This is a genomic window from Bacillus sp. P14.5, from assembly GCF_003316765.1.
Classification (GTDB): Bacteria; Bacillota; Bacilli; order Bacillales; family Bacillaceae_B; genus Rossellomorea.
Genome location: NZ_NIJF01000044.1, coordinates 114609 through 168628 on the forward strand (window position 1 = coordinate 114609; position 54020 = coordinate 168628).

Annotated in this window: 46 protein-coding genes and 5 pseudogenes; 40 read left to right on the top strand and 11 right to left on the bottom strand. The window is 41.6% G+C overall.

Annotated elements, in window-relative coordinates; all coding sequences use genetic code 11:
* The first annotated feature begins 116 nt into the window (after nt 1-116).
* From ccpN to B9Z54_RS05770, 10 genes and pseudogenes are all read left to right on the top strand, one after another.
* Nucleotides 117-743 (top strand): transcriptional regulator CcpN, encoded by a 627-nt coding sequence (gene ccpN / locus B9Z54_RS05720; RefSeq protein WP_275887785.1) that lies wholly within the window; start codon nt 117-119, stop codon nt 741-743.
* Between the two features lie 22 nt (nt 744-765).
* Complete coding sequence (locus B9Z54_RS05725) at nt 766-1575, top strand: pyruvate, water dikinase regulatory protein (protein WP_113927562.1); 810 nt, start codon at nt 766-768, stop codon at nt 1573-1575.
* Between the two features lie 369 nt (nt 1576-1944).
* Nucleotides 1945-2382: a YaiI/YqxD family protein gene (locus tag B9Z54_RS05730; RefSeq protein ID WP_113927520.1), complete on the top strand. Its 438-nt coding sequence runs from the start codon at nt 1945-1947 to the stop codon at nt 2380-2382.
* A 50-nt stretch (nt 2383-2432) separates the two neighbouring features.
* Nucleotides 2433-4238 carry a DNA primase gene (dnaG, locus tag B9Z54_RS05735; RefSeq protein ID WP_113927521.1) on the top strand — a complete coding sequence of 602 codons (1806 nt, stop codon included), beginning with the start codon at nt 2433-2435 and terminating at the stop codon, nt 4236-4238.
* Nucleotides 4239-4278: 40 nt separating this feature from the next.
* Nucleotides 4279-5409: an RNA polymerase sigma factor RpoD gene (gene rpoD / locus B9Z54_RS05740; RefSeq protein WP_113927522.1), complete on the top strand. Its 1131-nt coding sequence runs from the start codon at nt 4279-4281 to the stop codon at nt 5407-5409.
* Nucleotides 5410-5717: 308 nt separating this feature from the next.
* A complete protein-coding gene (locus tag B9Z54_RS05745) occupies nt 5718-6254 on the top strand; it encodes a hypothetical protein (protein WP_113927523.1) in 537 nt (178 codons plus the stop codon).
* A 178-nt stretch (nt 6255-6432) separates the two neighbouring features.
* Nucleotides 6433-7574: pseudogene (locus B9Z54_RS05750) on the top strand (acyl-CoA dehydrogenase family protein).
* A gap of 1040 nt (nt 7575-8614) precedes the next feature.
* Nucleotides 8615-8992 (top strand): cytochrome c550, encoded by a 378-nt coding sequence (gene cccA / locus B9Z54_RS05760; protein WP_113927524.1) that lies wholly within the window; start codon nt 8615-8617, stop codon nt 8990-8992.
* Nucleotides 8993-9125: 133 nt separating this feature from the next.
* Nucleotides 9126-9838: pseudogene (locus B9Z54_RS05765) on the top strand (tRNA (adenine(22)-N(1))-methyltransferase).
* Entirely contained in the window at nt 9825-10943 is a 1119-nt protein-coding gene (locus B9Z54_RS05770) for a Nif3-like dinuclear metal center hexameric protein (RefSeq protein WP_113927526.1), read from the top strand. The pseudogene B9Z54_RS05765 and the gene B9Z54_RS05770 overlap by 14 nt, the downstream one beginning before the upstream one ends.
* A gap of 1221 nt (nt 10944-12164) precedes the next feature.
* Here B9Z54_RS05770 and B9Z54_RS05780 read toward each other — a convergent pair.
* From B9Z54_RS05780 to B9Z54_RS25545, 3 genes are all read right to left on the bottom strand, one after another.
* Complete coding sequence (locus B9Z54_RS05780; RefSeq protein WP_113927528.1) at nt 12165-13148, bottom strand: 4-hydroxy-3-methylbut-2-enyl diphosphate reductase; 984 nt, start codon at nt 13146-13148, stop codon at nt 12165-12167.
* 331 nt (nt 13149-13479) lie between these two features.
* Nucleotides 13480-13968, bottom strand: a complete 489-nt coding sequence (locus B9Z54_RS05785) for a YqfQ family protein (RefSeq protein ID WP_240189817.1) — start codon at nt 13966-13968, stop codon at nt 13480-13482.
* A complete protein-coding gene (locus B9Z54_RS25545) occupies nt 13860-14144 on the bottom strand; it encodes a hypothetical protein (protein WP_240189814.1) in 285 nt (94 codons plus the stop codon). The genes B9Z54_RS05785 and B9Z54_RS25545 overlap by 109 nt, the downstream gene beginning before the upstream one ends.
* A 398-nt stretch (nt 14145-14542) precedes the next feature.
* On the opposite strand from B9Z54_RS25545, the gene B9Z54_RS05790 reads away from it, so the two are divergent.
* Together B9Z54_RS05790 and B9Z54_RS05795 are read left to right on the top strand one after the other, a co-directional pair.
* Nucleotides 14543-15847 carry a DEAD/DEAH box helicase gene (locus tag B9Z54_RS05790; RefSeq protein ID WP_113927530.1) on the top strand — a complete coding sequence of 435 codons (1305 nt, stop codon included), beginning with the start codon at nt 14543-14545 and terminating at the stop codon, nt 15845-15847.
* 33 nt (nt 15848-15880) lie between these two features.
* Nucleotides 15881-16773: pseudogene (locus B9Z54_RS05795) on the top strand (deoxyribonuclease IV).
* A gap of 42 nt (nt 16774-16815) precedes the next feature.
* On the opposite strand, the gene B9Z54_RS05800 reads toward B9Z54_RS05795, so the two are convergent.
* The gene (locus B9Z54_RS05800) at nt 16816-17070 is read right to left on the bottom strand and encodes a DUF2624 domain-containing protein (RefSeq protein WP_113927531.1); all 255 of its coding nucleotides are present in this window, start codon (nt 17068-17070) and stop codon (nt 16816-16818) included.
* 115 nt (nt 17071-17185) lie between these two features.
* On the opposite strand from B9Z54_RS05800, the pseudogene B9Z54_RS05805 reads away from it, so the two are divergent.
* From B9Z54_RS05805 to B9Z54_RS05820, 4 genes and pseudogenes are all read left to right on the top strand, one after another.
* Nucleotides 17186-18063: pseudogene (locus B9Z54_RS05805) on the top strand (YitT family protein).
* 400 nt (nt 18064-18463) lie between these two features.
* The gene (locus B9Z54_RS05810; RefSeq protein ID WP_113927563.1) at nt 18464-19246 is read left to right on the top strand and encodes a metal ABC transporter ATP-binding protein; all 783 of its coding nucleotides are present in this window, start codon (nt 18464-18466) and stop codon (nt 19244-19246) included.
* Nucleotides 19243-20106: a metal ABC transporter permease gene (locus tag B9Z54_RS05815; RefSeq protein ID WP_113927532.1), complete on the top strand. Its 864-nt coding sequence runs from the start codon at nt 19243-19245 to the stop codon at nt 20104-20106. Before B9Z54_RS05810 ends, B9Z54_RS05815 begins: the two co-directional genes overlap by 4 nt.
* Nucleotides 20103-20513, top strand: coding sequence for a Fur family transcriptional regulator (locus B9Z54_RS05820; protein ID WP_113927533.1), 411 nt, complete (start codon nt 20103-20105; stop codon nt 20511-20513). The genes B9Z54_RS05815 and B9Z54_RS05820 overlap by 4 nt, the downstream gene beginning before the upstream one ends.
* A 52-nt stretch (nt 20514-20565) precedes the next feature.
* Here the strand turns inward: B9Z54_RS05820 and B9Z54_RS05825 are convergent, their stop codons facing one another.
* On the bottom strand, nt 20566-21138 hold the full coding sequence (locus tag B9Z54_RS05825) for a hypothetical protein (RefSeq protein ID WP_113927534.1): 573 nt from the start codon (nt 21136-21138) through the stop codon (nt 20566-20568).
* Nucleotides 21139-21480: 342 nt separating this feature from the next.
* Between B9Z54_RS05825 and B9Z54_RS05830 the strand changes: the two genes are divergently transcribed.
* Complete coding sequence (locus tag B9Z54_RS05830) at nt 21481-21882, top strand: DUF4190 domain-containing protein (RefSeq protein WP_113927535.1); 402 nt, start codon at nt 21481-21483, stop codon at nt 21880-21882.
* 78 nt (nt 21883-21960) lie between these two features.
* Here the strand turns inward: B9Z54_RS05830 and ispG are convergent, their stop codons facing one another.
* Together ispG and B9Z54_RS05840 are read right to left on the bottom strand one after the other, a co-directional pair.
* Complete coding sequence (gene ispG, locus B9Z54_RS05835; protein ID WP_113927536.1) at nt 21961-23073, bottom strand: flavodoxin-dependent (E)-4-hydroxy-3-methylbut-2-enyl-diphosphate synthase; 1113 nt, start codon at nt 23071-23073, stop codon at nt 21961-21963.
* A gap of 326 nt (nt 23074-23399) precedes the next feature.
* Nucleotides 23400-23744 (bottom strand): hypothetical protein, encoded by a 345-nt coding sequence (locus B9Z54_RS05840; protein WP_113927537.1) that lies wholly within the window; start codon nt 23742-23744, stop codon nt 23400-23402.
* A 313-nt stretch (nt 23745-24057) separates the two neighbouring features.
* Here B9Z54_RS05840 and B9Z54_RS05845 point away from each other — a divergent pair, with 313 nt between their 5' ends.
* Nucleotides 24058-25824, top strand: a complete 1767-nt coding sequence (locus B9Z54_RS05845; protein ID WP_240189815.1) for a methyl-accepting chemotaxis protein — start codon at nt 24058-24060, stop codon at nt 25822-25824.
* 268 nt (nt 25825-26092) lie between these two features.
* Here B9Z54_RS05845 and B9Z54_RS05850 read toward each other — a convergent pair whose 3' ends face one another.
* Nucleotides 26093-26866: a DUF1189 domain-containing protein gene (locus B9Z54_RS05850; protein ID WP_113927538.1), complete on the bottom strand. Its 774-nt coding sequence runs from the start codon at nt 26864-26866 to the stop codon at nt 26093-26095.
* Between the two features lie 235 nt (nt 26867-27101).
* On the opposite strand from B9Z54_RS05850, the gene B9Z54_RS05855 reads away from it, so the two are divergent.
* The 11 genes and pseudogenes from B9Z54_RS05855 (at nt 27102) to phoU (ending at nt 39064) form a co-directional block, all read left to right on the top strand.
* Nucleotides 27102-28733, top strand: a complete 1632-nt coding sequence (locus B9Z54_RS05855) for a Na/Pi cotransporter family protein (RefSeq protein ID WP_113927539.1) — start codon at nt 27102-27104, stop codon at nt 28731-28733.
* Between the two features lie 71 nt (nt 28734-28804).
* On the top strand, nt 28805-29284 hold the full coding sequence (locus B9Z54_RS05860; protein ID WP_113927565.1) for a DUF456 domain-containing protein: 480 nt from the start codon (nt 28805-28807) through the stop codon (nt 29282-29284).
* A gap of 274 nt (nt 29285-29558) precedes the next feature.
* Nucleotides 29559-30167 (top strand): superoxide dismutase SodA, encoded by a 609-nt coding sequence (sodA, locus tag B9Z54_RS05865; protein ID WP_113927540.1) that lies wholly within the window; start codon nt 29559-29561, stop codon nt 30165-30167.
* Nucleotides 30168-30336: 169 nt separating this feature from the next.
* Nucleotides 30337-31554, top strand: coding sequence for an MFS transporter (locus B9Z54_RS05870; RefSeq protein WP_113927541.1), 1218 nt, complete (start codon nt 30337-30339; stop codon nt 31552-31554).
* Between the two features lie 49 nt (nt 31555-31603).
* Nucleotides 31604-31732, top strand: coding sequence for a hypothetical protein (locus tag B9Z54_RS26110; RefSeq protein ID WP_275887786.1), 129 nt, complete (start codon nt 31604-31606; stop codon nt 31730-31732).
* 322 nt (nt 31733-32054) lie between these two features.
* Nucleotides 32055-34213, top strand: a pseudogene (locus B9Z54_RS05875) (penicillin-binding transpeptidase domain-containing protein).
* Nucleotides 34214-34446: 233 nt separating this feature from the next.
* The gene (locus B9Z54_RS05880; protein ID WP_113927542.1) at nt 34447-35475 is read left to right on the top strand and encodes a PstS family phosphate ABC transporter substrate-binding protein; all 1029 of its coding nucleotides are present in this window, start codon (nt 34447-34449) and stop codon (nt 35473-35475) included.
* A 123-nt stretch (nt 35476-35598) separates the two neighbouring features.
* A complete protein-coding gene (pstC, locus tag B9Z54_RS05885) occupies nt 35599-36546 on the top strand; it encodes a phosphate ABC transporter permease subunit PstC (protein ID WP_113927543.1) in 948 nt (315 codons plus the stop codon).
* Nucleotides 36547-36548: 2 nt separating this feature from the next.
* Nucleotides 36549-37433, top strand: coding sequence for a phosphate ABC transporter permease PstA (pstA, locus tag B9Z54_RS05890; RefSeq protein WP_113927544.1), 885 nt, complete (start codon nt 36549-36551; stop codon nt 37431-37433).
* Between the two features lie 18 nt (nt 37434-37451).
* The gene (pstB, locus tag B9Z54_RS05895; RefSeq protein WP_113927545.1) at nt 37452-38279 is read left to right on the top strand and encodes a phosphate ABC transporter ATP-binding protein PstB; all 828 of its coding nucleotides are present in this window, start codon (nt 37452-37454) and stop codon (nt 38277-38279) included.
* Nucleotides 38280-38407: 128 nt separating this feature from the next.
* A complete protein-coding gene (phoU, locus tag B9Z54_RS05900) occupies nt 38408-39064 on the top strand; it encodes a phosphate signaling complex protein PhoU (protein ID WP_113927546.1) in 657 nt (218 codons plus the stop codon).
* Nucleotides 39065-39099: 35 nt separating this feature from the next.
* On the opposite strand, the gene B9Z54_RS05905 is transcribed toward phoU, so the two are convergent.
* Together B9Z54_RS05905 and B9Z54_RS05910 are read right to left on the bottom strand one after the other, a co-directional pair.
* A complete protein-coding gene (locus B9Z54_RS05905) occupies nt 39100-39558 on the bottom strand; it encodes an MltG/YceG/YrrL family protein (protein ID WP_113927547.1) in 459 nt (152 codons plus the stop codon).
* Between the two features lie 11 nt (nt 39559-39569).
* Entirely contained in the window at nt 39570-39929 is a 360-nt protein-coding gene (locus tag B9Z54_RS05910; protein WP_113927548.1) for a hypothetical protein, read from the bottom strand.
* 612 nt (nt 39930-40541) lie between these two features.
* Here B9Z54_RS05910 and B9Z54_RS05915 point away from each other — a divergent pair.
* The 9 genes from B9Z54_RS05915 (at nt 40542) to B9Z54_RS05955 (ending at nt 49871) form a co-directional block, all read left to right on the top strand.
* Nucleotides 40542-41225, top strand: a complete 684-nt coding sequence (locus tag B9Z54_RS05915; protein ID WP_113927549.1) for a DUF4912 domain-containing protein — start codon at nt 40542-40544, stop codon at nt 41223-41225.
* Nucleotides 41226-41428: 203 nt separating this feature from the next.
* Nucleotides 41429-43747 (top strand): glycosyltransferase, encoded by a 2319-nt coding sequence (locus B9Z54_RS05920; RefSeq protein ID WP_113927550.1) that lies wholly within the window; start codon nt 41429-41431, stop codon nt 43745-43747.
* Nucleotides 43744-44790 carry a nucleotidyltransferase family protein gene (locus B9Z54_RS05925; protein ID WP_113927551.1) on the top strand — a complete coding sequence of 349 codons (1047 nt, stop codon included), beginning with the start codon at nt 43744-43746 and terminating at the stop codon, nt 44788-44790. Before B9Z54_RS05920 ends, B9Z54_RS05925 begins: the two co-directional genes overlap by 4 nt.
* A 6-nt stretch (nt 44791-44796) precedes the next feature.
* Complete coding sequence (locus tag B9Z54_RS05930; RefSeq protein WP_113927552.1) at nt 44797-45237, top strand: hypothetical protein; 441 nt, start codon at nt 44797-44799, stop codon at nt 45235-45237.
* A gap of 248 nt (nt 45238-45485) precedes the next feature.
* The gene (rpmG, locus tag B9Z54_RS05935) at nt 45486-45635 is read left to right on the top strand and encodes a 50S ribosomal protein L33 (protein WP_064091498.1); all 150 of its coding nucleotides are present in this window, start codon (nt 45486-45488) and stop codon (nt 45633-45635) included.
* Nucleotides 45636-46156: 521 nt separating this feature from the next.
* Complete coding sequence (locus B9Z54_RS05945) at nt 46157-46720, top strand: 5-formyltetrahydrofolate cyclo-ligase (protein WP_113927553.1); 564 nt, start codon at nt 46157-46159, stop codon at nt 46718-46720.
* Nucleotides 46713-47498: a DUF92 domain-containing protein gene (locus B9Z54_RS05950; protein WP_240189816.1), complete on the top strand. Its 786-nt coding sequence runs from the start codon at nt 46713-46715 to the stop codon at nt 47496-47498. The genes B9Z54_RS05945 and B9Z54_RS05950 overlap by 8 nt, the downstream gene beginning before the upstream one ends.
* A 240-nt stretch (nt 47499-47738) precedes the next feature.
* Nucleotides 47739-47915, top strand: a complete 177-nt coding sequence (locus B9Z54_RS25195; protein ID WP_205207675.1) for a hypothetical protein — start codon at nt 47739-47741, stop codon at nt 47913-47915.
* 411 nt (nt 47916-48326) lie between these two features.
* Nucleotides 48327-49871: a rhomboid family intramembrane serine protease gene (locus B9Z54_RS05955; protein ID WP_205207676.1), complete on the top strand. Its 1545-nt coding sequence runs from the start codon at nt 48327-48329 to the stop codon at nt 49869-49871.
* Nucleotides 49872-50661: 790 nt separating this feature from the next.
* Here B9Z54_RS05955 and B9Z54_RS05960 read toward each other — a convergent pair.
* Nucleotides 50662-51471, bottom strand: a complete 810-nt coding sequence (locus B9Z54_RS05960) for a hypothetical protein (protein ID WP_162785105.1) — start codon at nt 51469-51471, stop codon at nt 50662-50664.
* Between the two features lie 189 nt (nt 51472-51660).
* On the opposite strand from B9Z54_RS05960, the gene B9Z54_RS05965 reads away from it, so the two are divergent.
* Both B9Z54_RS05965 and B9Z54_RS05970 read left to right on the top strand, forming a co-directional pair.
* Nucleotides 51661-51879 (top strand): hypothetical protein, encoded by a 219-nt coding sequence (locus B9Z54_RS05965; RefSeq protein ID WP_113927556.1) that lies wholly within the window; start codon nt 51661-51663, stop codon nt 51877-51879.
* 16 nt (nt 51880-51895) lie between these two features.
* Complete coding sequence (locus B9Z54_RS05970; RefSeq protein ID WP_113927557.1) at nt 51896-53353, top strand: spore germination protein; 1458 nt, start codon at nt 51896-51898, stop codon at nt 53351-53353.
* Nucleotides 53354-54020: the final 667 nt, after the last annotated feature.

Sequence of the window (54020 nt, forward strand, 5' to 3'; positions counted from 1 at the left end):
GCATGTTTAGTTAGTTTTATAAGAAGTCTTTCTTTTCTTTTTTCTTAATAGTATATAATATTTAGTATAAAGTATAACACTTATTTTATACATTTGTCCGTTAGGTGGTGAGCAAGATGGAACTAAATAATCGGCAGGAGTATATTCTGCAAATTGTAAAAGATAACGGCCCGATAACAGGAGAGCAGATTGCTGAGAGGCTTAATCTGACCCGCGCAACACTACGGCCGGACTTAGCCATATTGACTATGGCAGGCTATTTGGATGCAAGGCCGCGTGTAGGTTATTTTTATTCAGGAAAGACCGGCACACAGCTCTTGACCGAAAACCTGAAAAAAATATTAGTCAGGAATTATCAATCCATTCCGGTTGTTGTGAATGAGAATGTTTCAGTATATGATGCAATAGTGACAATGTTCCTTGAAGATGTCGGAACTTTATTCGTTATAGATGAAAAAAACCATCTGGTTGGTGTCCTATCTCGAAAGGATCTTTTGCGGGCGAGTATCGGCAAACAGGAACTGACCTCCATTCCGGTGAATATCATCATGACAAGGATGCCCAATATCACAACATGTGAAAAAGAGGATTTATTAATCGATGTAGCCAAAAGCCTGATCGATAAACAAATCGATGCGGTGCCGGTGGTCAATAAGACTGAAAACGGAGAAATGGAAGTAACGGGGAGAATCACAAAAACCAATATTACCAAAGCGTTTGTTGCTTTGGCTGAGGATATATAAGTATTAATTCTGGGTGGTGAAGATTTTGAAAGAACCGTACATTTATGTAGTATCAGATTCAGTAGGAGAAACCGCAGAACTTGTGACCAAGGCTGCAATCAGTCAGTTTGACGGCTCTAATACAGTCATCAAGCGTTTCCCATATGTAGAAGACACTTCTCATCTTGATGAAGTTCTTTCATTGGCCAAATTGAATAATGGACTGATTGTCTATACTTTGGTGAAGCCAGACATGAGAAGGTATCTAAAGGAGGAAGCGGAAAGAGAGCAATTATATGCTTTTGATATCATGGGTCCCCTGATGGATACTTATCAGGAAAAATATGATAAAGTCCCTTCAAATGAACCGGGGGTTGTTCGAAAGCTCGATGCTGATTATTTTAAAAAGGTCGAAGCAATTGAGTTTGCAGTAAAATATGACGATGGAAGAGATCCCAGAGGACTTTTGAGGGCTGATATTGTTTTGATTGGTGTATCAAGAACCTCCAAGACTCCTTTATCTCAATACCTGGCTCTTAAAAGGCTGAAGGTTGCGAACGTACCATTAGTTCCAGAAGTTGACCCGCCTGAAGAACTGTTTAAAGTGCATCCTTCTAAGTGCTTCGGACTGAAAGCTGCACCAGAAAAACTGAACAGCATAAGAAGGGAACGCTTAAAGTCACTTGGGCTTAACGACCAGGCAAGTTATGCAAACCTCGATAGAATTCAGCAGGAAATTGAATACTTCGAAAAAATCGTAGATAAAATTGGCTGCCATGTAGTGGATGTATCAAATAAAGCAGTTGAAGAAACGGCCAATATCATCATCAATGAAATTCAGAAGTCAAACTAAGGATGCCATTCCAGGATGTCATCCTTTTTCTAATTGGCCAATGTTCAACTGGCAGTGCATAAAAATAAAGTGAATGATTGAGGAATATGGAAGCTATAGAAAAAATATATTGTAAACGGGGTTTTTAGTAGTCAAATGCACGAAGATATACTATAATAAAAAATTGTGATAAAAATATATTCGAAAATAGGTTTAGACTCATGTATAAACGAATAAACTAATTATTGGGTTATGTCAAGTTATTAATGAAGAAAAAAATCGACAAAATGCATTCTTTAGAAGGAACGGCGTGAAAGTTGTCAGATGAAGAAGGATATTTTGAGGTGATGTAGAATAGGTAATAATAGCAATTGTGAAGCTGCAGTCTATGTGGATGCCGATGCATGTCCGGTTAAAGAAGAAATTACAGGCATCTCTGAAGAACGCGGGATGAGGGTCATCTTCATAGCATCCAACGCCCATAGGAAGACGAATCCCGACCAAGGGGAATGGGTGTATGTAGATTCTTCAAAAGAGGCAGCGGATCTCTATATCATGAATCATATAAAAAAAGGGGATATACTTGTAACCCAGGACATTGGACTGGCGAGCATTGTATTGCCAAAAGGCGTTTATGCAATTTCTCCGAGGGGAAAAGAGTTTAGAGAAGAAACCATTTCAACGGCTTTGGATTTCCGTTACCTCTCCGCGAAAGAAAGGCGGAAAGGAAAGTATGGAAAGGGTCCAAAACCGTTTACTACTGAAGACAGAGAAAGGTTTGTCTTTGTATTCAAGAAAATTTTGTCGAATTATGCAGGAGATCAATAGAATTTATCGAATGCATTAATTAAGTAAAAAAATAATCAGGTGATGTGTTTGTGACAGGGAGAATTCCTGAAGAAAAAGTTAATGAGATTCGTCAGTCAGTTGATATAGTGGATGTCGTGAGCGATTATGTGCAGCTGAAGAAACAGGGAAGAAATTACTTCGGCCTTTGCCCGTTTCACGGAGAAAGCACACCATCTTTTTCTGTTTCCCCTGATAAACAGATCTTTCACTGCTTTGGCTGCGGTGCAGGCGGGAATGCCTATACTTTCCTTATGGATATAGACGGTATTTCATTCCAGGAAGCGGTTGTGAAGCTTGCCGATAAAACCGGGCATGAGCTTACAGTTGATGTCAGCAAGGCTGAAACGACAGCCAGCAAAGCAGAAGAAAAGATGATTGAAGCACATGAACTATTAAGTAAATTCTATCATCATTTGCTTGTAAATACAAAAGAGGGCCAGGATGCACTTGAATACCTTCTTGAGAGGGGATTTACCCGCGAAAGCATCGATAAATTCCAAATCGGCTGGAGTCTTCCAAGCTGGGAATTCACCGTTAATTTTTTGAATAAAAGGGGCTACTCGCCTGAATTGATGGCAGATGCGGGACTGCTGGTCAAAAAAGAATCGGAAGAACAGTATTTTGACCGGTTCAGGGGAAGGATCATGTTCCCTATCCACGATCAGAGAGGGAAAACGATTGCGTTTTCCGGCAGGGCGATGGGCGGCGAGGAACCTAAATACCTTAACAGCCCTGAAACTGTCATATTCAATAAGAGTTCTGTACTTTATAATTTCCACAATGCACGCCCTGTAATAAGGAGGAAGAGCCAGGCCATACTTTTCGAAGGTTTCGCGGATGTAATTTCTGCTGACAGGGCAGGTGTGGAAAACGGCATTGCATCTATGGGAACCTCACTGACTCCAAAGCATATGCAAATGCTGAAGAGGGTAACCGACTCTATCGTTATCTGTTATGATGGCGACAAAGCCGGATTGGAAGCTGCCTTCCGGGCTGCCAAGATGCTCAATGAAGAACAATTCAATCTAAGGATTGCAATGGTTCCTGAAAAGCTCGATCCCGATGACTACATCAAAAAGTATAATGCAGATAAATTCCAAAATGATGTAATAGGGGCAAGCTTAACTTTTATGGCGTTCAAACTTGTTTATTTCCGGCAAGGAAAAAACCTGAATGATGAAGGAGATAGGCTTCAGTATATAGAAGAAGTATTAAAGGAAATCAGTTCACTTCAGAATCATATTGAACGCGATTACTACTTAAGGCAGCTGGCAGATGAATTTTCTCTTTCTCTGCAGGCGCTGCAACAGCAGCAAAAACAGGTCTATTTCTCTAATAAGAAATCAGACAAAAGGGATCAAAGGAAGAGCGAATTTGTGCAGCCCATGCCGCACAAAGCAGAAGCCAAGCTGTTCCCTGCATATCACACGGCCGAAAGACGACTGATTGCCCATATGATGAAAAATCCTGATATCTGCTTTAAAGTCCAGGACCTCTTGGGAGGCAGCTCATTCAACCTTGATGAGCATCAAGCAATCATTACCTATTTATTCGGTTATTATGAAGAGGGAAATGAAGCTGATTCCAGTGGATTTATTCAATTCCTGCCGGACAGCAGGCTCAGGAGGGTCGTCTCTGAAATCGGTATGATGTCCATTTCGGACGAGTGCAGTGAACAGGAATTAATTGATTATGTTAATCAGGTGTTAAAACATCAAAAGATGTTGACAATAAAAGAAAAACAGACAGCTCAAAAAGAAGCCGAAAGACAAAAAGATTATAACAAAGCTGCCCTTATTGCAATGGAGATTGTGCAGCTTAGAAAATCGTTATAAAGCGGGATTAAATGCAAGGAAGTTGGAAGGAGGGGAACATATGGCTGAAAAGTCAGCGCGTTCCAAAGAGGTAGAGTCAGAAGTCACAGTAGACCAGGTGAAAGAACAGTTAATGGAGCTCGGAAAAAAACGGGGCGTATTAACATATGAAGATATTGCAGAAAAATTGGCTAATTTTGAACTGGAATCCGATACTATGGATGAGTTCTATGAACAACTGGGTGAACAGGGAGTAGAAATCATCAATGAAAATGAGGAAGATGATGACCCGAATATCCAGCAGTTGAACAAAGCTGGTGACGAAGAATTCGATCTAAATGATTTAAGTGTTCCTCCAGGAGTAAAAATTAACGATCCTGTCCGGATGTACCTGAAGGAAATCGGCAGAGTGGACCTTTTATCAGCACAAGAAGAAATTTCTTTGGCAAACCGTATCGAAGAGGGCGACGAGGAAGCGAAACGCCGTCTTGCCGAAGCCAACTTGCGATTGGTTGTAAGTATTGCAAAGAGGTATGTAGGACGCGGAATGCTGTTTCTTGACCTGATCCAGGAAGGTAATATGGGCCTGATCAAAGCGGTTGAAAAATTTGATTACCGAAAAGGATTTAAATTCAGTACGTATGCCACATGGTGGATCCGCCAAGCGATTACACGCGCGATAGCCGATCAAGCAAGAACCATACGTATTCCAGTACACATGGTGGAAACAATAAACAAGCTTATCAGAGTACAGCGCCAGCTGCTTCAGGACTTGGGCCGTGAACCGTCACCTGAAGAAATAGCTGAAGAAATGGACTTGACTCCTGAAAAAGTAAGGGAAATCCTTAAAATCGCCCAGGAACCAGTATCTCTTGAAACGCCTATCGGTGAAGAAGACGATTCACACCTTGGGGACTTTATTGAAGATGCAGAAGCTCAATCCCCTTCCGAACATGCTGCATATGAACTCCTTAAAGAACAACTGGAGGACGTTCTGGATACTCTTACAGACAGGGAAGAGAATGTCCTAAGACTTCGCTTTGGCCTGGATGATGGACGCACCAGGACTCTTGAGGAAGTTGGTAAAGTTTTCGGTGTAACGAGAGAACGTATTCGCCAGATTGAAGCAAAAGCATTGAGAAAGCTGCGCCACCCGAGCCGGAGTAAGCGTTTGAAAGATTTCTTGGAATAAAAGATGATTTCTATATAGATTACTTTCCTATGGGAGAGTAATCTTTTTTTGTTTCACTAATTACCTTATCAATAAAAGGCAGTTTTCGTATGGATTGGTGTTTTTGAAAAGAATTCAAAGAGCAGATTTTTCCTTAGGAAACAATGGTTCATCCCTGAACGAGGTAAGCAGTTCTTATCTTTCAGGCTTTACCAAGGGATTGCCGGTAAGATCTAACCTTATTCTTCGAAATTAGTTTACGAAAAGAGGCTGATAAAAAAGGATTACCGGGTGCTTATGGCGAAAAATAAAGTACGGGATGTGGAACCATGAATACTAAAAATCAAAAAACAAACATAATCATAAGCGAAATTCTTTTCTGGAAACAAAATAAGATGCTTCCGGAGCAATATTGTGACTACTTACTCGCACTTTATAACCAGGGAAATGAGGTGGAAGAAAATGTGACTGAAAAGTCAAAATTCTCATTCGTTTCCTTTACAGCAATCCTGATCATTGCATTGATTCCTATTTCATTATTTGTCATTTATTTTACTGAATTGTCATTCGTTTTGCAAACAGCGATTTTGACGGGTTTTGTCGTCATATTAATTTTTGCGGGAATTTATTATTCTAATAAAGAGATAATGAGTTCAATCATCTATATCACCGTTGCATTGATCATGCTGCTGCAAAGCATTCATATTGCTGAAGCTTTTTTTCAGGGAGACAAACTGATTACATATTTCCTCTTGTTTTTTAATTGTATTGCCTGGATAGTGTGCGGCAGTTATTTGAAACTTCTTTATTTCACTTTGGGAGGAACAATAGGGATTGTTCTTCTGGTTGTATCTATTGTAATATAATATCGCAATTTTAAAAAGTTTTTAAAAGTTGAGAAAATTATGCCAAACCTTTTATAATGAAGAGTGTAAGCGTATGCAAAATTTTTTACAGCATGGGCATTCTGTTTCGGTTCAGTGATCATTAAATAAAAATCACGGCAGTAGAGATGGATGTTTGCATTATATAAGGGGGATGGACATGAATTTTGATTTGACTTCTGAACAAAAAATGATTCAAAAAACTATTCGGGATTTTGCCAGGGAAGAAGTTGCACCTGGGGCAATCGAGAGGGATCGCACTAAAGAATTTCCTAAAGAAATATTTCAAAAATTGGCCGGCCTGGGGATGATGGGGCTGCCGTTTTCAGAAGAATATGGCGGAGCAGGCGGAGATACAGTAAGCTTTGCCATTGTGACACAAGAATTGAGCAAAGCATGCGCTTCCACAGGAATTACCTATTCAGCGCACATTTCTTTAGGCGGTGCGCCGATCAGTATGTTTGGCACGGAAGAACAAAAACATAAATACCTTACACCAATTTGTACCGGAGAGTCTTTTGGAGCCTTTGGCCTTACTGAACCAAATGCAGGGTCTGATGCAGGAGGGACACAGACGGCCGCTGTTAAAGAGGGAAATGAATTTGTCATTAATGGCAATAAGAGTTTCATCACCAATGCCAGCTATGCAAAGAACCTTGCTCTGACAGCCATAACAGACCGCAAAGTGGACGGCAGCAAAGAAATCAGCGCTATCATCGTGCCAACAGATGCAGAGGGGTTCACAGTTGTAGATAATTACGAAAAGATGGGGCTGAATGCCTCCAACACAACTGAGCTTGTCCTTGAGAATGTCAGGGTCCCTGAAGAAAATCTGCTTGGGAAAAAAGGTGAAGGCTTCAAACAGTTCCTGGCAACCCTGGACGGGGGCGTATAGGCATTGGGGCGATGGCACTTGGTATAGCCGAAGCAGCCTTTGAAAAAGCACTTCAGTATTCCAAGGAGAGAAAACAATTCGGAAAGTCACTATCAAAATTCCAGGTTACTCAATTCAAACTTGCTGACATGGCTATGAAGATTGAGTTGGCCAAAAATATGATTTATAAAGCAGCTTGGCTTAAGGATCAAGGCAGGCCATTCGCCAAAGAAGCTTCAATGTGTAAGCTGTATGCTTCTGAAATCGCTATGGAGGTGGCAGATGAAGCCATCCAGATACATGGGGGCTATGGTTACATGAAGGAGTATGAAGTGGAACGCTATATGCGTGACGCCAAACTGCTTGAAATCGGTGAAGGAACTTCCGAAGTGCAGAGAATGGTTATTTCACGACTGATTGGATGTTGATGGTGGATGGGGTGGAGCCTGGAATTTTTATTCCGGGCTTTCTTTTTTAAAGACTGTATTCGTAATGATTGTTGCTTCAGGAAAAGAATCCCCCTGGATACTAATGGGTTGAGTTTTCGAGTGCAAAATTAACTATTACTCATTAAAAGGAGTGTCAAATCTCCTTGATTTTGACACTCCTTTTTTCTTTATTTAGCGGTATTTTTGCTGATTAACCTGTTCAATTGGTATTACAAAATGCACCCTAAATAGCAAATGACAGAACTTTTTGGTCTTCAAAATTTGAGGAACAATTTCCTAAACACTTTCAATCCCAATATTAATCTAAAGGAGAGTAGTTAATTATAAAAAATCCAGCACTAATCTAATTTGATTGGAACGGAAGGTGTGTGACCTCCTGCGGGACTAGCGGTCGTCTACTTCCAGCACCTACCCCTCGGGGTCAAATAACCCCGAGAGATAAAAAGGAAGACCGCCTTTTTTTCTCTTGAGAACATTTGCCTGTCGGGGCTGACCAAGGTGCTTCCACTTTTGAAGACAGGTGAGACCCCGCAGAGTCACGAACCTGGAGTGGAAATCAATAGACATTGTTTTTTTGTGCGAATTACTCAGCCATTTCTTTGACTAATTATAAGCTTGTACTTCAAAACATAACCCGCTCTTCTCTTTCTTGCTAAACAGGCAATCTAAAGGTGATTATATCGATATTTTGTGGGATTTATATAAATTTGCAGCAAAGTTTAATAATCAGCGAAGTCAGGATTCGTTTCATACAGCACACAATATCTTAATCAGATAATCGATGCAGCTGGAAGGGGGTTTCATCTTCCCCGCCGCAAAATCAATTTGGATAATAGCCATGTGACCAAATACGCTTGAAGGATGATGGCTTCCCTTTTTTATAAAAGTGTCTAATTTGCGACAAACGTCGAAAAAGTACTGCGTAGGACTTTCACTTTCGATCTATTTAAAGTAAAATAAATATTGTTTATAATAAACACAACCTATACTATCAACTGTTACATAAGGGAGGTTAATTTATGAATCGCAATCCGATTATTCCATTCATTCTAATTATGGTTTTTGGAATCGGCCTTGTTTTCTTTATGTCTTTAGAAGGATTGAATAACTCTGAAGAGATGGCAGAAGAACACGGTGAAGGGTCCGAAGAGACTGAAGAGGGCGGTACAGCTGACGGAGGCGAGTTCGATCCTGAAGCTCACTATGAGAAAGCATGTATGTCTTGTCACGGCGGAAGCTATGAAGGTGGAGCAGGTCCAGCCCTTACTGGTGTCGGCGACCGTTACTCTCAGGAAGAAATTGTCGAAATCCTTAAAAACGGTAAAGGCAGCGGTATGCCAGCCGGCCTAGTACCAGGAAACGAAGAAGCCATGGCTGAATGGTTAATGTCTTTATAATTGTCTGAAAAGTCCTTTGCATATGCAAAGGACTTTTTTTTGAGGGGAAACTTGGTTAGAATGAGAAGCGTAAAGTGTACGGATATACTTTTATAATCGTTTATAAACCAAATACATACTAAAAGGTGAAAATATGAATGCAGAAAAATTATCGAAAAGATTAGAGACTGTTGTTTCGTTTATCCTTGAGGGCTCCAGAATTGCCGATATCGGCTCTGATCATGCTTACTTGCCTTGTTACGCGGTGGACAAGAACATCGCGGTTTCCGGGGTAGCAGGGGAGGTTGCGGAGGGACCCTATCAATCCGCGGTCAAGCAGGTGAAATATTCACAGCTGGAAGACGCCATCTCCGTCCGAAAAGGAGATGGTCTTGAAGTCATCCAGCCTAATGAAACAGATTGCATAACGATTGCCGGGATGGGCGGCGCCTTAATAGCAAGTATCCTTGAAAAAGGAAAGGATAAGCTGGAGGGAGTCAGCCGTCTGATTCTCCAACCTAATGTGGGTTCTGTTTCCATCAGGAAGTGGCTGTTGGAAAATGGATGGGAGCTGAAGGCTGAACGGATTTTGGAAGAAGATGACAAGATTTATGAAGTCCTTGCTGCAGACAGAGGAAATCCTGAAGAGCCCTATACGGATATGGATAGTGAATTGCTGCTGGGCCCATTTTTAACAAAAGAGAAAAGTGCCGTCTTTAAACGCAAGTGGGAGAACGAATTAAAGCAATGGAAGATAATAATAGACAAAATGGAAGAGGCTGAAGATTCTCCCCAATTGAGAGAGAGAAAAGCTGGAATTCAGAAAAAATAGACATTGTTGAGGAGGTATTGCATGAAAACCGTTAACGGTCATGAAATCATCTCACTATTCGAGACACTTGCACCAAAAGAGCTTGCTGAAGAGGGAGATAAAATCGGACTGCAGATAGGAAGGCTTAACCAAAAAACAGATAAAGTAATGATTACCTTGGATGTCCTCGAAGAAGTGGTGGATGAAGCCATTGAAAAAGGTGTTCAATTAATTATTGCCCATCATCCTCCCTTGTTTAGATCCTTGAAATCCATTCGAACAGACACGGTACAAGGCAGGATGATTGAAAAGCTGATCAAAAATGACATTTCTGTTTATGCTGCCCATACCAACCTTGATGTAGCAAAGGGCGGCGTCAATGATTTGTTAACAGAGGCTCTTGGATTGAAGGATACTAAGTTATTGCTTCCAACCTACCAAGAGAAGTTGAAGAAGCTCGCAGTATTCGTGCCTGAAGAGGACGCTGAAAAAGTCAGAAAAGCACTCGGAGATGCCGGAGCGGGCCATATAGGAAACTACAGCCACTGCACCTTTTCGAGTCCGGGGACAGGCAGATTTCTGCCTGGAGAAGGCACGGATCCTCATATAGGGGAAAGAGGAAAATTGGCGGAAGCTTCTGAAGTGAGAGTGGAAACCATCTATCCAGAAAAATTGGAAAAGAAAGTGTTGAAAGCCCTTATAAAAAGCCATCCTTACGAAGAAGCGGCCTATGATATTATCCCGATTGATAATGAGGGTGAGACTCTTGGCCTTGGCAGAGTGGGAACTCTGTCCTCACCATTGTCTCTGAAAGAGTTTGCGGAGTATGTAAAGGAAAAGCTCGATGTGGGTAATGTCAGGGTAACAGGTTCTTTGACGGACTCTATTCAAAAAGTTGCGGTATTGGGCGGAGATGGCAATAAATTCATCCATAATGCCAAATACAGTGGGGCGGATGTGTTTGTCACGGGAGATTTATATTACCATACTGCGCATGATGCCATGATGATTGGACTCAACGTGGTGGATGCAGGTCATCATATTGAAAAAGTCATGAAAGAAGGAGTTGCCCGGTGGATGACAGAGAACAGCCGGGAAAGAGGAATGGACGTGGAATATCTGGTTTCTGAGGTGAACACCAATCCATTTACATTTATATAACTCGTGAAAGCAAGCAAAGAAGGCATTCATAAAGAATGCCTTCTTTGCTTGCTTATGAAATTAAAATTTCAACCTCTGAGGATAACTGTTAATCCGCGTCCAGCTTCAGCAGCCCCTCGGGGTCAAATAACTCGAAAAGAGTAAAAGAGAAGGGCGCCTTTTTCCTCTCCGGAGCAATTTCATGTGGAAGCTGGACAAGGTGCTTCCGTTAAAAAAACCTGGCTGCGTCAATGTCACGGAGAGCTTTAAGATTGGTATAAAAATCTCACTTCAGGATAGGGTAAAGTTGGTTTCCCGACCAATCCATTTCGGCATAGAATGATGTCTGTCCTGGGAAAGACCTGAACAATCCTGCCAGTTATATCTAAAATAGGCGGAAGATTTCCGGTTAAGCTCTGGAATAGAATTCGATTTGGTTTAATAAGCGGAAATATTCCGCTTAAGTATAGTAAAAGGGATAATTTTAGCATCTTTTAATCCAATAAGGGAATTATTCCGTTTATTTTAGCTGTTTTTAGGGTTCTTTTCTTAAATAAGCGGAATTTCTCCCCTTATTTCTAAAAAACTTGTAAGGAGACCATTCAGTGTGCCTTTTAGACTGAGGCCGGTAAAAGAGTCTTTCAGCACGAAAGAAAAGAGTCTGGGACAAAACCTTAATAAAAGGCTCTCTTCGCAAAGATTGTGGCTGAGTAAAAAGAATGGATTTCCGCTCCAGGTGCACGACTCCGCGGGGCGGGCGCTGAGCCTCCTCGGCTTCATAAAAAGCGGAAGCGGCCGTTCAGCACCGTACGGATTGTAGGGCTCCTGCATGAGATAAAGGAATCACGAAGAGCGAAAGCGATTCGATGTTCATTTCCTTGTGAGTAAGAATAAACTCTAAACTAAAATAGATTAATCACCGAAAAAGTCCAGGACCCGACTTTTTCTTATAACCACTTTAAAGCTAGTGAGGAAATGAACTAGATGACTTATCGCAAGGAAGGAGACCGAAATCCGCTAGGTGCTGGCCGCTGGAACTAGACGACCGCTAGTCCCGCAGGAGGCCGCACACCTTCCGCTCCAATCCCCCTGCGATCAGGAACTGGCGGATACTCTAATCTAAAAAGTAACATCTTTAAGGTAAGAGCCTAATAACAAAAATGAACCGCATGAGATCAAGTATGTAACCTTGATCTCATGCGGTTTTATTTTCGATGATTTCTACTTGCAACAATTAGTTTTCTACTTTTGTCCCAGCCTCTTTAAATTCTTATTCCACTGCCGTCTTTGGTTTTTAACTTTGGGAAGTATTTTGTTCAAAGGCACTTTTTTCTCTCTTGTCCATGTTTCTTCTTTTTCCGTGTCGAACTGGCTGATGAAGTTCATTACTTCCTTGACGATAGGGGTAGGTGTGGAAGCACCCGCTGTAACTGCAACAAGTTCAGCATCCTTTATCCAGTCAATTTCCAGCTCGCTGATATCCGCGATACGATATGCTTTAGTACCGGCAATTTCTTCTGATACCTGGGCAAGACGGTTGGAGTTATTGCTTTTTGGATCTCCCACCACAATCAATACATCCGCTTCACCGGCTTGTTCAGCTACCGCCTCTTGACGCACTTGAGTCGCCAGGCAGATTTCCTTGTGGACTTCTACATAAGGGTACTTCTCTTTTACTTTTTCCATGACGTGGGATACGTCCCATTGGCTCATGGTGGTTTGATTTGTAACGATGATTTTTTTATTCGTGATTTTTAACTCTTCTACATCATCCATCGTTTCTACCAGGTGGACAATCCCTGGAGCTACACCAACAGCTCCTTCAGGCTCCGGATGGCCTTTTTTTCCGATGTAGATGACATCAAAGCCTTCTGCTTCCTTAGCTCTGATCAAATCGTGCGTCCTTGTTACATCAGGGCACGTAGCATCGAGTGTGACAAGTCCTTTATCTTTTGCCAATTGTTTCACTTCCGGGGATACACCATGTGCAGTAAAGATGACGGTGCCCTCTGTCACTTGATCCAAAATTTCCTTGCGGTTGTTTCCATCCAAGGTAATGATGCCTTCTTCCTCGAATGCATCCGTTACATGTTTGTTGTGGACGATCATTCCAAGGATATAGATCGGTCTTGGCAGCGATTTATCTAAAGCGGCGTTGCGGGCAATGACCATCGCATCAACGACGCCGTAACAATAGCCTCTCGGCGTGATTTTTTTAACATTCATATCTAAAATCCTCCTGAATATAAAGTCGGACTGGTTTCTTGTACCTACAGGTTCATTATAAAGTAGATTCATGTCGATGACAAAGAATCTTTTCCCAAGTAAGGCTCTACGGGGTTTACGGTCGATCAGAGGAGACTGAATCCGGCTTTCATGTGGAGTTCAACATAAGTCAGGAGGGAGGGCAGGAATACACCAAGCCGTTTGATATCAGGCTGTTTTTGGCTTTCGGTTAAATCCTAAGAGCGGAACTCTCCCGTTAAACTACTGCTCCTAAAAATTTTTGAAATTCATATGAAGTTTACCAAAAGAGCCTTATACAAAGAAAGAGCCCTCATCCCATTGGTGAGAGCGCTGGCAGGCTATACATATAATTTTGGTTTGGAATTTCCGTTGCTGGCGGAATGGTTGGTCCTTCCTGCCTGCTTCGCGGGTTTTCTTTTGGTTTTTTCTTGGCGGGAATGGAATCTGCTTGAATTTCATCCTTTACATCTTTTATATCTTCAGTAATTTCTTCTGTATCTGCAGATTCTTCTTCGGTGGATTCAGCAGCACTCAATCCCCGGTAGAGCTTCCACATTGCAGGGAGATTTTTAACAAGGGGACCATACTGCCGAACCTGTTGTATCATGGGACCCATTTGCTGGGCACCCCTAAGTACCTGTTGTGTATTGTTGAGAAATCCGTTGAGTGAGCCTGGGTTCATTATATTCTTCAAGAATGAACCTCCTGCAGCTGGCGTGGAACGTTGAAATCCTGCAGTGCCTTGAAGAGGATTGAACTGGCTGGCTGCTGTTTGGGAGGCACCCCCCTGTTTAAAAATTTTGCTAGCAATCCCCCGGATTTCTGGCCGGCAGAACGAGGAATGTTCCCTTGCATTCCTCCTGGTCCCATCATACCGAATCCTGACGGGCCGGGTCCTCTCATTCCCCTCATTTGCTGAAAAGGCTGCTGTCTGAAGGAGTTTGGATTAAATGGCATTTGCTGTCTTGGCCGCATAATCGGCCTCCTTTCTGATTACGCTCATAAGGTCTCTTAATACAGTATGCAGATTGGGTGAAAAGGTCTAAGGAAAGAGCGGAAAAAATAATAAATATGTGAATCTGCTAGAAGTTTTAAAAATTGTTTATTATAATGAAGAGATGAAATTTTGTCTGAGAAGAATTGATTTGTAAAATTATGCAGCTTTATTTTGAATCTGTGTCAAAAAACGGTATTGTTATATAGAGAGACTGTTTTATGCATGGATGTTGTTTTCGTATTGTAAATGCTCAAAATGCCTTCGTGCTTGTGTTCCATAAGCGGAAAGTCTACGGAAGAATCTGTATGAATACCAAAGCGAGAAATCTAAGATAATCTCTTCAAAATATATCAAGTTACATTTAAGGAGTGACGAAATGGGAAATCAATTTCAACAGTATGATTTTCAGGCGTTTATCAATGAGGCCATTGAACGCCTGGGATTTTATGAACCGACAGAAATACAGAAAAAGATGATTCCTCTGATCAATCGGGGGGAAAGTGCAATCGGACAGTCGCAAACAGGAACAGGAAAGACACATTCTTATTTGCTTCCAATCTTGAACAAATTGGATAAAGACTCTCAAGAGGTACAAGCTGTGATTACGGCACCGACACGGGAACTTGCTCAGCAGATTTATCAGGAAATACTGAAGATAACCGATGAAGAGGGAATTACCTCACGCTGCTATATTGGCGGAACGGATAAACAGCGTATGATCGACAAGCTAAAAACACAGCCTCAAATTGTGGTAGGAACGCCGGGGAGAATCAACGACCTTGTAAAAGCAGGGGCGCTGCATGTACATAAAGCAGCCACGCTGGTCGTAGATGAAGCGGACTTGATGCTCGACATGGGTTTCATCTATGATGTCGATCAAATTGCAGGGAGAATGCCTGAAAAGCTTCAGATCCTGGTATTTTCCGCTACAATTCCTGAAAAGTTAAAGCCTTTCTTAAAGAAATACATGGAGAATCCGCAGTACGCCCATGTGGAACCTGAGCATATATCTGCGAAGAATATCAAGCATATCCTTCTTTCAAGAAAAAGCCGGAAAAAAGAAGAACTGCTTTATAATGTGCTTTCCTCACTTAATCCATATTTGGCAATTGTGTTCACCAATACAAAAGCGAAAGCGGATGAAGTGGCAGATTTTCTGCTTGGCAAGGGAATGAAAGTTGGCAGAATCCACGGCGATCTTTCTCCCCGTGAAAGAAAGAAAGTGATGAAACAGGTCCGTGCCTTGGAGTATCAGTATATTGTTGCAACAGATCTTGCCGCAAGAGGAATTGATATTGAGGGAGTAAGCCACATCATAAATTATGAAATTCCGGGAGAACTGGATTTTTACATTCACAGGACAGGAAGAACGGCAAGGGCAGGTTCTTCAGGGGTTGCTGTAACGATTTATGAACCATCAGATGAAGATGCTTTGAATCATTTGGAGAAAATGGGGATTACCTTTGAAAACCAAGACCTTATCCGCGGAGAGTGGGTTGAACTTGCGGATAGAAACAAACGTAAGAACCGTAAGAAGACAGAAGACAGTGCGGACCAGAAGGCTAAATCGCTTGTCCGTAAGCCAAGTAAGGTGAAACCTGGATACAAAAAGAAAATGAAATATAAGATGGATCAAATCAAGAAACGCGAAAGAAGAGTAAAGAGACGGAATAATTCCTGATTGAAAGAGTGAATGCAAGGGAGTGGGATACAAATGGTAAAATTAGGTTCGCACGTTTCCATGAGCGGAAAGAAAATGCTGCTTGGTTCAAGTGAGGAAGCAGCATCATACGGTGCTAACACGTTCATGATCTACACAGGTGCCCCTCAAAATACTAGAAGAAAGAAAATAGAAGACCTGAACATCGAAAATGGACTTCTCCACATGAAGGAAAATGGAATAACGGATATTGTGGTCCATGCACCTTATATCATCAATATTGGGAATACAACCAATCCTGCAACCTTCGAGCTTGGGGTGAATTTCTTAAGATCGGAAATTGAGAGGACTGAAGCCCTTGGTGCAAGGCAAATCGTTTTACATCCTGGTGCACATGTTGGTGCAGGAAGCGAAGCCGGCATCAAGAAAATCATTGAAGGACTGAATGAAGTGCTCGTCAAGGATCAGCAAGTCCAGATTGCTCTCGAAACTATGGCGGGGAAAGGCTCTGAATGCGGAAGGTCCTTCGAAGAACTTGCCATGATCATAGATGGGGTAGAGCATAATGACAGGTTGTCAATCTGTTTTGATACCTGCCATACCCACGATGCAGGTTATGATATTGTCAATGATTTTGATGGCGTCCTGGATGAGTTTGACCGAATCGTCGGTATTGACCGTCTAAAGGTTCTTCATATCAATGATAGTAAGAACACATGCGGAGCAGCAAAGGACAGGCACGAGAATATCGGCTTTGGTCAAATCGGCTTCGAAGCGTTATCTAAAATTGTCCATCATCCTCAATTGGAGGAAGTACCAAAAATACTTGAAACACCATTTGTAGGTGAAGATAAAAAAATAAAAAAGCTCCATATAAATTTGAAATACAAATGCTTAAAAATAAAACCTGGGATGAAGATCTTCTGCAAAAGATCCAGGGTTCATAAAGAAAAAAGGGGCTTCTCTATTAGAGAGGCCCCGCTGATTTTTCAGTTCACAAACTTGGTGAATATCTTATTGACATCCTTGGCAGTGGACGGTCCGGCAATCTTGGCTATCTCCTTGATTACTTTGCTTCGCTGGGCATCGTCGAAAATATTAATGTTCTTGCCTCTTAGATAGGCGGCTATCTTTTCTGCCTGTACGGGATTGATCTTCACACTGAATTGCTTCCCATAACTTAATAAATCGTCACCGGTTATGGTATTGATCTTATGGTTTATCACACTCTGCAATAACTTCATCGGCCATCACTCCTCTTAGGATACATATGAGCGGGACATGATGTTTGTGACAAAAAATGTGATTAAGGCTTGGTCTATTTTACATACTTAGCAATATCACTGGAAGGGGAAGAGAATGGCACAGCGCACACACAAAAAAGAAAGTGTTTTCCATTTGATATACCGGTTCTTCTTTATCATATTAGGAGCCGGCCTTGCAGCAATTTCCATTGAACTTTTTTAGTTCCAAACAATATCATCGATGGGGGAGTCATTGGCGTATCCTTGATTCTCGACTACCTGCTTTCCGGCATACCCTTCGTCAACTTCGCAACATTACTGGTGATTCTCAACCTTCCATTTATGTACTCTGGTTATAAACAAATCGGTAAAACGTTTGTGGTTTCCTCATTGGTTGGCATAGTCGCTTTAGCTGTCATAGAAAGTTTTCTCCATAATATCGAACCATTCGTTACGGAGGAGATCCTGGCAACTGTATTTGGCGGGTTGACGCTCGGTGTGGGAGTAGGTTTGGTCATTCGACATGGAGGATCATTGGATGGAACGGAAATCCTTGGAATTCTTCTGACGAAAAAGCTGCCGTTTTCGGTGGGTGAATTCGTGATGTTCATAAATATATTTATTTTTGGATGGGCAGCATTTGTATTTGGAATCGAGGAAGCGATGTATTCTGTCATGACCTATTACATTGCTTTCAAAACGATAGATACGGTTATTCAGGGAATGGATGAGACCAAAGCCGTCATCATTGTGTCTGACTATTATACCGAGGTGTCAGATGCCATTCTGCAAAGGCTTGGCAGGGGCACAACCATGCTGAAAGGCCGAGGCGGCTACACGGACAATGATAAGGAAGTCATTTATGTGGTAGTAACCAGGCTGGAAGTCATGAAGCTCAAGGGGATAGTGTCCGATGTCGATACCAATGCCTTTATCACCATCATGAGCACCCAGGAAACCAAAGGGGCAAGGTTCAAATCGGCCATTCATTAGGGGCTGAGCTTCGGTATTGACGGCAATAGAGGGTATTTAAAAGGGATTAAGGTGGAAACCGAAAGATCTGCGTTTGTGCAGGTCTTTTATATTGATCTGTTTGCCCATTGCCGGCCAGAGTACTAACTCATGCTGACAGGGATAGCCGTTTAGGAAGTGTCTGACGGCACAGGTTGCATGAAAACATAATTCGACTTTGTCAGCAGCCAGCTGGGTTTTTCAAGAATAACTCGAGAGAAAAAGGATTGTTTCGGTTTACATTAAATTATTCATCCTGTATACTTCTTATATTAAATCGGAACGATTCTTATAGCCTCTTTCGTATCTTGATGTTTTCCTTACAATCTGTTGAGGATTGCACTTGGAGGGAAGGCGGCTTTTTTATGAAGGGGTTTTTCTCGTGGAGAATTACAAATCAGTTATTGATATAGATCATTTAAGTTTTCGCTATGATAAAGAAGTAGTATTAGAAGACATCAACCTGTCGATTCCCAAGGGAGCTTTTCTGGGTATTGTGGGACCAAATGGCTCCGGAAAGTCAACGCTTTTAAAACTGATCCTTGGTCTGCTTAAACCAAAAGAAGGAGAGATCCGCTTATTTGGGCAGTCTCAGCAAAAATTCAAGGATCGGGACAGAATCGGTTACGTTTCCCAAAAAGCAAACTCATTCAATACAGGGTTTCCTGCTACTGTCACAGAAGTTGTGTCAAGCGGCCTGACTAAAAAGGTCGGTATGTTCCGCATGATTGGCAAGAAACATTCTCCTCAAGTAGAAAAAGCAATTGAATCCGTGGGAATGTCTCCGTTTGCCAGCCGGAATATCGGCGAGTTATCTGGTGGCCAGCAGCAAAGGGTGTTCATAGCAAGAGCTCTTGTTAGCGAACCTGAAGTTCTGATCCTGGATGAACCGACTGTGGGAGTTGACAGCAGAAATGTAGCGGCATTCTACGAGATGCTTGAGCACTTGAATAAAGACCTTGATATCACCTTGCTTCTCGTCACTCATGATATTGGGACGATCTCAAGCAAGGTCACTCATGTAGCCTGTCTAAATAAGCAGCTTCATTTCCACGGAAATACCGAGGAATTTGAAAATCTGAGGGAAAGTGATCTTTCAGGCATATACGGCCATGATGTTCAACTGCTCCGTCATGATCACAGCCATGAGGAGGCAGAAAGATGATTGAAGCATTGTTGAATTACGAATTTCTGCAAAATGCCTTTTTGACAGGTCTTCTGATTGGCATAATCGCGCCGTTGATCGGTGCGTTTATCGTAGTAAGAAGATTATCGCTCATTGCAGATGCTCTCAGTCACGTAACACTTTCGGGTATAGCGGCCAGTCTATTTCTAAGTAAAAATGTTCCTGCTCTGGCTGGATTGAACCCTTTGTATTTGGGAATGGCGTTTTCTGTAACGGGTTCATTGTTCATAGAACGGCTGAGAAGCCTATATAAACATTATCAGGAATTGGCTATTCCAATCATTTTGTCTGGCGGGATTGGGATCGGTGTTATTTTCATTTCGTTGGCGGATGGATTCAATACAGATCTGTTCAGTTATCTTTTTGGCAGTGTCAGTGCAGTCAGCCGGACTGATTTATATTTGATCTTAATCGTAACCATCATAGTGCTCGCAATCATAATTTTCCTATATAAAGAATTATTTCTATTATCATTTGATGAGGAGTTTGCCAAAGCTTCGGGGATTTCCGCAAAAACGATTCACTTTATATTTATGGTCATGGTCGCGTTGGTAATCGCAGCATCTATGAGGATTGTAGGAATTCTCCTGGTGTCTTCATTGATGACCCTGCCTGTTGCTGCAAGTATCAGGGTGGCGCGCGGGTTTAAGCAGACAATCGGTTTTTCTCTCTTGTTCGGAGAACTGGCTGTGATTACCGGCCTGATATCGGCGTATTATCTCGATCTCGCTCCAGGAGGGACCATAGTCCTTTCTGCGATTGTCATTTTGCTGCTGACGATTTTGTATAAAAAAATCACTTCCAATCAGGGTGTGAAAAAGGACGGGGTGACGTTATGAAACTGGGTGAAGCCTTGATGCTAATGAAGGAAAAGGGGTATAAACATACAGGGAAGCGTGAGCAGATGCTTGAGCTTTTCTCGTTTTCAGATCGATACTTGACTGCTAAGGATGTTCTTGAAAATATGAAAGATGATTATCCTGGATTGAGTTTTGACACAATCTACCGTAATTTATCTCTATTTGTAGACCTTGAAATTCTGGAGGAAACTGAACTCTCAGGAGAGAAGCATTTCAGGTTCACATGTTCCAATGATCATCATCACCATCATTTCATTTGTATGGACTGCGGGAAGACTAAAGCGATCAATACCTGTCCGATGGAAGTCCTGCAGGAAAGCTTGAATGGATATGATATTTCAGGCCATAAATTTGAAATTTATGGAAAGTGTCCTGAGTGCAGCTAATAAATGGCGAAAACCCGGCGGTTGATGAGAACTGCCGGGTTTTCCTATGTCTTTATAAGTTTTTTTTCAGCCAACTATCCACCCAGCTCCGGGCTTCCTGCCAGTCATTGACTCTTATGACGCCAGCCGGGATTGGATCCTGATTATAAGGCGTATTGAAAAGGATGACAGGGATGTTTAATTTTTCATGTATGGAAACGGCATTATCATGTTTGTCTTCAAAAAAGATGTCTACCTCATATTTCTCAGCTGTGGATACTTTGTCGTGTGAGCCAATAAGCTCTATATGGTGATATAAGAGGTCCTGGTAATCGAACCAATTCTTTGTCAGCTCCAAAAGATGGGAGGGACGTGCGCTGATGAAATACAGCTCATGGTTGTCCTTCCAGTCATCCAAAACAGATTTCGCCCCTTGGGCCAACGGAGATTCCTTGTATATATCCCCTTCCGTTCTTTTGAACCATTCCCCAAAAACCTCTGGAGTAATATCCAAAACCTCTGTGAGTTCATACTGTGTGATGTCATTCAAAGTTAACTGCAATTTGAATTCCTTGTTGATATAAGGAAGAAGAGAGGTGGGACAAGTTACAGTGCCATCAATATCTATACCGAATCTTTTCTTCATATGTACATCTCCTTCATGTTCTGGTGCAGATCTTAGTCGATTTCTCTGATTGTGGTAATTATGGTTCTTTTCATTATGCACTTATGCATCCAATTTATAGTAAGCAGGTATTCGAAATTATTACTTGGCAATGAACGGTCGAGTTTATGAATTATGCGCCATTACGCTGATAAACCATGCTGTGGATGGAATAGAACCTGATTCAAAGTGTACCATATTCTTGCTAATAATAGGGTGTCCACCTAGTTATTCTTCATTATTGACAATCATTAGCATAGGTAAAAAGCTGACTTTGACGAACAATAATAATGCTCCTGAACACTGAAAGCGGGGGATTGTATAATGGATAATGAGAGACGCAAAAATGACAGCGTTAATCAAGATCTTCAAAGTATAGACATCTACCATGACTATATAAAGGTGAACGACAATCCAGAAGTTGAAGTGGTCAATAATAAATATAACGAAGAAACTGCTGCAGAGCTGACAACTCCCATGGCGCTTGGAAGTGACTTTGAAAGGGATGCGGCTGAAGAAACAAATGCATCCGGGAGGATCCTGGGATATTCAGCACTTGCCCTTTCAATTTTGTCGCTTTTCATTGTTCCGGTTTTATTTGGGGCAGCAGGGATTGTGCTGGGCTTTGTAGCAAGGCGAAGAGGAACGGACGCGCTGGGAACTTGGGCAATAGGTATAGGCGCAGTTTCCATTATTGTCGGCATCTTCGTCTTGCCGTTCTTCTAATAATGTAATTATCGGAATTGGGAGCATTCCGATAATAAAGAAAAAGCTTGGCTGAAATATCAGCCAAGCTTTTCTCTGTTAGACCCCTTGTTTCTCTTCTTCTTCTTTTTGTTTCTTGTAATGTGCTTCAGCAAGGATATCGATTTCTTTCTTCAATTCCTCTACCATTGTTTCTTCCGGAACTTTTCTTACGGTCTTGCCATGGCGGAATAAAAGACCTTCTCCTCTGGCGCCCGCAATGCCGATATCCGCTTCTCTTGCTTCGCCAGGCCCATTAACAGCGCAGCCAAGTACGGCAACCTTGATCGGAGCCTTAATCTTAGAAATATATTCTTCGACTTCGTTGGCTATGCTGATCAGGTCAATTTCAATTCTTCCGCAAGTAGGGCAGGAAATCAGAGTTGCTGCATTAGCTGCAAGGCCGAATGACTTCAAGAGTTCTCTTGCGACTTTGACTTCTTCTACCGGGTCGGCACTTAATGAAATGCGCAGTGTATTACCGATTCCCTTACTTAACAACGCTCCAAGGCCAGCTGCACTTTTCACTGTTCCGGCGAATAGTGTCCCGGATTCCGTTATGCCCAGATGCAATGGGTAATCGAATGTCTGGGCTGCTTTTGTATATGCCTCGATAGCAAGGTTTACATCCGATGCTTTCATTGACACGATAATATCGTGAAAATCAAGTTCTTCCAGGATCTTAATATGATGCAGGGCACTTTCGACCATCCCGTCAGCTGTTGGATATCCGTATTTCTCGATGATTTTTCTTTCGAGACTTCCCGCATTCACTCCAATACGGATAGGAATACCTTTTTCTTTTGCCGCTTTTACAACTGCTTCCACTTTTTCGCGGCGGCCGATGTTGCCTGGGTTAATCCTGATCTTGTCAGCTCCGCCTTCAATGGCTTTCAAGGCAAGCTTGTAGTCGAAGTGAATATCGACAACTAATGGAATATTGATTTGTTTTTTGATGTCAGCAATGGCATTAGCAGCTCTTTCATCAGGACATGCGACACGGACAACCTGACAGCCGGCTTCTTCAAGACGATGGATCTCTTTAACAGTAGCTTCCACATCATGAGTCTTTGTTGTAGTCATGCTTTGTATAATAAGCTCGTCATTTCCGCCGATGGTTAGGTTCCCGACTTTGACAGGACGAGTTTTCGAACGATGTATTATTTCACTCAAGGCTTATTCGCTCCTTTTGGAAAATTCATTTATAGTGAAACAAAATAATAAGCGTACGAAAGTATTGTATCAATGTTTTATTGAAATTGACAAGAAATAGATGTTTTTTGGATATAAATATTGTTCTTTTAACAAGCCTGTTTCCGATAAGATTGCTGCTTAGGGTTACCCTTAGGATACTAAGTTATATATCTCTAAACGTTAAGATATATCAAGGAGAAATTTATAGAGCATAAAAAAATATTCAGGTAAGCAAGAAAGAATACAGCTGCTCTCCCTGTCCAGAGGGAAAACTCTGAGTACAAAGGAGCCTTCCTTAAACAACATTAATAAAGAGGAAGCTTATAGACCTCGCCGGCTTGAATATCCTGTGGAGACTCTCCTTCATTAAGAAATTGAAAATCCTCTATCAGCTGATCAATGGAAACAGGGAGCGGCCCATCAAGGCTTTGATCCATTAAAGACAGTATGGTATCTCCCGATTTGACTTTGACTTCGACGTATTCTATTTCTATTTCGTCAGAAACTGTTTCTTCCTGTTCTTGTACGGGTTCTATCATAGCAGCCGGTACAGCTGGTTCGGCTGCACTGGGAAGCGTACCGGCTTTTAAATCATAATATATGCTATATGAGACAATCATAACCACCAGAAAAATACCAAGCCTCTTCATGAGCTCCTCCTTACAGTCAAAAAACAATGATAAATTATGAACGTATAAGTTTATGAAAGGTTATTAGTAAATCACTATATATATTCTGCATTTCCCCGTGAGTTTCCTACCCGGTTTACTTACTTTTAAAATAAGGGATAGTTATTTGGTGATGGTGTCAAAGGCAGCTTTTTTTGTTTCAACTTTTATACAAATAATACATCTGATTTACAATTCCTTAATATTTCTCTGTGAAAATAAAGAGGTGTACATTGTCGAATATAACCTTATTTGTAATAGTATGCCGAATGCAGAAGAAATTGGGGGGCTTAGGTTGAAAAAAAGGCTGAAAGATATCTTTGACATTACAAAGAATAGAACACGATCCAGAAAAGATACTTTTCCTGAAAAAGATGAGACGGGGAGCTTAGGAAAATTACATTCAAAACTCAGTCTTCAAAACAGACTGTTAATTTTATTCGTCTTATTATTGACTGTTTCAATCGTTGTAGTAGGAGTCAGTTCGTACATAAAAGCGAAGGAAGCCACAATCGAAACGATTGAAAACAGGCTGGGAAGAGAAGCCGAATTAATATCCTATGTGGCTGAAAATCTCAAATTCCTATATGTCAGTGATGATGACTACTTCTTTCAGCAACTGGAAATCAGCATTAGGGATCAAAAGGAGCAATTGACCAAAGACGGAATAGAATCAGATATCTTCTACATCTCGAATAATGAGGTGATCCCGTTTCAGGCGAGCACTGGTTCGGACCTGAAGTTCAATGAAACGCTGGTTTCCAGGATAACGAACAAAACGAGAACGCTGTTACATGAAACCATCAATGGAGAAGAATATACGATTTCCGCCATGAATATAAAAGGGATTGATGGACATTATATCCTCGCGGTGCCTTCTAATTCATACCTTACGGCGGTTACGGACATGGCCAAGTTTACTTTAGCTGTCATATTAATCAGTTTAGCTGTGTCAACCATACTCATTCTATTATCTGTAAGAAGTTTTACAAAACCTCTGATACAGCTGCAAAATATCATGAGGGAAGTCAGGAATGGCAACTTGAATAAAAGAGCCGATTTTAAGACAAATCTGCCGGAAATCCATTCACTGAAAAAAAGCTTCAATATGATGATCGAGCAGATGCGTGATGTTCTTCATGAGCTGAATGAAACTACGATGGAGCTTGAAACCACAGGAGGCAGCCTCAGCAGCTCTTCTGAAGAGGCGCTTAACTTCAGCCGGGAATTAATCGAAGCCATTAATGTAGTAAAGCATGGAGCGGAACAAACAGCAAGCAGTTCAGATAACAGTGTCAATGGATTTCAAATGATGAAGCAAAAAATTGAACAATTGATCAATAATATGGAAACTGTCCATACAAGCGCAGTAGATATGAATGATTCAGCAGAAAAGGGCGAAAGAAATAATACTGAACTTATTAAAGCGATTCATTCTTTTGAAAATGATTTCGCCCATATGAACACTACAATCCAGCAAGTCAGAAACCATTCATTGTCCATAGCCAACCTGGTGGGCTTGATCAAAGGCGTGGCGGAACAAACTAAACTTTTGGCTTTAAATGCGGCTATTGAAGCAGCGAGGGCTGGCGAATCAGGAAAAGGTTTTGCGGTGGTTGCTGAAGAGGTGCGGAAGCTGGCGGATCAATCAACTAAAGCTGCAGAAGATATTACAGGAACGATTGAAGGCATGGAAGGGGTCACCATAAGGGCGGCTAAGGAGTTTGATGAAATGCTGATGAAGATAAAAGGCAATCTGGATACAGCGAGTGAATCAAAAGGATCTTTCGATGAACTAATGAAGGAAGTAAAGAATGTCAGCGGAAACTTTGAAAGAATGCAATCTGCATTGGTGGAGCTTAAAATGGAGCTCCCACAGCTGGAACAAGCTACTGTAAGTTCTTCTTCCGTCTCCCAGGAAACTCTGGCAAGTACAGAACAAATGCTGGCGGCAAGCAGCTCACAAATCGCAGAAATGGAAAATACACATGAGATTGGAATACACCTGAAGTCATTGTCAAACTCACTCACCACAATATCAAAACGGTTTGCGGTCAAATAAGAAGGAAAGAGGCTGGGACAAAAGTAGAAAACTAATTGATGCAAGTAGAAATCATCGAAAATAAAACCGCATGAGATCAAGGTTATATACTTGATCTCATGCGGTTCATTTTTGTTATTAGGCTCTTACCTTAAAGATGTTATTTTTTAGAGTAGGTTATCCGCCAGTTCCTGATCGCAGGCGGAAATCCTTTCTTTATACTCAGACACATTCTTTTGAAAAGAGCTTTTTATAAGGTTTTGTCCCAGCCTCTTTTTTGTATAAGTTTCTATTTGATTGCCTTGGTCTTGGGAATTTCTTTAATAGCTAAATAAAGGATTATAGATGTTACAATCCAGTCAAGAAAAAAACTGGCAGGAACAAAAGTGTTTAACATTTCCATAATAGTGAAAAAGATGGTTGAAAGCGTTACACTGTAAGCTGTAATCCTCCATGCTTGCCTGTAAGGAAGTTTCCTGAATAACATATTCGCGAATAAGAGAGCTATAAGGGCGAATACGCTGACCTTAATAAAAGCCATGCCGGCTGAAAAAAGATAGAGAATCAGGATGAAAACAGAAAGGATGATTCCTTTCAGTGATTTTAGCGTTTCTAGAAAGGTGACAATTTCATCATTATCCGCGTTTATCCCTTCAAAGAGGGAGTAGGGATATGACTGGATTTCTCCAGCAATCACAAAAACAAATTCATCTTCCAAGAGAGCAACAGCATTCATTTCTTCACCTAATTTTGAAAGGGGGACACTTCCGCTGCTGTCCATAATGAATGTCAGATGTTCTTTTCTGATGGTAACCGGTTCCTGTGAATCGGAAATCAGTGTGCTGTCTTCAATTGAAAAGGGAGGCAGCTCTGATTCAACTGCAGATATGCTTTCTTCAATGGCCTCACTGGTAAAAATTGATAGGCTATATGCGGCAGGCAGGATAGACACTAGCACTAAGAGAAAAACGTACAGGATGGTCTTGCCGATGCCCTGAAATCGATAGGCTGCTATATCCTTCGGGGAATACAGACTTTTGTATAACTGTTTAAAAATATTCATTCTCTTTCAACACTCCCTTAATGTATGTCCATTCACCATTTTAGGCTTGTAAATACCGATACATCAAGCGGTAAATTAAACTTTATCCGGAGCTTGGATAGACAGCCATGGAACATGAAGGAAGCCGCTTCAAAAAAATATTAAAAAACTCTTTACTTTATCTTCATAATGCTTTAATAATTGAAAGGGGTTTTTGTTGTTTAATGTCGAAATCTTTATTTAGGGGTTGAAATCTTTGGAACTAAATTGGCAACAGATATTATTTGAGTTTTTTGGCGGGCTCGGGATTTTTCTTTTTGGAATTAAGTACCTAGGTGACGGGCTGCAAAAATCTGCTGGAGACCGTCTGAGAGACATTCTTGATAGATTTACAACCAATCCTTTTATGGGTGTTTTAGCCGGTATCTTTGTAACGGTATTATTACAGACAAGTACTGGTACAACAGTACTGACTGTCGGATTGGTAAGTGCGGGCTTCATGACGCTGCGCCAGGCGATCGGCGTCATTATGGGTGCGAATATCGGTACTACTGTGACAGCCTTTATTATAGGTATTGACATCGGTGCATATGCACTGCCGATCATCGCAGCAGGTGCTGTGTTAATTTTCTTCTTCAAGCATAAAAAGATTCAGTATTTCGGACAGATTACATTTGGTTTCGGAGCGCTCTTCCATGGATTGGAGTTAATGAGCGGAGGAATGAAACCTCTTCGTTCCCTTGAAGCTTTTACAGACTTGACTGTCAGCATGAGTTCGAATCCCATCCTTGGGGTTGTAATCGGGACTGTGTTCACTGTGATTGTACAAAGTTCTTCAGCAACAATTGGAGTTCTGCAAGGTTTATATGCAGAAAATTTAATATCAATCGATGCAGCTCTTCCAGTTTTATTCGGAGACAACATTGGAACGACGATTACTGCCGTTTTAGCCGCAATCGGAGCATCTGTTGCAGCAAGAAGAGCAGCAGCTACTCATGTGCTCTTTAACCTGATTGGGACAACGATTTTCTTAATCGTGCTTCCTCTGTACGAAAGACTGATTTTGTTCTTTAAGAGTTCACTCGATTTGAACCCTGAAATGACTATTGCCTTTGCACATGGTACTTTCAACTTGACGAATACCATTATCCAATTCCCTTTCATTGCTTTGCTTGCAGTAATCGTGACAAAGCTTATACCGGGAGAGGATGCATTAGTCGAATACAAGCCAAGGCACCTGGATCCATTATTTATTGAACAGTCGCCTTCAATCGCGCTTGGACAGGCTAAGGAAGAAGTCATCCGAATGGGAGATTTGTCAGTAAAGGGACTGGAGGAATCCCATAAGTTCCTTGAAAATAAAAATAGCAAGCATTCGGAAGTCGCATATCAGATTGAAGATGCTATAAACAATATGGATAAAAAAATCACTAATTATTTAGTGGATATCTCCGCTTCTTCTTTGACTGATGAAGAATCTGAGAGACATTCAATTTTGATGGATACAGTAAGGGACATTGAGCGTATTGGTGATCACTTTGAAAATATTTTGGAACTGGTCGAGTACCAACAGGCTAATAAAGTTAAAATCACAGAAGATGCAATGGCAGATTTAAATACAATGTTCAATCTAACTGTCGAAACGGTGAAAAAAGCAGTTACATCCCTTGATACCAACGATCATGCTCTAGCAAGGGAAGTTGCGGAAAAAGAAGAAATGATTGATAAGATGGAACGCAAACTGCGCAAGCAGCATATCCTTCGCCTAAATGAAGGTTTGTGCTCCGGCCAGGCAGGGATCGTATACGTAGATATCATTAGTAACCTTGAGCGGATCGGTGACCATGCTGTCAATATTGCTGAAGCCGTATTGGGAGAAAAGGATTAATTAAAGTATAATAGGACTGACCAGAGGCGGATTGCCTCATGGCCAGTCCTTTTGTTTTAGGAGGAAAAAAAGTGGAGATTATTTACTGGGGTATTATCATTCTTTTAATTGCAGCTTCATTTATTGGATTAGTGTATCCGATTATACCGAGTGTACTGGTTTTACTCGGAGCTTTTCTTCTTTATGGAGTGCTTTTCAGTTTTGATCCTTTTAATTGGATATTCTGGAGTATTCAAGGTTTATTTGTTGTTTTGTTATTCGGAGCAGATTATGCAGCGAATCTGATTGGAATAAAAAGGTATGGCGGAACAAAAGCAGGCATCTGGGGAAGCACGATTGGATTAATCATTGGCCCATTTGTCATCCCGATTGTCGGGATTATTGCCGGACCATTCCTGGGAGCGGTGCTTGGTGAAATGCTGGTGAATCGTACTGGATTTAAACAGGCGCTTAAGGTTGGCGCCGGATCTCTAATCGGATTCATTTCTAGTGTTTTCACCAAAGGGATAATACAGATAATTATGGTAATTTATTTTGTTATAGTCATTTAATCGATGTTTATGGCAGCCGTTGGGAAGACGAATAAAAAAGAGGCAGACGCATACAGAATTAACCTTAAAAAGTTCAGTAATCCATGAGGAACGGTAAAACATCAATTAAATCTCCGAAGGAATAGAACCGGTTATTCTGGTGATGATATTTATGTCATCAAACTTTAAACTATCCGAGCATTTCGTTTGATGAAATAAGCTATATTTGGTAATCTAAAAATGAACAAGGCGGAATCAACCAGGATTCCAAATAATACATAGGGAGGAATATATCATGGCATTTGAATTACCGCAATTACCGTATGCTTACGATGCACTAGAACCTCATATCGACAAGGAAACAATGAATATCCACCACACGAAGCACCACAATGCTTATGTAACTAAATTGAACGATGCACTTCAAGGAAACGATGAACTTCTAAGCAAATCAGTAGAAGAAGTTGTTGCAAACCTTGATGCTGTCCCAGAAGGTGCCCGCACTGCTGTCCGCAATAACGGAGGCGGCCATGCGAACCACTCTTTATTCTGGACGATTCTTTCTCCAAACGGAGGCGGCAGTCCAGAAGGTGAACTGGCGAGCGCGATTGAAAGCAAGTTCGGCAGCTTTGAAAAGTTCAAAGAAGAATTTGCTGCAGCTGGTGCAGGCCGTTTCGGTTCTGGCTGGGCTTGGCTGGTAGTAAATAACGGTGAGCTTGAAGTGACAAGCACATTAAATCAGGATTCTCCTCTAATGGAGGGTAAAACTCCTGTTCTTGGATTGGATGTTTGGGAGCATGCTTACTATCTTAACTACCAAAACCGCCGTCCTGACTACATCAACGCATTTTGGAATGTAGTGAACTGGGAAGAAGTTTCCAAGCGCTACAGCGCAGCAAAATAATTGGTATCGAAGAGGATCCTTCCACGGATCCTCTTTTTTATGTCTATCACAGAGAATCAGGTTAATGCTTTATATTTTACCTGGAGCCAAATTCACCTACTTTTTTTAAAGGGTATAAGTTAGCCCCCTTTTTCAAAAAATAAGCATACGAAAAAGGGGAGTAATAAAAATGACCAGGTTAAAAAGGCTTTTAGGTGATATTGAATTAAAAAGGGATATAATGTTTCTTCTGCTGATAGGTGGATTGTATTCCATGAGCGTTGCCTTATCCAACACATTCGTCAACATCTATTTATGGAAACAGTCCGGTGAATTTATAGACCTCGGAATTTATAATTTGACGGTTGTCATTTTCCAGCCGTTGACTTTTATACTGGCCGGCAGATGGGCCAAGAAAATCGACCGGGTAATCGTACTGAGGATAGGCGTCATCTTTTTGGCTTTATTCTATTTATCAGTACTGTTCTTTGGAGAAAATGCAGGTGATAATCTTGTGATTCTGGGTGCTCTTCTAGGCATAGGATATGGTTTTTACTGGCTGGCTTTCAATGTCCTTACTTTTGAAATTACCGAACCGGAAACGCGTGATTTTTTTAATGGCTTTTTAGGAACATTGACTTCGGCAGGCGGCATGGTTGGACCAATCCTTGCGGGGTTCATCATATCAAGGTTCACTTCATTTCAAGGATACACGATTGTCTTCGGAATCTCGTTGGGGCTATTCTCGCTTGCCGTCATTTTAAGCTTCTTCTTAAAAAGGCGCCCTGCCCATGGAAGGTATTGTTTTACAAGAATTCTTAAAGAGCGAAAAAATAATGAAAACTGGAAACTGATAACAAATGCCCATTTCTTTCAAGGTTTGAGAGAAGGAACATTCATATTTGTTATATCCGTTTTTGTTTTCATCAGTACCGGAAGTGAGTTTGCTATCGGTACTTTTGGGTTGATTAACTCCGGTATTGCTTTTATTGGTTATTTTTTGACTTCGAGGCTGATTAAAAAAAGGCACCGGAAGAAGTCGATCTTAATTGGAGGTTTGATTTTATATGCTGCCATTTTCCTGATAGTGTTTGACATAACATATGGCAAACTACTTCTTTATGCCGGAACCATTGCGGTAGCGTATCCCTTGCTTCTTGTTCCGTATATATCTATGACATATGATGTTATCGGTAAAGGGTGGAAGGCTGCAGAAATGAGGATCGAATACATTGTCGTAAGGGAGATTTTTCTCAACTTAGGAAGAATTGTGTCGATACTGGCATTCATCTTTGCCATTACGTTCTTCAATGAGGAAAAAAGCATCCCGATCCTTCTTCTCATACTTGGTGCAGGGCACAGTCTCATCTATTTATTCATCCGTAAAATTAACTTGTCAATGACATAATGGCGTGAAGCAGAGAGGGAATGCCCTCTCTGCTTGTTGTGGTTTATAGATGCACAATTTGATGCGGTCAGAAGCCGCTGCAACCAGCATCGAATCCTCAAAAAGTAAAATCGATATAGTCAGAAGCGTCCGCAAGCAGCATGGAATCCTCAAAAAGCGAAATCGATGCAGTCTGTAGTAATCCAACATGCTGCTTCGCCATTAATCTAAAACTACCGTCTTTTGGGTACTATTAACTATTCCTGGAAAAATAGCTCAACCTGCTTAACTTATCCAACTTTTTTATGAAAGTTCAAGGGATTAAAGCCCGGCTGAAACAAAAGAATAAATGGAAAAATTTAAATATATATCCATCAGTTGTTATGGGTGGAAAAGGTCGCTTTTTTCTATACTATAGAGTATATAAGAAGTGATAAATTTTTTTGGAATTGATATAGAGGAAGGACTGGAAGAGGTTGAAAAACACAAAGAGAAAGAAGAAGACACATGTGCCCGTTCGGATGAATATTTTGTTTTTTGCTGTCTTTTTATTATTTTCTTTATTGATCCTGCGGCTAGGTTTGGTACAAATTGTCTCAGGTGAAGAGTATAAGCGGGAAGTGGAAAGAACAGAGGATGTGCTTGTCAATAACAGTGTCCCAAGAGGGAAAATTTATGACAGGGTCGGGAATGTCATAGTAGATAACACTCCGATGAATGCCATTACATATACAAGGACGCAGTCTACTAAACCTGAAGACATGATAAAAGTGGCCCGTGGTCTTGCAGAACTGATTGAAATGGACACGGAAGCTGTGAGAGATCGGGATAAAAAAGATTATTGGATGCTGATCAACAAAGAGGAAGCGGATAAAAAAGTCCCTGCTGAAGAGAAAGCGGAGATAGGCAGTGATGAAGAACTCTCACAAGATGAAATCAATGCGAAAATCTATCAGTTGACTTTGGACAGGATCAGCGAAGAAGACCTGGCGACTCTTTCCAAACAAGACATTGAGGACCTAGCCATTTTCCGTGAGATGAACAGCGGATATGCCTTGTCCCCGCAAATGGTTAAGAATAAAGGAGTAACCCAGGAGGAGTTCGCGAGAGTAAGTGAACACCTTTCTGAACTGCCCGGTGTTAATACCACCACAGACTGGGAAAGGACCTACGTGTTTGATAAAACCCTGAGGTCCATCCTCGGGAACGTTTCTTCTTCAAGAGAAGGACTTCCAAGTGAAATGGTAGATTACTATTTAGCAAGAGATTACACGCGGAATGACCGGGTGGGGCAGACCTATCTGGAGCTTCAATATGAAGATGTATTGAAGGGGCAAAAAGAAAAATTAAAAATATCACTAAAGACGGAAGTGTACTGGAATCCGTACTGATGCAGGAAGGGCAGCGCGGAAAAGATGTTGTTCTGACAATCGATATGGAACTGCAGCAGGAAGTGGAAAAGATCGTGACAGAAGAGCTGCTGAAAAATGTCTCCAATCCGGACTCGTCACATCTTGACAGGGCATTCGTGGTCCTGATGGATCCCAATACTGGTGAAATCCTGGCCATGGTCGGCAAGAGATACGCCAAAGACCCAAATACAGGGGAGTATGGAATCCAGGATTACGCACTGGGTACGTATACAAGCTTTTATGAAGTGGGATCAGTGGTAAAGGGAGCTACAGTATTGACAGGGTATATGACCGGAGTCCTGACCCCAGGTGAGGTAATCAGGGATGAACCTATCAAAGTCAAAGGCACCCCGATTAAGAAATCATGGTATGGGGGATCAAGGTCATTAACTGATCAGCAAGCCCTCGAGGTATCTTCAAATGGTTATATGTGGAAAGTGGCAATGAGAATTGGCGGAAATCCAAATTACGTACGGGACGCATCCATTAGCGGGAGTGCTGATGACTTAGAAAATATGAGAAACCACTTTGCCCAGTTCGGGCTTGGTGTCAGCACAGGAATTGATCTGCCTGGTGAAGTGGATGGTTACAAAGGAACTTTCCATACACCAGGGAACATGATGGACTTTGCCATAGGACAGTTCGATACGTATACACCGATGCAGCTGGCTCAGTATGTTTCTACCATCGCCAATGATGGGTACCGGGTACAGCCGCATATTCTTAAGGAAGTCCGTAAGCCGACTGTTGATAATGGAAGCATGGGTCCTTTAGAGACGGTCAAACAGCCCGAAATCCTAAATAAAGTCAATGTGACTCAATCTCAGATGGAACACGTGCAGCAAGGTTTTTACCGTGTATATCACTATGAAGATGGTACAGCATATAGAGAATTTAATGATGCCCCTTATGTAGCAGCTGGTAAATCAGGTACGGCCGAAACAAGGTACAGAGATCCTGCAACCGGAAACTATCATGATACGTATAATACAACGTTGATTGGTTATGCGCCATATGACCAGCCTGAAGTGGCATTCTCCACGGTGGTGCCATGGTCACATAATGGCAGCCAAGATCCATACATCAACAAGAATATTTCCAGAAAAGTGATGGATAAGTATTTCGAGTTAAAGAAAGATCGTGAAAAAGAAGGATTAAACTCATCCGAAGCAGAAAGAAAAGTTGAAAATGTTGATGAGGCAGAAGAACTGCAAGAAGAAACTCGAGAAGAAAACGCGTCAGGAGAGAGCACAACTGAAGAAGAGTAAGTTAAAGGAAACTTTCCGATATTGGAAGGTTTCCTTTTTTTTGTTGAATAATTTCGCTGATTTTATCGAATAATATCTTTAATTCGATAAAATTTCCCGTAATCTTATCCAAATAACCGTGAAAAAAGTCGAATTTACAAAAGCTTTACAATCGATTAAAACCGGATTAACACTTCTCTATTATTCTATTACTCGTAGGACAAAACAAAAATTTCTTTAGGGGGAATTTAGGAATGAAGAACTTCAAAGGACTACTTCTTTTAGTAGTAATGGCAGCACTAGTAATGTTTACGGCTGCTTGCGGAACTAACAATGGAAACAACACTGCCAATAATGGCGGTAACTCAAACACTGGAAACAACGGCGGTAACACTGAAGGTGAAGAAACTACCGAAGAAACTGCTTCACTTGAAGGAAGCGTAGTAATCGATGGTTCTGGTACAGTTTATCCGTTCATGTCTCAAATGGCTGAGAACTATATGGGTGAAAATGGAGACGTTTCTGTAGAAGTAAGCCGTGCAGGTACTTCTGCCGGATTTAAGAAATTCCTTGTTGAAGAAGGCGGCACAGACTTCAATGATGCATCTCGTGAAATTAAAGACGAAGAGTTAACTACTGCGGATGATCTAGGAATCGAAGTTCTTGAGATGCAAGTTGCACTTGATGGTTTGACGTTTGTAATCAACCCTGAAAATGACTGGGCAACTGAAATGACTCAAGAAGAAGTAGTGAATATCTTCCTTGCTGAAGGTGGAGTAACAAAATGGTCCGATATCAACCCAGAATGGCCGGATGAAGAAATCAAGCCTATGGGTCCAAACGAAAACCATGGTACGAACGAATTCATGTTTGAAACAATCATGGAAGAAAAAGATTTTGTTGACGGTGTAAACCTGCAGCAAGAATACTCAACTCTTGTTGACCTTGTATCTAAAGACAAAAACGCAATCGCGTTTTTCGGATATGGTTACTATGACAACAACAAAGATAAAATCAGTGCTGTAAATGTTGACTTCGGCGATGGTCCTGTAGAGCCTAGCCTTGACACAATCGGATTAAGCGAAGATTTTGCATATAATCCATTTACACGTCCAGTATTTACTTACCTGAATGTGAATATGGCTAAAGAAAAGCCACAAGTTCTTGACTATGCAAAATACACAATGAACAATGCTCAAGACGTAGCTACTGCTACAGGTTTTGCTCCTCTAGCAGATGAAACTATCGAAGAAAACCTAGCTAAATTAGAAGAAATTCAATAATAATTTTAGTCGAACTGCACGCTGAGAAGATGAGAAGATAATTCCTTCTCATCTTCTTGTGTGTTAGTAAAATAAGAGTAATTTTCTTCCTCAAGGGATGAAGGATGAAAGGGGTTATCAACCATGAAGGATTCTGGAACGAATGGCCAATTGAATGTTCGTGAAATGATCGACGAAAAGAAAAATACACTGAACATCAATTCTGTCATGGAAAAGTTCATTCCGAAATTCTTATTTGCCATTGCGGCGATATCGATTTTTACGACAATTGGAATTGTTTTTACCTTATTAGCAGAGACGGTTAACTTTTTTAGGAATGTTCCCTTCTTGGACTTTTTCACAGGGACAGAATTGAATCCAATCGGAAGAGAACCGCAGTTTGGGGTACTGCCGTTGCTCACTGGTACGATTATTTCTTCTGTGATTGCTATGTTTGTTGCGATTCCGGTGGGATTAATGTCTGCTGTCTATTTGAGTGAATATGCTACAGATAGAGTTAGAAAAACACTGAAACCAATTTTAGAAATCCTTGCGGGAATTCCAACAATCGTTTATGGATTCTTTGCATTTACATTTGTGACTCCTCTAATAAGATCATTTATTCCTGCGGTAGAACCTACGAATATCCTCAGTCCAGGAATAGTAATGGGAATTATGATCATCCCAATGGTGGCATCTCTTTCTGAGGATGCAATGAGTTCTGTACCCAACTCAATGAGAGAAGGAGCACTCGCACTTGGTGCAACAAAACTCGAAGTAACCTGGAAAGTGGTTATTCCTGCTGCTATTTCTGGAATAATATCTTCCTTTGTACTTGGTATATCCCGTGCGATTGGAGAAACGATGATTGTTACGATTGCTTCTGGAAGCAATAAAAACTTCACGTTTGATATTACCCAATCCATGCAGACTATGACTGCTTATATAGTAGAGGTAACCGGCGGAGAAGCAGCAGCCGGAACAACGATTTACTACAGCTTATACGCTGTAGCAATGACTTTGTTCGTGTTCACTTTGATCATGAACTTGATTGCACAATATATTTCTCGTAGATTCAGGGAGGAATATTAATTATGAAGTATGTAAACGCAGAACAAGTACAAAAGCAAATGGGCTTGCGCTTATTTAAGAATAAGCTGGCTAAGACTGTATTTTTACTATCCATTCTTTTCGGATTGGTTGTATTGGTGACTTTGATTTACCGTGTTGCATCTGACAGTGTCGGATGGATCGACTTTGGTTTTCTTTCAGGAAAGCTCTCAGTGAATCCTGACAAGGCAGGAATTCTAGGTGCCATCCTCGGAACGGTCTGGCTGATGCTTGTCGTTGCGCCAGTGACGATGTTCCTCGGTGTCGGTACGGCAATTTACCTTGAAGAATATGCAAAAGAAGGCAAGCTGAAGAGTATTATCCAAACAAATATCAGTAATCTCGCTGGTGTACCATCTGTAGTATTTGGTATTCTTGGTCTGACAGTATTTGTCAGGATGGCTGACTTAGGTAACATCGTCCTTGCCGGAGGTTTGACAATGTCCCTGCTCGTTCTTCCAATAGTAGTTGTGGCGAGCCAGGAAGCCCTGAGAGCAGTACCTCAATTCTTAAGAGAAGCATCTTATGGAATGGGAGCTACCAAGTGGCAGACTGTCAAAAATATTGTTTTGCCAACAGCTATACCGGGTATTTTAACTGGTGTAATCCTAGCTTTATCACGTGCAATTGGTGAAACAGCACCTCTTGTCGTTATCGGTATTCCTGCACTATTGATCCCACTGCCAGAAGGCGTTTTTGACAAATTTACGGTAATGCCAATGCAAATTTATTATTGGACAGTTGACTCTGCTTTGACTGATGAATATGCCTATTTAGCAGCGGCTACGATTGTTGTGTTATTGATTGTACTGTTCGCCATGAACTCGATCGCAATCATTATCAGGAACAAGTTTCAAAAGAGATTCTAATTTTTGGAGGTTTTTTCAATGGCAGTACTATCTGGTCACGAGAAGAAGAGTAAAATCACTTTAAAAGAAGATACAACGGGCAGCCAAAAGAAAAGCATTGTTTATGAAACAAAAGACCTTAATCTTTGGTACGGAGAAGACAAAGCCCTGAAAAATATTAACCTTGCGATAAACCAAAATGAAGTTACAGCTATTATCGGACCCTCCGGGTGCGGTAAGTCCACTTTCATTAAAACCTTAAACAGAATGGTTGAATTGATTCCGGTTGTGAAAATTTCCGGCGATATCAATTACAGAGGAAAAAGTATTCTTGATAAGTCCTTTACTGTTGAAGACTTGAGAACAAGGGTAGGGATGGTATTCCAGAAACCAAACCCTTTCCCTAAATCAATCTACGACAATGTTGCGTATGGCCCACGAATCCACGGCATCAAAAATAAAAAGGTACTTGATGAAATCGTGGAAAAAAGTCTTCGAGGCGCAGCTATCTGGGATGAAGTCAAAGACCGTTTGAAGGAAAATGCTTATGGCCTTTCAGGCGGACAGCAGCAGCGTCTTTGCATTGCCCGCTGTTTAGCAATCGAACCTGATGTCATTTTAATGGACGAACCGACATCAGCGCTTGACCCGATTTCTACTCTTAAAGTGGAAGAACTTGTTCAAGATTTGAAAAAAGACTATAGCATTATCATCGTTACGCACAATATGCAGCAGGCTGCACGTATTTCAGATAAGACTGCCTTCTTCTTGAATGGAGAGGTCATTGAATTCGATAAAACTGATACTATATTCTCTACTCCAAGCGATAAGAGAACAGAGGATTATATTTCAGGCAGATTCGGTTGATTATGTGATATCCTTAGTTCATCAGCTAAGGATATTTTCCTATGGAAGATTACTAAGAAACTTAACAAATCTATAGAGCCGGTTAAAGCAAGAATCATTCATGGATAACTATAATTGGAGGGGTATGTATGGCCAGAGGACAGTTTGATGAAAGTTTGCAGGATCTGCAGGCAAAATTAATGGAGCTGGGAAGATTAGCAAACACCGCTCTTGATGCTAGCGTTAAAGCTCTTGAAGAACAGGATATTGAAAAAGCATTGGAAATCATAGAAGACGATACACATGCAGATCTGCTTGAAGAAGAAATCAATGATATTGCCATTCTGCTTATCGCGAAACAGCAGCCTGTGGCAACGGACCTGCGAAGAATTATTGTTACAATTAAAGTGGCATCCGACATCGAAAGGATTGCGGATTTTGCAGTTAATATTGCTAAATCAACAATCAGGATCGGTAAGGAACCGCTGATTAAGCCAATTAAGAATATTAAACAAATGTACACACTCACATCAAACATGATTAACCTGACTCTTGAATCGTTAGTTGAAGAAGATGTGGTGAAGGCTAAGAAGATTGCTGATCTTGATGATGAAATTGATGACCTGTATGGGGAGACAATCAGGGAATTGCTTACTCTTAATAAACAGAAGCCTGAGTTCACCGATCAGATCACACAGTTGTCATTCATCTGCCGCTACCTTGAACGGTCAGCAGATCACGCTACTAATGTAGCGGAAGGAGTATTCTATCTAGTCAAAGGAAGACGTTTCGATTTGAATTCCTAAGCAAAGTAAAAAGGCAGCCCAATGCGGCTGCCTTTTTACTTTGTTAATAAAGTTGATATTTCCTCGAGCGTCATTTCTGAATGAAGCTGATAATCACCAATCTGGATTCTATCGGCCCGTCCGCTTTTCACCAGGTAGCTGTTAAAGTCACTTGCATTCTTTATAATTCCCTTGCTTTCAAGCTCGGTGCTGATTTCGATGGGGGTCATCCCAGTTGAAACGGTTAGTGTGATTTCACTTCTTTCTTCTGTTACGGTGTCTGTTTCCTGTTCTGCTTCTTCCTTATTCTCCGTAAGGGTTTTTACCTTGTCCTCGAGGTTTCCTATTTCTTCACGTTGATTCTCTGCTTCTTCCTCAGTCAAAATAACATATCCTTGTTCTTCAAGTGTATCCATGGACTCAGCTTGGTCCTTGTTAGTATAAGAGAAGATGATGAGGAGAATTGCAGAAAGCAAAAGACCTGCTGCGAATGCCCTTGTGTTTTGTTTATTCATGGTGACTCCTTTCAGACACTGCGATCCCGGATGATTTCCTGCACATCCATCACTGGCAGTGCCGATTGCTTGGCGATTTGCTCAAGATTCATTCCTTGAGCATGAAGTGCCAGAACCTGATTCTTCACAATCTCGTGAACCTTCTTCTTCGGACGTTGAGATGGTGGTGTCTGAAAGACCGGACCTTCATCCATTAATAACTCTTCTTCAAGGATCTTCAGCCTCTTTTTCATCGTGTAGTTTTCCTGAAGGAAGTTCATGGAAAGCTCTTCCATATCTTTTTCCATTGTTGTATATCGGTCTTTTTGAAAGAATGAAACTATAAATAGCAGGGTTGAAAGGGACAGAAGGCTGATAATAATAATAGTCATAAAAGTTCACCTCGTATGTGTTAGCTACCTATTATTTATAGCACAGTTTATCGTATTTCTCTATAGATTCAATAGACTTAATCTTCAATTTACACAGGCTGTTACCGGATGAAGGCGTGATTGAAAATAGTATGTGGTACTCGCTTGTATTCTCTGATTTATTTTAAAATAAGGCTCTTTTCTAAGAGGTACCTCTTTTAATGCTGATTACCCTCCATCTATCCTCTTAAATCGGATGATTGGGGCGGAAGAAGAACGCCCCCTCCCGGACCTCAAGTTCCATTACCTGCGCGTTCACTAGAAACGATAAAAATGATTACTCTCTCGTATTCTGCATGGGATAATGCATTGCTAAAATCGGAATCCTTTTATGAGAATCTCCGTTATTTATAGAAGAAACTTGTCGTTTTCCGTTAGCGGGCTGGAAAATATAGCACTATTTCAGGTGAAAATGAATTTTTTTTACGCTTCTTTCATTGTCTTAATGCATGCAGGCAAAATGCGACAAAATGCGTTTATTGTAGGTTTTTGCCCTTGGTGATAGGATTAAATGGACGAATAAATATTTTGATAATTGCATATATCCAAAAATTAATCTCAGAGGTGAAAAGGATGCTGGAGCAAATTATTGAATACCGCAATCAGGGCTTGTCTTTCAGGAAGATTGCAAAGGAAATGGATACAACAGTCGGAAAAGTGCAGTATCAATGGGTGAAATATCAAAAGGCGCTTGAGGAATCCCAGGCAGTTGTTGCGGCAGCCTCAGAGATTACCGGGATGCGGCCTAAACATAAACGGCAGGGAAAATATAAAGGCAGAGTTTTTAATAAAAATACAAAAACAAAGATGTTGAAATCAAAAATGACGGCAGTATTTTCAGATGTCACAAGAATCCTTTGTTATTGGAATATACCGGAAACAATTATAAAGCAAGTGAAGGGATTTCACGGGTTAAAGGAAGAACAATCTCTATATTGCTTAAGAGTATTTGATATCACTTCAATCTCTTTTAACGGGCACAATCATCATAGTCATACAGATATTATTATACATCCTCACTCAACTCATTGGTTTATAAACAGTCTTCAACCCAATCGATCCTACTGTGTGGAGTATGGGATAGTAAGCCAGGCAGGACGGTTTACGGGTATAGTCCGCTCCAATGTAATTCAAACAGCGAGGACAGGCCATGGACAGGACTATCATCCACTGGAGGTGCTTCAGGATTTTGAAGCAGGTCGATCAAAAAGCCCCCAATGGGTAGAGCATGTAAGCACCTATTCGTATTATTTATAGGCTGTTTAGGTTAGATTGTTTCTGTCGGAAAATATCAAGAGCCGGGTTTCCCTGAATACTAAGAGTTTTCTCATTAAAGGCAGAGAGCTGCTCTTTTCTTTCCTGCTTATTGGGGATTTCCGGAATGGGGTATTTTTCTAAATTAATTTATATAAGCTAAAAATTTTTAAAAAAGAGCCTATTTAAAAAACTAGGAGGAAGTCATGGAGAAGCAGCCAATATCCCTTATGATTGTATCTAATACAGTTTCCCGATTCCCTGCAGATATTAAAAAAGAAAACGATTCTATCAATAAACTTTTGAATGAATGTTTAGTGCTCTCTAATTACACGGATCAAGGAAATAAAAGCATTGTATATGTAATTAATCCCCTGGTTATCGATTGGCTTTCAACAGAAGAAGCTAAGCAACTAATAGAAAAATATTTCATGACTGCATTGCAAAACCAGAGAAATCACGAAGATGACAACCTGGAAGAGCTTTACGCACTATGGGTGAAAATGAACCGGGATGTCCCTTCCGAAATTAACTTGCTGCAAGAAGAGAAGAGAATTACAGTCATTCCCTCTGCTTTAACAAACTTTCCGGTTACCCACCTCTTGACGGGATGGGGAATACGGGTAATGCTGCAGCAGTCATTATTGCTGCATGGCAAGCACTTCACAAAAGAACCAAAAGGCTTTTGGCTGCCGGACTGTGCCTATGCTCCGGGTATCGATTTATACTTGACTGAACTTGGCATAGAGTATTCGTTCATCTCTGAAACTACTTTTATTTATAGTGAAAAGGATGATAAAGATTCTTGTATGCTGAGGACGCCTCGAGGTCTTCGCCTTCTGCCTGTCAGCAGGGAAACGAAGGGTGGGCACCTGTTAATGATGGGTGGAGCTGAGGAGATGAGCAGTCAACTTGAAGAAGTCTTTGAGCAAAGGAACGAGTTCGAGGGGATAGAGGAAACACTTTTAAACGAAAAGAGCACTTTGACTAGAGCGGGTTTTGGTTATTTGGGGATGGATCAAGGCAAGGCTATTCTCCCTGATGAAGTGCTGATAGGATTGCGTGAGCTGCATGAGATGGAAAATAAACTGAAAGAATGCAGCCTTTCCGACTGCCAAAGTGACAGAATAGTCAAGCAGATGATCAGGGAGTGGGTATTCAGCCTGCATCACCTGCTTGTTGAAAATGAAGTGAATGTTTCCTATCTGCAGGCATTCAGAGAGCTGGAAGAGCTGCATAATGGAAAAATAGAGAACACCAGTCTGCTGGAGTATAGAGAGAAACTTGAGTACCTGCCTTTAACGGTAGAGAATTCACTTGGTGAGGGAGTAATGCCGATCTCCGGTCAGCGCACGGTCCTGCTTCTTTCCTGGGAGTATCCACCGAATATCATAGGCGGTTTATCCAGACATGTTCATGACTTATCTAAATCACTTGTTAAAAAAGGATGCAAAGTCATCCTTCTTACTGCAGCAACAAATGGGGCTCCTGACTATGAAGTGGACGAAGGAGTCCATGTCTACAGAACAGGCCCCCTCCATCCGATGGAAGAAGACTTCCTTCACTGGGTGTTCCAGCTTAACCTTTCCTTTATTGAGAAAGCGGGTGAAATTTTCAATAAAGAAAGGATTGATTTAATTCATGCTCATGATTGGATTGTTGGAAAGTCGGCCAGTATGTTGAAACTTCACTATGGAGTGCCTCTCCTGACAACCATTCATGCAACTGAAAATGGAAGAAATCAAGGGATCTATACTAATTTGCAGCAGCAAATCCATGAAGAAGAGATAAAGCTTATAAGCTCTTCAAACCATGTGATCATCTGCAGTGAACATATGAAAGAAGAGCTCGCCGAACTTCAGCCAAGACAGGAACTCCCCGTGTCTGTCATTCCTAACGGAGTAAACCTTCATAATGTCAATCAAGAAGAGGGTGTTCTCAAAGATTATTATAAAGAAATGAAATATTACTTTTCCTTAGGAAGAATCGTTCATGAAAAAGGGTTTGAAACTGTTATCGACACAGCGGGAATGATCAGCAAAGAAATGGGGATTCACTTTGTCATTGCTGGCAAAGGACCCCTTTTAGAGACCTATCGCAATAAAGTGAAGGAAAAGGATCTGGACGAATACGTTCATTTTCTGGGATATGTCAGTGACAAGGAAAGGAATGCCTTTCTTTTTCACAGCGAAGCCGTTATATTCCCGAGTTATTATGAGCCCTTTGGAATTGTGGCCCTGGAGGCCATGGCCGCAAAAAGGGCCGTTATCGCATCAAAGACCGGCGGACTCAAATCTCTGGTAGAACATGGGCATGCAGGGCTGCTTTTCAATCCTGGTGACGCCGAAAGCTTGAAATCATGTATCCTTGAACTGGAAGAAGAGGAAGAAAAGAAGATTAGAATGGGTGAAAGCGGATATAAGGTGGCAGAATCGATGTTCAGCTGGGAACGAATTTCTAAACAAACCCTGGAGTTGTACGAAGAATTGACACTGCATCATAAGGTGGAGGGAGCATTATCATGAAGGGTGTCATTTTGGCAGGAGGCAGGGGAACGCGTCTAAAACCTTATACGCTCTCAGTTCCAAAACCGATGGTGACAATCATGAATAAGCCCATATTGGAATACAATATTGATTTGTTAAAGGCAAACGGGATCTCCTCTATTATGATAACGACCTGCTATAAAGCAGAAAAGATTTCAGAGTACTTTGGGGATGGCCGGAAGTTAGGGGTAAACATCACCTATCTACAAGAAGAACTGCCTCTCGGAACGGCTGGTGGAGTTTTTAACTCGAGAGATTATCTTGACGAACCATTTGTCGTCCTCAGCGGCGATGCATTTACAAGTCTTTCTTTGCGCCATGCCATCCAATTTCATCAAGAAAACGCTGCAGCCTTGACTATCGTAGGGAAAGAGTTGGTATCGCCTCGGGGGTATGGGATATGTAAAACGGATCGCGAAGGAAGATTAATAGAATTCGTTGAAAAACCTCACGTCGGACAGATTGACAGTAATCTGGTCAATACTGGTATCTACATCATTGAACCAGAATTATTGAAGAAGTATCGCTTTGAAGGATACACAGACTTCAGCAAGGATGTGTTTCCAAGTTTGCTGGCGGAGAAGGAAGATATCTTCGTGTTCCGGACAGATGATTATTGGCGTGATATCGGCAATCCCGAACAATACAAACTGGCTAGAGAGGAATTTCTTACTGGCCAAATGAAATTAAGAAAAGAAAGAGTGGGCACAGGGATATTAGACGAATTTGTCACCGTGAGGGATGGATTTGAAAGCACCCTTAACTATTTGACCAGGATGATGGTGTCCTGCCCTGATCATCAAAAACAGCAGGTTATCAATAAATTGGTGGAAGAACAAAAAGATGTACCGGTCCTTAATCTTGACGGAATCTTGATCTCCCATAGTGTTGGAGGCTGGACGAGAATAGTAGATCAGCCCAGCAATGGTTTTATCATTTACTCAAAGGCAGAACGCAGGAACCTCGCTAAGGAATTTGCAGGTTATTATTTTAATAAAATCAAACAATGGCAAAAGGTGTAGAGGACGATGAAAATGAAAATGAATGTATCGCACGCAAACGTATATAAGAATCCTAAAGACATTTCCGCTAATTTTCATTATGAAATTTTCGCCTCTTCTGAAGAAAGCGGCAAAAAAGAATCACAGCAGCTTTCAAATTTCGCGAATTGGAAAGATTTCACGTGTGTGGTTCAGGAAGAAAATCACACTGAAGGAAGTGTTCTGAGGTTTTCAGTTGAGAATAAGAGAAGGATCCACCGGAGACTCAAGTTATTTTTCTTTTGGACTGGAAAACCTCAGGAGCTGAAAGACTCAGCTTTATCTCACCTGATGACCATCTTGTCCATCACTATTCCTCTGCAAAATCTTCCTTGGTGGACTACCAGGTGGATAACAGCAACGGTATGGTCCGGCGATCGCTATATCCGCTCACTGCTAGAGGGATTTCCAGCTGGAAACAAACATTAGAAACCGGAACTATTCCTTATCAGCCTCTTTTGAAAGGACCTGCTCTGACTGTGGCTTCCTTCGACCTATTGTTTTCCCCTTTACAAAAAATTCAGGGTCATGTGATAGGGGCAGAGGCAGACTCCAAGGATGATCTGCGAAATTTCCACAAACACTTGAAAAACAGACTAGCATTTCATTTGAAAAAGTGATATTATAAAAAAGTCGTATGAACAGATGAAGATAGCTAAGTTTGGAGGGAAATAACAATGCGTGTAAACATTACTTTAGCTTGCACAGAAACTGGTGAGCGTAACTATATTACTACAAAAAACAAACGTAACAATCCAGACCGTTTAGAGCTGAAAAAATATTGCCCTAAACTAAAACGTGTAACATTGCATCGTGAAACAAAGTAAGCAGCCGGGATTTTTCCTGCTGCTTTTTTTATTGCATAAGAACTATAAAAATCAACCTGCGAGGATGAGTTTAACGATGGGTTCTTCCTCGAGCTTCATCGCCAGAAGGTCAGTACCTACTGGCACGGACTTAGGCCATCGGGGTCAAATAACCCCAAGAGAATAAAAGGGAAGACCGCCTTTTTTTCTCTTGAGAACATTTCCCGTCTGGGCTGGACATGGCGCTTACGCTTTTGATGCGTCCAGCTTCAGCGCCAAGCCCCTCGGGGTCAAATAACCCCAAGAGAAATAAAAGGTAAGACCGCCTTTTTTTCTCTTAAGAACATTTGCCTGTCGGGGCTGGACATGGCGCTTACGCTTTTGATGCGTCCAGCTTCAGCGCCAAGCCCCTCGGGGTCAAATAACCCCAAGAGAATAAAAGGGAAGACCGCCTTTTTTCTCTTGAGAACATTTGCCTGTCGGGGCTGGACATGGCGCTTACGCTTTTGAGTGATAAGAGACTGCAAGGGGTGATCTCATAAATGGATAAGAAGGAACTTCGAAACAAGCAGAAAGCACTGCTTGCTGCTTTTGACAGACCTGAATACGAACACAAATCTTTTCTTATTGCCAGTGAGTTGTATAAAACGGAAGAATGGGCTGCATCTCACACAATTGCATTAACTGTATCGAATTTCCCTGAAGTGGATACGTGGCAGATTATTAGAAAAGCATGGGAAGAAGATAAAAGGGTCCTTGTGCCAAAGTGCTCGCCTAAAGACAGAAGGCTGGATTTCTATCAGTTGGATTCTTTTGCTGACTTGGAGAAGGTATACTTCGGGCTGCTGGAACCGGATCCGGATAAATGTATTTTGGCTGAAAAGGATATGATTGACCTGGTCATCGTTCCGGGATTGGCTTTTATGAGGAGCGGCTATAGATTGGGATTCGGCGGAGGCTATTATGATCGGTTTTTGGCAAACTATCAAGGCCGCACTTTGTCCCTTGCTTTTCACGAACAAGTGGTGAAGGAAGTGCCTGTTGAACATTTTGATATTCCCGTTGGCAAAATCATTACTGAGGGAGCAGTCCTGAATTGTGAATGAGACAGTCCTGTTATTGATTTTAGCCGTCAGCTTTTTGGGCTGGAAGACGAAGAACTTAAGTGTCAGCGGGGCTATTGCCGCCCTTTTTACCGGGATTACAGTCTCGTCTGCGTTTGGCTGGAGGGGGCTCGTTGTACTGGGGGGCTTCTTTGGGACGAGCAGTTTATGGTCAAAATTCAGAAGTAGTGCCAAAACAGAAATTGAGCAAAGGCTTGCCAAGACGTCTATTAGGGATTGGCAGCAGGTAATGGCTAATGGAGGAAGTGCGTTGATCTTTTCGCTTCTTTATATCATCACGGAAGATGCCATTTACATGCTGGGGGTATTTTCATCACTTGCCGCCGCCAATGCAGATACCTGGGCTTCTGAAATAGGGCCTTTGAGCAAAAGCGATCCTATATCATTCAGGAATTTAAGAAGGGTGGAGAAGGGATCCTCGGGAGCTGTTTCTTTACTGGGAACGCTCGCAAGTCTGGCTGGGTCTTTTTTGATAGCTCTCCTATCTCTCCTGCTGTTTAAGGAGATTTCCACCGAGTCAGCGTTACTAATTATGCTTGCAGGCTTCTTCGGCAGTCTGGCAGATACCATATTGGGAGCCTTTGTCCAGATAGAGTACCGATGCCGCAGGTGTGCATTGATAACAGAATCATCGGAGCATTGTGGAATCAAGACAGAAGGGATGAAAGGAATACCCCTTGTCAACAACGAATTCGTCAACTTTTCTGCCAGTTTCCTTGCAGGTGTTCTGGCAATTATGATTGCCCATTTAATTAGCTGAATCTATTTTTATTTTTCCATTAATGGATTAGGTTCTTTTCTTAAACTTTTGAGCTAATTAATATGTTTTTGAAATAATGCCATTATTTACGGGAAATATAGTTGTAAGGAAGAAAGAGAAGAGCTGTTCTCAATAAGCACTTTCGTGGCAAAAAAGCGTTCCGAAAGTAAAAATTTGCGGAAAAAGCCAAGGATAAAATGCGGAAAAGGTGCACAACATAGAACGAGGAGGCTGATTATTATGAACGGAATTATTAAGTGGGTCATCATAGCGTGTTTTGTTTCTGTGTTTTATCAGTACCGATACAAACTTGTGAATGTCCTATTGGGAAATTTCACAGTGAGGCGGATGGTGGTGAGGGCTGCAATGAGTCTTCCTTGGCTCCGCAGCAAGTTTCTCACTACAGCATTCCGCTGAATCTGCTGCAAGTATGAAAGATGTTCTTCATTATATAGTGGTTAGAATCTACTGCAGTCAGGACTGTGGTATGGATGGCCTGCTATAAATGTAGAGCATCTTTTTTATTGTCTCTTTTCGTAAACCCTGTAGCTATTTGACATGTACTCCGTAGAGTGACACCCACAATTCATGGAAAATAACCTGTAAGCAAGAGAGAAAAGAGCTCACAGTTAGTATCCGGGGGATCCGGCTGTTGAGATTTTTCCAAAAACAACCATATATATGAAGACAGCCTCTTTATTTTGGTTGCGTCCTCACTGCCGGCAGAGCATCGGGTGAGGTAGCCGGCACCAAATGCCTTTACTTTTTACCCGGTTGGTGATTAAGTAGAAGAAAGTCAAAATTATCTAAAAAGGCAGAGGAGAATTTTTGAATACGAAACTAAACTATTTGTTCTGGAGAACTATACATTACTTAATAGTAGAAAAAGGGTACCGCATCATCAATATGTCTCAGGATCAGCAGCAATTATGGCTGGAAAACTCCTCACATAAACAAGCACCGGTCATCAGGGTGGTTCGTGATGATCTTGATTGGAGCAGCAAGCTGAAGCGGGATGTCCATCTGACGGCTTTAAATGGTGAAAAGATCAGAAGGGCTCTTAAGAAAAGTAAGCTTATATTAAAAAACATTTATATTAGTGCCTATCCACCTGTAGATGATTATGAAGAATTGGTCTCGAGTGATTACATCTTGCCCCAGGCGGCCAAGACAACTGTACAGTCGGCTATAATCACTATAGACAATGTTAAAGAGGATATTAATAAAGTTACCGGGCTATTTAATGAGGAAGCTCATTGGGAAATCAAAGAAGAGCCGGAAGAGATGGAAGTACATGCCCTCAAAGAAAATGTTCTTTCTTTTGACACTAAGAAAGCAAAAGAAGAAAAGTCGCTGTTCACTATGGGCAAACCGTTTTTTACTTATGTTTTCATTGCATTGCAGCTTGCGGTGTTTTTTATTATGGAGATGGCAGGAGGCAGCCAGAATACCGAGAATCTTATCCGGTATGGAGCAAAATACAATCCGTTGATACTCGAAGGGGAATGGTGGAGATTTTTTACCCCGGTTGTCATACACATAGGGTTCCTTCACTTACTCATGAACACGTTTGCTCTCTATTTTTTAGGCATGGCGGTTGAAAGGATTTTTGGAAGCGCCAGGTTTTTGTTTATTTATATATTTGCCGGCTTTACAGGCACGCTGGCAAGTTTTGTTTTTACTAATTCCTTGTCAGCCGGGGCCAGTGGTGCGATTTTTGGTTGTTTTGGCGCTTTGTTGTACTTCGGTACAGCCTACCCGAGAATTTTTTTCCGGACGATGGGAACCAATATCCTTGTTGTCATTGGAATCAATCTCGCGCTGGGATTTACACTGCCGGGGATCGATAACGCCGGGCATATCGGCGGACTGGCAGGCGGTGCACTTTCAGCGGCTGTTGTGCATCTTCCGCGCGCGAAACGATGGGGGATACAGCTTGGTGCTGTCATCCTGGCCATAGCAGCCATTCCTGCTCTTCTTTGGTATGGGTATCAGCATGGACCGATTCTATTCGACCCTTCCATCAGCAATGCGGAAGCTCAAGAGATGCTTAATGATGGTAATATCGAGGGAGCCTCTGCTATCCTTGTGGATGTTATTGAAAAGCGGGAGGCTGACGCACACAGTTACTTCCTATACTCCATAGTAAAGATTAAAAATGAGCAGTATAACGAAGCCGAAACGTACCTTAATGAAGCTTTGGTGCATGACAGGGATTTTCCGGAAGCCCATTATAACCTGGCTGTCCTCCTTGTCGAAAGAGGTGAGGAAGAAGAAGCCAGGGACCATGCCAAAAGAGCTTATCAGCTTCAAAAGGATAACAATCAATTTAAGGAACTTCATGAAAGACTGCAATCTAAGGAGTCACCGTAACGTTCTTTTCTTAAGCTTTATTACTTAATAAGGGTTTTGAAGGTGATGCCTTTATTAAAATCCTGTTAAGCAGAAAGAAAAGCCTTAGTTTTTAGTGTAGCGTGTTCTTCTTGAGAGGTTCAGGCATTCAGAAAACATTAAAACGCACTTGAATTAATGAATTCAGTGCGTTTTTTATTGATTTATCACTATTTTGGTTTAGTAAGTTTCAGGGAAAAAAATTATAGAGTTCCGAAATCATGCATATGCGATTTAACTGCCGTAAGGATTAATAAGGGGAAATTTTCCCGTTAATCAAAGAAAATTAAACCTTTTTGGTGGTTTTCTAAGCAAATAGAGGGAATTTTTCCCTCTATTTTAGTCGTTTTTAATGCTTTTTCCTAAATAAGGGGAATTTCTCCCCTTATTTTTCGAGGCCGTTAAGCTGCTAATAAGCTAATTCATCTTTAGAAGGTTATTTACAGAAAAAAGCGTTAGCGCCCCCTTTTAAACCCACAGGAAAATGTCTCCTTATTCCCAGGGGTTATTTGACCCCGAGGGGCTAAGTCCGTTCCGGTGGGTACGGGTCCTCGGGCGCTGGAGCTGGATTCATTAAAAAGTGGAAAGGACCCGTCCAGCCGCGTACGGACTGTACCGGACCCGCATGAGATAAAGGAATCACGAAGACCGGAGTGATTCGATGATGACTTATCGCAAGAAGGGGGCGGGCAGTCTGCTAGCCGTTGGGACCTTGGAGCTGGATTCAAAAACCACAGCCTACTTTCCATCCAGTACAGTTAATACTTTAAGATCAAACCGGGAACTTTTGCTGAAGGAGTATGTGCTCGCCCTCTTGGGTTGTGAAGAGTACGAGCAGGTCGCCGATTTCAACCCGAATCAAGATCAGGGGCATCGAGCTGTCCAATGGATCCACAACCTTGCCGTTGTTTGTCTTAATACCAAGAAAGTAATTTTTATATAACCCTTCCCATAAATTCCCCACTATCTCATTCCACTGCTGTTGTTTCAATCCTTTAGGGGGAGACGCATTATATGCGGGTAACTCGATTAAGGGTATTTGCAGGTAATCCTGTCCGTTGATACTATATTCCTCCATGGCTTTTTTCCAATTGTACTGAAGCTGCTGGCTTGTCACCTTATCAAGAATTGATTTCCATTCCTTCTCGGAAACAGAGTCAGGTTTCCTGAAAGAACTTAATGGGCTGAAGTTAGAATCGATTACATAAAGTTGGTCATCGGACATTGATTGGGCACTTGTATAGTTATCCTCATTTTCATGTATCTCGGAATAGTGAAACGAGATGGCCTGCAGAAGGCTGCTTTCCTTTCCCTTGGCTGTATCCTCTTCGACGATTCTGTCCGTGTTCTGCTCCCACCCGCTCAACTTGGATCTTAACCGCCCATTGAAATAGAGAAAGCCGACATCCTGACGTAAATAGGCATCTTGATCAAGAACCGAAGTTATTTTCCAATTCACTTCATAGACGTCATTCACTTTTGTATCCTTCAATGTTAACAGTGTATTAGCAGATTCATAGTTTGCTTTTTCGTTCAATGGGAAAAAAATGATGCTTTCCCTTGCTGGAGGGTTAAGCAACATGAATACCCACCACGAAATAAATATGACTGCTGCTCCTGCTATACGCAAAGAATGTTTTCCTTTCACACTGCCACCCACTTAATGAGGTTTGTCCCTTTTATTTCTCATTGTATGTACCGGGCAAAAAATTTATGTTCAAAATGTATAGTTTCAACCGGCGATGTCTAGGATGGGAGATATGATTTATGCATGAAATTATTGTCAATAAGCATTGTTGCTATTAATAATGAATTTAGTAAGGTAACTCTATCTATAATTGACCTGAAAAATCCTGATAAGAAAGATAGAAAAGAGCTGCTCACTCAAATTAGAGTGAAAAGTCTTAGTATCCGGGAATATCCGAAAGCAGCAATATATGTGAAAACAGCCATTCTTAAAAATGGTCGGCTGATGGGTTTTGCTATTTAAAAAGAGGTGAATTTCCGTGTCAGATAATAAACAAGCTGTCTCAACTTCCCTGCAGGAGAATACAGATTATCTTAAAGAACTACTTGCTGTAGATAAAAGTTTTGATGTCATTCAGATGGATCTTTTCTATGCAGGAAGAAAGATGGCCATGTACCTTGTGGATGGTTTTGTTAAAGATGATATCATGCACTATCTAATGAAGTTACTGGCTGAACTGGATGAAGGGCAGCTGGATGGGGATACACTTCAGAAACTGATGAAGACCTATATCCCATATGTGGAAGTAGAGGAAACGGATGATTTAAATAAAGTGGCTGACATGGTTCTTGCCGGACCTACAGCTTTGGTTGTAGACGGGATAGACAAAGTTATCTTGATTGATGCCAGGACGTATCCTGTCAGAGGACCGCAGGAACCAGATATGGAAAGGGTTGTACGCGGCTCGAGAGACGGTTTTGTGGAGACACTGGTTTTCAATACTGCCTTGACTAGAAGAAGAATACGGGACCGTTCACTGAGAATGGAATATTTACAAGTCGGGAGAAGGTCCAAAACGGATATTGTAGTCTGTTATTTAGAGGATATTGCCGATCCCGATCTTGTCAAAAGAATCAAAGAATCCTTATCTAAGATAGATACTGATGGTCTGCCAATGGGAGAAAAAACACTGGAAGAATTCATATCCGGAAGGCATTGGAATCCCTATCCAATGGTACGATACACAGAAAGGCCGGATACTGCTGCTGCCCATTTATATGAAGGGCATGTTTGTATCATTGTGGATGGATCGCCCAGTGTATTAATCACACCGACTACTTTTTGGCATCACTTGCAGCATGCCGAGGAATACCGGAATAAACCTATGGTCGGAGCTTATTTGAAGTTTGTTCGCTTTATCGCGGTATGGGCATCTATATTTCTCCTGCCGCTTTATTACCTTTTTGCAGCGCAGCCCGATTTGCTGCCGCCTGCACTGGACTACGTAGGCCCGGATGATACAGGTGAAGTACCGCTTATCTTCCAGTTCCTGATAGTGGAAATCGGTATAGACATGCTGAGGATGGCCGCTATCCATACACCAACGTCGCTTGCCACAGCCCTTGGGCTTGTCGCTGCGTTGATGATTGGCCAAGTGGCAGTGGAGGTTGGCTTATTCATCAATGAGGTCATCCTGTATCTTGCGGTCGCCGCAATAGGGACATTTTCTACTCCAAGCTATGAATTGAGCCTGGCAAACAGGATTATCCGTATTGCCTTGTTGATTACGACAGCCCTTTTTGGTGTATATGGGCTGGTGATAGGAATTACGGTTTGGATTATATTTCTGTCAAGAATCAAGTCTTTTGGTGTACCTTACATGTGGCCGTTTATTCCATTTAATTTCAGGGCGATGAGAGATGTGCTGTTAAGATCGCCTATGCCATTAAAGAACAGAAGGCCGCGTTTCCTTAATCCTCAAGACCCTGACCGTTGATATGGTAAGAGGCTGGGACAAAAGTAGAAAACTAATAGATGCAAGTAGAAATCATCGAAAATAAAACCGCATGAGATCAAGGTTATATACTTGATCTCATGCGGTTCATTTTTGTTATTAGGCTCTCACCTTAAAGATGTTATTTTTTAGATTAGGTTATCCGCCAGTTCCTGATCGTAGGCGGATTGGAGCGGAAGGTGTGCGACCTCCTGCGGGACTAGCGGTCGTCTAGTTCCAGCGCCTAGCCCCTCGGGGTCAAACAACCCTCAGAGAATAAAAGGAAAGACCGCCTTTTTTTCTCTGAGGAACATTTGCCTGTCGGGGCTGACCAAGGCGCTTCCACTTTTGATGACAGGTGAGACCAAGGTTACGTACCCACTGGAACGTAACCCCGCAGGCAAATCTAGCTCCAGCGGCCAGCACCTAGCGGATTTCGGTCTCCTTCCTTGCGATAAGTCATCATCGAATCGCTTTCGCTCTTCGTGATTCCTTTATCTCATGCAGGAGCCCTACAATCCGTACGGTGCTGAACGGCCGCTTCCGCTTTTTATGAAGCCGAGGAGGCTCAGCGCCCGCCCCGCGGAGTCGTGCACCTGGAGCGGAAATCCTTTCTTTATACTCAGACACATTCTTTTGAAAAGAGCTTTTTATAAGGTTTTGTCCCTAG

Excerpts from the sequence above, each read along its gene's own strand:
- ccpN (WP_275887785.1), top strand. The coding sequence starts at position 117 with ATGGAACTAAATAATCGGCAGGAGTATATTCTGCAAATTGTAAAAGAT.
- rpoD (WP_113927522.1), top strand. The coding sequence starts at position 4,279 with ATGGCTGAAAAGTCAGCGCGTTCCAAAGAGGTAGAGTCAGAAGTCACA.
- B9Z54_RS05745 (WP_113927523.1), top strand. The coding sequence starts at position 5,718 with ATGAATACTAAAAATCAAAAAACAAACATAATCATAAGCGAAATTCTT.
- cccA (WP_113927524.1), top strand. The coding sequence starts at position 8,615 with ATGAATCGCAATCCGATTATTCCATTCATTCTAATTATGGTTTTTGGA.
- B9Z54_RS05770 (WP_113927526.1), top strand. The coding sequence starts at position 9,825 with ATGAAAACCGTTAACGGTCATGAAATCATCTCACTATTCGAGACACTT.
- B9Z54_RS05780 (WP_113927528.1), bottom strand. The coding sequence starts at position 13,148 with ATGAATGTTAAAAAAATCACGCCGAGAGGCTATTGTTACGGCGTCGTT.
- B9Z54_RS25545 (WP_240189814.1), bottom strand. The coding sequence starts at position 14,144 with ATGCGGCCAAGACAGCAAATGCCATTTAATCCAAACTCCTTCAGACAG.
- B9Z54_RS05790 (WP_113927530.1), top strand. The coding sequence starts at position 14,543 with ATGGGAAATCAATTTCAACAGTATGATTTTCAGGCGTTTATCAATGAG.
- B9Z54_RS05800 (WP_113927531.1), bottom strand. The coding sequence starts at position 17,070 with ATGAAGTTATTGCAGAGTGTGATAAACCATAAGATCAATACCATAACC.
- B9Z54_RS05815 (WP_113927532.1), top strand. The coding sequence starts at position 19,243 with ATGATTGAAGCATTGTTGAATTACGAATTTCTGCAAAATGCCTTTTTG.
- B9Z54_RS05820 (WP_113927533.1), top strand. The coding sequence starts at position 20,103 with ATGAAACTGGGTGAAGCCTTGATGCTAATGAAGGAAAAGGGGTATAAA.
- B9Z54_RS05825 (WP_113927534.1), bottom strand. The coding sequence starts at position 21,138 with ATGAAGAAAAGATTCGGTATAGATATTGATGGCACTGTAACTTGTCCC.
- B9Z54_RS05830 (WP_113927535.1), top strand. The coding sequence starts at position 21,481 with ATGGATAATGAGAGACGCAAAAATGACAGCGTTAATCAAGATCTTCAA.
- B9Z54_RS05840 (WP_113927537.1), bottom strand. The coding sequence starts at position 23,744 with ATGAAGAGGCTTGGTATTTTTCTGGTGGTTATGATTGTCTCATATAGC.
- B9Z54_RS05850 (WP_113927538.1), bottom strand. The coding sequence starts at position 26,866 with ATGAATATTTTTAAACAGTTATACAAAAGTCTGTATTCCCCGAAGGAT.
- sodA (WP_113927540.1), top strand. The coding sequence starts at position 29,559 with ATGGCATTTGAATTACCGCAATTACCGTATGCTTACGATGCACTAGAA.
- B9Z54_RS05870 (WP_113927541.1), top strand. The coding sequence starts at position 30,337 with ATGACCAGGTTAAAAAGGCTTTTAGGTGATATTGAATTAAAAAGGGAT.
- B9Z54_RS26110 (WP_275887786.1), top strand. The coding sequence starts at position 31,604 with ATGCACAATTTGATGCGGTCAGAAGCCGCTGCAACCAGCATCGAATCC.
- B9Z54_RS05880 (WP_113927542.1), top strand. The coding sequence starts at position 34,447 with ATGAAGAACTTCAAAGGACTACTTCTTTTAGTAGTAATGGCAGCACTA.
- pstC (WP_113927543.1), top strand. The coding sequence starts at position 35,599 with ATGAAGGATTCTGGAACGAATGGCCAATTGAATGTTCGTGAAATGATC.
- pstA (WP_113927544.1), top strand. The coding sequence starts at position 36,549 with ATGAAGTATGTAAACGCAGAACAAGTACAAAAGCAAATGGGCTTGCGC.
- pstB (WP_113927545.1), top strand. The coding sequence starts at position 37,452 with ATGGCAGTACTATCTGGTCACGAGAAGAAGAGTAAAATCACTTTAAAA.
- phoU (WP_113927546.1), top strand. The coding sequence starts at position 38,408 with ATGGCCAGAGGACAGTTTGATGAAAGTTTGCAGGATCTGCAGGCAAAA.
- B9Z54_RS05905 (WP_113927547.1), bottom strand. The coding sequence starts at position 39,558 with ATGAATAAACAAAACACAAGGGCATTCGCAGCAGGTCTTTTGCTTTCT.
- B9Z54_RS05910 (WP_113927548.1), bottom strand. The coding sequence starts at position 39,929 with ATGACTATTATTATTATCAGCCTTCTGTCCCTTTCAACCCTGCTATTT.
- B9Z54_RS05915 (WP_113927549.1), top strand. The coding sequence starts at position 40,542 with ATGCTGGAGCAAATTATTGAATACCGCAATCAGGGCTTGTCTTTCAGG.
- B9Z54_RS05920 (WP_113927550.1), top strand. The coding sequence starts at position 41,429 with ATGGAGAAGCAGCCAATATCCCTTATGATTGTATCTAATACAGTTTCC.
- B9Z54_RS05925 (WP_113927551.1), top strand. The coding sequence starts at position 43,744 with ATGAAGGGTGTCATTTTGGCAGGAGGCAGGGGAACGCGTCTAAAACCT.
- B9Z54_RS05930 (WP_113927552.1), top strand. The coding sequence starts at position 44,797 with ATGAAAATGAAAATGAATGTATCGCACGCAAACGTATATAAGAATCCT.
- rpmG (WP_064091498.1), top strand. The coding sequence starts at position 45,486 with ATGCGTGTAAACATTACTTTAGCTTGCACAGAAACTGGTGAGCGTAAC.
- B9Z54_RS05945 (WP_113927553.1), top strand. The coding sequence starts at position 46,157 with ATGGATAAGAAGGAACTTCGAAACAAGCAGAAAGCACTGCTTGCTGCT.
- B9Z54_RS25195 (WP_205207675.1), top strand. The coding sequence starts at position 47,739 with ATGAACGGAATTATTAAGTGGGTCATCATAGCGTGTTTTGTTTCTGTG.
- B9Z54_RS05960 (WP_162785105.1), bottom strand. The coding sequence starts at position 51,471 with ATGTTGCTTAACCCTCCAGCAAGGGAAAGCATCATTTTTTTCCCATTG.
- B9Z54_RS05965 (WP_113927556.1), top strand. The coding sequence starts at position 51,661 with ATGAAATTATTGTCAATAAGCATTGTTGCTATTAATAATGAATTTAGT.